Below are 54629 nucleotides of genomic sequence, written 5' to 3' on the forward strand. Positions count from 1 at the left end.
TCGTGCAGGCGCCGCACTGGCCGTGGTCGCAGCCCTTCTTCGAGCCGGTCAGGTGCAGATGCTCGCGCGCCGCATCGAGCAGGCTGGTGCGGGTGTCGAGCTCGAGCTCGCGCCGCTGGCCGTTGATCGTGAACCACACCCTTGCCAGGATAGGGCGGTCGCCGGGCCCGGGATCGGCTCTCGCGGCCGGCGGCATCGACGCCATGGCCGCGCAGGCGGTGGTTCCTGCCATCAGGTCTCTCCGGTTCAATCCAGGCTCGCGCATGGGCTGCATGATGTCTCCGCACCGTCGGTGGGGGTCGCCCGACTGTGACGGCGACGGCTCGGTCGGGCCGCCGTCCCGGGCCATGCAGGAGATCTAGGGGCTGCCGAGCGCCGCGATTAGGCACTAGGTTCCACTTGAGGCCATGCCCTGGGGTTATGAATGCTGCGGGAGAACCTGAACGACCTCGTCGCCTTCGCGGCGGTGGCGCGGGAGGGCAGCTTCACCCGGGCCGCCGCCCGGTCCGGCGTGACGCAGCCGGTGCTGAGCCGCGCCGTCCGGGCGCTGGAGGAGCGCCTCGGCGTCCGCCTCCTGGCGCGAACCACCCGCGCCGTCGTGCCGACCGAGGCCGGCGAACGCCTGCTGCGGATCGTGGGGCCGCAACTGGACGGCATCGCGGCCGACCTGTCCGCACTCACCGCGCTGCGCGACAAGCCGGCCGGGACCATCCGGATCACGTCCGGCGAGCACGCGGCCGCCTCCATCCTGTGGCCGGCTCTGGAACGGCTCCTGCCGGCCTACCCGGATATCACCGTCGACGTGATCACCGAGAACGCCCTGACCGACATCGTCTCCGAGCGCTTCGACGCGGGAATCCGCATGGGGGATCAGGTCGAGAAGGACATGGTCGCGGTCCGGATCGGGCCCGCCCTGCGCATGGCCGTGGTCGCGACGCCCGCCTATTTCGCGGCGCGCCCTCGACCGCGTACCCCCCAGGACCTGACCGCCCACGCCTGCATCAACCTGCATCTTGCCAGCTACGGCGGCCGCTACGCCTGGGAGTTCGAGAAGGGCGGGCGCGAGCTGAGGGTCCGGGTGGACGGCCCCCTCGCGTTCAGCAGCGTGTTCCTGGCCAGGACGGCGGCCCTGGCCGGGCTCGGCGTCGCCTGCATGCCCGACGACCTCGTCCGGGCGGACATCGCCGCGGGCCGGCTCGTGCGGGTGCTCGCCGACTGGTGCGCGCCCTTCGCCGGCTACCACCTGTACTATCCGAGCCGCCGCCAGGCCTCGCCGGCCTTCGCCGTGCTGGTGGACGCCCTGCGATATCCCGGCGTCGGAAAGCCGGCGCCGTCCGCGTGAGCCGGCCGGCAGCCTGCGCGCGGTTCGCGCGGCGGCGGCGTTCGGCCGGGTCGACGTCCTGGGGTCGAACGCGGGCATCCGGAAGGATGCGGCGGTCGCGGACCTGTCGCCGGATGACTAAAACGCGGTGATCGACGTGAATCTCATCGGGCAAGTCCCCTGCAGGCGCGGGGCCTTGCGCCGTTTCCGTGCGCAGCCGCGCGGCGGACGGACGGCCCGAAGCGGGGCGCCATCGTCGCGATCCGGATCGTGTGACGGGGACGACGCTGTTCGTCGGCGGCGGCCTGTCGCTCGACCCCGGGTTCCGCGTCGACGGCCGAGCCGCCGCACGTCGCTTCCGGCGGCGCGATGCCGCCCTCGGCCTTCGGGGGGTCCCGAGATCCGAGGTGCCGCCGCAAAGGATCACGCCCGGCACCGAAGCGTCTCGCGTCGCCCGGGTTCGGCGCGCACCGAGATCCCGGCGTCGGCCCGATCACGGCCGGTGCCCGGCCGCCTCCGAGGCCGCGTAGCGGGTCCGGGCCGCGGCGACGGCCGCGTGGTTGCGTTCCGCCCAGGCGACGAGCGCCGCCAGCGGCTCCAGCATCGAATGCCCGAGCGCGTCGAGGCGATACTCCACGCTGGGCGGCTTGGTCGGGAAGACGTGCCGGGTGACGAAGCCGTCGCGTTCCAGCTCGCGCAGCGTCTGGGTCAGCATGCGCTTCGAGATGTCGGGCACGGCCCGGCCGAGGGCGCTGAACCGCCGCGGGCCGCCGGCCAGCACGAGCAGCACCAGCGTCGTCCACTTGTCGCCGAGGCGATCCAGCACGTCGCGCACCGGGCAGAGCGAAGGATCGACGGCCGTGGTCTGCCACTCCGCGAACCGCCGCACCAGTTCCGCCTGCTGGCTCATCGCCCGGTTCCCGCGAGGTTACCCTGTCCCAAAATACTGCCTCCTTATGCGCCGCCGAGGTCTCGAATAGGAAGCATGTATCGCAACCGAACCATGTGGACTGCGCCCATGACCTCTGCTCATCCCCGCATCGGCATCACCGGCGCATCCGGGCGCCTCGGGCGCCTCGTCGTCGAGGCCCTGCTGCGCAGCGTGCCGGCCTCCCGGATCGTGGCCGGCCTGCGCAACCCCGACGACGACGGCGCCAAGGCGCTCCGGGCCCTCGACGTCGAGGTGCGGCAGGTCGACTACGAGAGGACCGACACCCTGGACCGAGCCTTCGCGGGCATCGAGCGCCTGCTGCTCATCTCCTCCAACGAGTTCGGCAAGCGCGTGGACCAGCATCGGAACGTCATCGAGGCGGCCAAGCGGGCGGGCGTCCGCCGCATCGCCTACACCAGCGTCCTGCACGCCGACACGTCCCCGCCCAAGCTCACCGACGAGCATCGGCGGACGGAGCTCGTCCTCGCGGCATCCGGCGTGCCCTTCGTCATCCTGCGCAACGGCTGGTACACGGAGAACTACGCCGCCTCGATCCCGATGGCGCTCGAGCACGGCGCCCTCTTCGGCAGCGCGGGCCAGGGGCGGATCTCGTCCGCGGCGCGGGCCGACTACGCCGACGCGGCCGCGGCCGTGCTGACGGCCGCCGAGGTGGAGAACGGCCGCATCTACGAGCTGGCGGGCGACGACGCCTACACACTGGAGGAGTTCGCAGCCGAGGTCGCGAAGGTGTCGGGCCGGCCGGTGGTCTACAGGAACCTGCCCGAGGCCGAGTACGAGGGCGTCCTGCTGAAGGCCGGCCTGCCGAAGGACCTGGCGGCCTTCGTCGCCGCCTCCGATTCCGTCGTGGCGGAGGGTGCGCTGTTCGAGGACGGCCGCGACCTGAGCAGGCTGATCGGCCGACCCACGAAACCGATGCGCGAGACCGTGGCCGCCGGCGAGCACTGAGCCCCGAGCGCGAGCCCGGCCCGCGCACGTCGCAGGGTCCGGCATCCGCCGCGCCTCGCGCTTGCCCCGACGCCGGGCCACGAACAGGAACCCTCCGGCATGCCGACCTTCGTCGAGATGGATCGGTCGGTGACCGTGGCCGAGCAGCTCGCAGAGGAGAGCGGCGCGACGATCGGGGCCGAGCCGGGCGGCGTCGCGCCGGCACGCGCGATCGCCACCGTCGGGCTCGTCGGCGGGACCTCCGCCCCACGCTGGCCGCGCGCCGGACGGGCGTTAGATGCCGGAATGCGCACGCGGCGATGCGCCGGACTCCATGAATGGCGCGGGAGAACCTGAACGACCTGCTCGCCTTCGTCGCGGTCGCGCGCGCGCGGAGCTTCACCCGGGCGGCGGCGCAGCTCGGCCTGTCGCAGCCCGCGCTCAGCCAGACCATCCGCGGGCTCGAGGCGCGTTTGGGCCTGAGGCTGCTGACGCGCACCACGCGCAGCGTCGCGCCGACCGAGGCGGGCGAGCGGCTGATCCGGTCCGTCGGGCCCCGGCTCGCGGAGATCGAGGCCGGCCTGGTCGCGGTGACGGACCTGCGCGAGACGCCGGCCGGCACCGTGCGGATCAACGCCGACGAGCACGCGGTCGCGGCGGTGCTGTGGCCGGCGCTGCGGAGGGTGCTGCCCGGGTACCCGGACATCCAGGTGGAGCTGGTCACCGACTTCGCCCTGACCGACATCGTCGCCGGGCGCTTCGACGCCGGGGTGCGGCTCGGCGAGGTGGTGGCCAAGGACATGGTCTCCGTCCCGATCGGGCCGGACATGCGCATGGCGGCGGTCGCCGCGCCGGCCTACCTCGCGCGCCGGCCTGCGCCGCGGACGCCGCAGGACCTGACCGGCCACGCCTGCATCAACCTGCGCCTGCCGACCCATGGCGGCCTGTACGCCTGGGAGTTCGCGGCCAACGGGCGCGAGGTCCGGGTTCGCGTGGACGGGCAGGTCGTGTTCAACACGGTGAGCATGATCCTGCGCGCCGCCCTGGACGGGTTCGGCATCGCCTACCTGCCGCAGGATCAGGTGCAGCCCCATCTCGACAGCGCGGCGCTGACCTGGGTGCTGAAGGATTGGAGCCCGCCCTTCCCGGGCTACCACCTGTACTATCCGAGCCGCAGGCAGCCCGCGGCGGCGCTCGCGGTGCTGATCGAGGCCCTGCGCTACCGAGGCTGACCGATGCGGGATCCGCGCCGGGGGGCCGGGGCCGCGCACGCCGTGACCACGCGTGGGCGAGCGCCCGATCCGCCCCGCCGGCCCGCGTCAGGCGCCGGCGGGATCGGGATAGCCGGTCAGGTCCGGCTCCTTGGCGCGGCCGGTGGACAGCTTCGAGGCCAGGCGGCGGAGGCCCGGCCGGCTGGCGATGCGCAGCACGCGGTGGAGCAGGCTGATGCCGAGCCGGCTGTTCGGGTTCATCAGCTTCGGCGCGATCTTGGGCACGCCCTGCCCGTCCTCGACCATCGGGCGCATGGCGCGCTCGTAGGCGGCGAAGGCCGCGGCGACGTCGTCGCCGCGGGCGAGCTCGGCGGCGAGGACGTAGGCGCCGGTGACGGCCAGCGTCGTGCCGATGCCGGCGAGCGGCGTGGCGCACCAGGCCGCGTCACCGGTCACCGCCACGCGGCCGCTGGACCAGCGCCGCATCCGCACCTGGCGCAGGACGTCGAAGTAGAAGTCCGCGGTGGCCTCCATCCCGGAAAGGACGCGCGCCGCCTGCCAGCCCGCATCGGAGAAGCGCTGCCGCAGGTAGGCCTTCTGCCGGTCCGCGCCCCAATCCTGCTCGCCGCCCGGCGGCTGCCGCAGCGTGAGCATCGCGCGGGTGGTGCCGTGCTGGTCGGGGCGCAGGGAGATGCCGCGGCCGCCGGGCGCGTTGAACCACCGCCACATCCGGTCGTCGTCCGCGGTCCGCGGGATGGTGAAGTAGGCGATGGCGAGATCCATCCAGCGCGGGTCGGCCTCGCCGGGGAACACGAGTTCGCGCGTCGTCGAGCCGACGCCCTCGGCGACGAGGACGGCGTCGTAGCGCTCGCTCGCCCCGGAGGCGAAGGTCACCGTCGCGGCCTCCGCTCCGTCGTCGATCCGGGTCACGCGATCCCCGAAGCGGTAGGTCGCGCGCTCCCGGGCCGGCTCGTAGAGGAGCCGCGCGAGGTCGCCGCGCAGGATCTCCATCTCGGCGGTGGGGCCGTCGCCGAGGCTGGCATCCATCGTGAAGGCCGCGACCGCCCGGCCCCGCCCGTCGACCCAGGCGGTGCCCTGCTCGCCGGTGCCCCGGTCGAGCGCCGCCTGCTCCAGGCCCATGCGGCGCAGGACCTCGCGCCCGACCCCGCGGACGTCGACGTTCTGGCCGCCGTCGCGGAAGCCCGGCGCCCGCTCGACGACGGTGACGTCGAAGCCGTGGCGGCCGAGCCACCAGGCCGCGGTGTTCCCGGCGACGCTCGCGCCGGTGATGAGGATGCGACGGGGCATGCGGGACGGGTCTCCGGGTGATCCGGCCCGCGCGGAGCCGGTCGCGGCCACGCCGCGCGGCAGGATCTGCGCGAGCGCCGTGATCGAGGGGGGCCCCGCGCGTCAGGCCCCCGGCGAGGCCGCCCGGGTGACCGCCCGGCGCAGGGTGCGGGACAGGTCCTCGACCGAGTACGGCTTCTTCAGGAGCGGGAAGCCGTGGGTGCCCTGCTCGGCGAGCACGTGGCTGTAGCCGGAGGCGAGGACGACCGGCAGGCCGGTGTGGCGGTGGCGGATCTCCCGCGCCATGTCGATGCCGTTCATCCCGGGCATCACCACGTCGGAGAACACCACGTCGAAGCGCGGCGACGCGGACAGGACGGCGAGGGCCTCCTCGGCGCTCATCGCCCACACGGTCTCGTAGCCGAGCTCGCGCAGGGCCTGGGTGGCGAAGGAGCCGACCTCCTGGTTGTCCTCGACCACGAGGACGCGGGTGCCGTGCCCGTCGGCGAGGGGCTCGGGCTCGCCGTCCTCCTCGATCGCCACGGACCGCCCGACCTCGCGGGGCAGGTAAAGCGTGAAGGTGGTGCCCCGGCCGAGCGTGCTCTCGACCAGCACCTCGCCGCCCGACTGCTTGGCGAAGCCGAACACCTGCGACAGGCCGAGCCCGGTGCCCTGGCCGACGCCCTTGGTGGTGTAGAACGGCTCGAAGATCCGATCGAGATCGGCCGCCGCGATGCCGGTCCCGGTGTCGCGGACCGAGACGGCGACGAAGTCGCCGGGGATGCGGGGATGGGCCCGCACCGCCGGGATCGCCGAGGCGCGGCGCACGCCGATGTCGAGGCGGCCCTCGCCGTCCATGGCGTCGCGCGCGTTGATGGCCATGTTCACCAGGGCCGTGTCGAACTGGCTCGGGTCGGCGTCGATCAGGTAGGGCACCTCGTTCCCGCGACCGTCCCGGTTCGCGGCCACGTCTGTGACGACCCGGATGCGGGCGCCGGTGAGCGTGCCGACCATGTCGGCGACCGAGGCGACGCTGCGGCCGACGTCGAACACCTCCGGGGTCAGGGATTGGCGCCGGGCGAAGGCGAGGAGCTGGCCGGTGAGCTTGGCGGCGCGGGTGACGGTGTCGGAGATCGCGCCGATGTAGCGCTGCCGGCGCTCCTCCGGCAGGTCGGGGCGCTTGAGCAGGTCGGTCGAGGACCGGATCACCGTCAGCAGGTTGTTGAAGTCGTGCGCGACGCCGCCGGTGAGCTGGCCGACCGCTTCCAGCTTCTGCGACTGCCGGAGCTGCTCCTCCAGGGCGCGGCGCTCGGTGACGTCGCGGCCGGCGGCGTAGAAGTGGTCCTCCTGCGGGATGGCGTTCCACGACACCCAGCGGAAGTCGCCGTCCGCCGTGAGCATGCGCACGTCGAGGCTGTCGAGGACCTGGCCTTCCCGCAGCAGCTCGAACGCCGCGGTCGCGGCCGCCCTGTCCTCGGGGTGGACGTAGTCGCTGAAGGACGTGCGCACGAGATCGAAGGCCGACCAGCCCAGCATCTCGTGCCAGGCCGGGTTGACCGAGCGGTAGAGGCCGTCGAAGCCGCAGACCACGAGGAGGTCGCGGCTCGCCCGCCACACCAGGTCGCGCTCCGTGGTCCGGTCGCGGGCGGTGTCGCGCAGCACGCTCTCGGCCTTCTGCCGGTCGGTGACGTCGTTGAACAGTAGGGCGACCCGGTGCTGCACCGGATCGCCGATGCGCAGGGCCTGGACCTCGAACCAGCGCCCGAGCGCGACGACGCCGCTCTCGAAGCGGACGGCCCGGCCCGTCATCGCGACCTGCCCGTAGGTATCGAGCCAGCTGCGCTCGAGGTCGGGCACCACCTCGCTCACCCACTTGCCGACCACGTCGTCGAGGCCGGTGTGGCGCGAGAAGGCCGGATTCGCCTCGACGAAGCGGTAGTCGACCGCGCGGCTGTCGGCGTCGAACCGGAGCTCGATGACGCAGAAGCCGGCGTCGAGGGCATTGAACAGGGTGCGGTAGCGCGCCTCGCTCTCGGCGAGCATGCCCTCCTCGGTCCGGAACCGGGTGACGTCGAGCTGGCTGGCGAAGAAGTAGCGCAGGTGGCCCTCGGCGGTGAAGACCGGGCTGATGTAGAGCTCGTTGCGGAAGGTGGACCCGTCGCGGCGGTAGTTCAGGATCTCGACGACCACGTCGCGGCGCGCGGCGATGGCGTCGCGCACCTTGGCGATGTCCGCCGGATCGGTGTCCGGCCCCTGCAGGAAGCGGCAGTTGCGGCCGATCAGCTCGTCGGCCGAGTAGCCGCACAGGGCCTGGAACGCCCGGTTGGCGAACACGATCGGGTTGTCCGGGAGGTTCGGGTCGGTGACGATCTGCGGCATGCGGGTCTTCTCCGCCGCCGTGAACAGCAGGTCGACATCCGCCCCGGACGTGCGCTGGCCGGAATCCGGGAGCCTGACATGCGACGCGTTCCGCTCGCGCAGGCGCGCGACCTCGGCCTCGAGCCTCTGATTCTCGCTGCGCAGCCGCTCGATCTCGTCGTCCATGCCGTCCGTTTCCATGGGGCATGGTCGCCACCATCATGCCCGTCCGAGAACGGCTTTCGGCGACGGAAGCTCCCATGCGGGTGCCCGCGGCGCCGACGGGCCTTCATGCTCCACGCGGTCGCCTCCGGTCAACGCGGATGGCGGAGCAAGATCCCGGCCGGGACCCCGGCGCCGGGCCGGAACTCGCGCGCTCGCGCTCCCGCGCGAGGCCGAAGCCTTCACCGGTACGCTGGTTCAACGACACTGTGACATGTCGAACCACCACCGATGTTGGAACGCGGTGCGGCCGAGGTCGTTTTAAGAGCCATACTCACCCAGACAGGAGATCTTGGATGCGCAAGCTCGCACTCGCTTCCACCGCACTGCTCGGGCTCGGCATGCTGGCATCGGCCCCCGCCGAGGCCCGCGGCTGGGGTTACGGCGGCGGCTACGGCCACGGCGGCTTCGGTCACGGCGGCTACGGCTATCGCGGCGTCGGCTTCCGCGGCGGATACGGACGCGGCTACGGCTATCGCCGCGGCATCGGCCCGGGCGCCGCGATCGGCCTCGGCATCGCCGGCCTCGCCGCCGGCGCGATCGTGGCGAATTCCTACGGCGGCTACGGTGGCTACGGCGGCTACGGCTACGGCCGCCCGGTGGGCTACTACGGCGGCTACGGCTACGCGCCGGCCTACGGATACGCCCCCGCCTACGGCTACGGCTACCCGGCCTACGGCTACGGCTACTGAGGCGCCGGTCGCGGGCGCCGTTGCGCCCGCGACGCGACGTGTCCTCGACGAAGGGCGCCCGACTTACCGTCGGGCGCCCTTTTTCCGTTGAACGGTTCGCGCACCTCCGGGACGCGCGGAGCGCCGCAGCGGACCGCGTTCGTTCAGGCCTGCCCCTCGATCAGGCCGCGGATGCGGGTCGCGAGCGCCTCCAGGGCGAAGGGCTTCACCAGCACCTCCATGCCGGGGGCGAGGTGGCCGTGGTTGAGCGCGGCGTTCTCCGCGTAGCCGGTGATGAACAGCACCTTGAGGCCGGGCCGCGCGGTCTTCGCCGCGTCGGCCATCTGCCGCCCGTTCATCCCGCCGGGCAGCCCGACATCGGTCACCAGCAGGTCGATGCGCACGTCCGACTGCAGCACCTTGAGGCCGGAGGCGCCGTCCGCCGCCTCGATCGCCGCGTAGCCCAGATCCTCCAGCACCTCGGTCACGAGCATCCGCACCGTCGGCTCGTCGTCGACCACCAGCACCGTCTCGCCGAGCTTGGCCCGCGCGGCGTCCGACAGGTCGGGCACCGCCTCGACCGCCTCGGCCTCGCCGAGGTGGCGGGGCAGGTAGATGCAGACCATCGTGCCCTTGCCGGGCTCGGAGTAGATCCGCACCTGCCCGCCCGACTGCTTGGCGAAGCCGTAGATCATGCTCAGGCCGAGCCCCGTGCCCTCGCCCATCGGCTTGGTCGTGAAGAACGGGTCGAACGCCTTCGCCGCCACGTCCGGCGCCATGCCGGTGCCGTTGTCGGAGACGCAGAGCGCGACGTACTGCCCCGGCTCGAGGTCGCGCTCGCGGGCGGCGCGCCGGTCGAGCCAGCGGTTGCTGGTCTCGACCACGATGCGGCCGCCCTCCGGCATCGCGTCGCGGGCGTTGATGGAGAGGTTGAGCAGGGCGTTCTCGAGCTGGCTCGGGTCGACCAGGGTCGGCCAGAGCCCGGCGGCCCCGACCACCTCGACCGACACGCCCGGCCCGACGGTGCGGCGCACCAGGTCCTCCATGCCCTCGACCAGACGGTTCACGTCCGTCGGCTTGGGGGCCAGGGTCTGCCGGCGGGAGAAGGCGAGCAGGCGGTGGGTCAGGGCGGCGGCGCGGCGTGCCGCCCCTTGCGCGGCGCCGATGTAGCGGTCGAGCTCGCCCATCCGGCCCTGGAGCATGCGGGTCTGCATCAGCTCCAGGGAGCCGACGATGCCCGCGAGCATGTTGTTGAAGTCGTGCGCGAGGCCGCCGGTGAGCTGCCCGACCGCTTCCATCTTCTGCGACTGGCGCAGCGCCTCCTCGGTCCGCGCCAGCGCCTCGGCCTGGGCCTTGGCGGCGCTGACGTCGCGCACGGTGGCGTAGATCAGGCCGCCGTTCGGGACCGCGTTCCAGGAGAGCCAGCGCCAGCCGCCGTCGCGATGGCGGTAGCGGTTCTCGAACGACAGCTGGGCGTCGCCCCGCGCCAGGCCGGCCGCGGCCGCCTCGGTGACGGCCCGGTCGTCGGGGTGGACCAGGTCCAGGAACGGGCCGGCCTTCATCTCGGCCTCGGTCCAGCCGAGCGTCGCGGCCCAGGCCGGGTTGAGGCTGACGAAGCGGCCTTCGAAGTTCGCGACGCAGAGCAGGTCGGACGACGCCTTCCAGATCATGTCGCGCTCCGCGGTGCGGGCGGCGACCTGCCGCTCGAGCTCCTCGGCCTGGCGCCGCCGCTCGTCGATGTCGGTGTGGGTGCCGACCCACTGGGTCAGAGCGCCGGCGGCGTCCCGCACCGGCTGCGCCCGCGCCAGGAACCAGCGGTAGCCGCCGCCGCCGCGGATGCGGAACTCGACCTCGTAGGGCTCGCCCGTGGCGACCGAGCGGTCCCAACCGGCGCGCGCCGCCGGCAGGTCGTCGGGATGGATCAGGTCGGACCAGGTCGCGGCCGCGTTCAGCGCCCCCGGCGCCGCGCCGGTATAGGCGTAGGCCTAGCCGTTGAACCAATGCAGCGTGCCGTCCGGGCGGGCGCCCCAGATCTGGTTCGGCACGGCCGCGGCGAAGGCCCGGAACTGCGCCTCGCTGGCCTGGAGGTCCGCCTCCGCGCGCCGGCGGCCGGTGACGTCCCGGAACAGCACCGAGACCTGGCGCCGGCTCGCCGGCTCGATCCGGGCGGCCGAGACCTCGATGTGGCGGCCCGCGCGCGGGAACGGGCGCTCGAACCGGATCGACTCCCCCGTGCGCAGGACGCCGCCGTAGAGCGCGAGCCAGCCCTCGGCCTCCTCCGGCGCGAGGTCGCGCAGGGTCCGCCCGACGATGCCGGCGATCCCGGTCTGGCGCTCGTAGCCCTGGTTGGCGACGATGTGGACGTAGTCGCTCGCCGGACCGTGCGGCCCGTCGATGAACTCGATGATGCAGAAGCCGTCGTCGACCGCCTCGAACAGCGCCGTGTAGCGCTCCTCGGTCTCGCGGCGGCCGGTGGCGTCGACCATCGTCCCGAGCGCCCGGAAGGCCCGGCCCCGGCCGTCGAACAGGCCGCGCCCCTTGGCCGACACCCATCGCACCGTGCCGTCGGCCTTGGAGACGACGCGGAACTCGGCCTCGAACGGCGCGCGCCGCTCCGGATCGAGGGCGGCGGCGAGCGCCGCCAGCACCGTCTCCCGGTCGTCCGGGTGGAGGCCGTCGCGAAGCGTCGCGCGATCGCACGCGGCGTCCGGGGCGAGGCCGAACAGCTCGCGGGTGCGCTCGGACAGGGTCAGCGCGTCGGCGGCCACGTCGAGGTCGAAGGTGCCGATCTCGGCCGCCTCGGTCGCCAGCCGCAGCGCCATCTCGCTGAACTGCAGGCGCTCGGCGTCGGTGGCGCGGGCCGCCGACAGGGCGGCGTTCTCGCCGCGCAGAGCCGCGAGCTGCAGCACGTCGGCGGTGACGTCGTACTGGCTGGCGAAGAAGTACGCGACCTCGCCGGCGGCGTCCTTCACCGGGGCCAGCAGAAGCTGGTTCCAGAAGGTCGTGCCGTCCTTGCGGTAGTTGAGGAGCGCGACCTCGATCGGCTGCCGGGCGGCGATCGCCGCGCGCACCCGGGCGACGTCGTCCCGGTCGGTGTCGGGCCCCTGGAGGAAGCGGCAGTTCCGCCCGATGATCTCCTCGGAGGCATAGCCGGTCAGGCGGCTGAAGGCCGCGTTGACGAAGAGGATCGGGTTGTCGGGCTGGCGCGGGTCCGTGACGATCATCGGCATGCGCGTGGCCCGCACCGCGGCCGCGAACGGGTCGGTGACGTCCGCCCCGCCGGCGATCTCGGAAAGGATGCGGCGGGTCTCGCGGCGGACGCGGCTCGCCTCGGACTCGGCCGGCATGGGCTGGTGCGGTGCTGTGGTCACGCCGGGCCGTCTAGCAGGAGCGCCATGGGGTCTGAACCGCGATTCGGGTCGGGCTGGTGCGCGCGTGTCTCGGATCGGCGACCGGGAACGGCATCGATCCGCCCCGAAGGCGGGCCCGGCCGGTCATCGGGTCGGCACGACCATCCGGAACCGCAGCCCGGCCGCGTCGATGGTACGGTCGAACCGCCCCGCCAGGCTGCGCTCGATGGTCTGCTTGAGCAGGCGGGACCCGAACCCGGTCCCGTCGGCCTTGGGCGTCCCGGACGGCGCGCCGCCCTCGGTCCAGTCCAGCGTCAGCGCGCGGTCGGCGACGCGACCGACCAGCCTGAGCGTGCCGCCGCCGGCCAGCGCCCCGTACTTGGCGGAGTTGGTGGCGAGCTCGTGGACGATCATCGCGTAGTCGTTGACCTTGTCGGGCGGCGCCACCGCCGCGTCCGGGATGTCCACGGCGATGTTGGCGCCGTTCAGGTACGGCGCCAGGATGCGCTCGGCGAGGTCCCGCAGCCGCACGTCGCCCCGGTCAGCCCGGTTCGACCGCGTCGCCAGGGCGGTCGCCTCGTGCAGCACCCCGAAGCGCTGCGACAGGTCCTCGGCGAAGTGCGGCGTCGACGTGGCCTCGCGGGCGACGATGGCGGTGAGCGCGCGGGCGACCGTGAACATGTTCGAGACGCGGTGCGCCAGCTCGGCGGTCAGCAGCCGCTCGGCATCCTCCGCCCGCTTGCGGTCGGTGATGTCGAGGAAGATGGCCTGGACCCACTCCCCGACCCGGCCGGCCTCGCCGCCGATGCCGCGCGCCGAGATCCAGCGGGCGTCGGCGCCGTCGCCGATGCGGAAGTCGAAGCTGTAGGCCTGCGGATCGGTGGCGCTCGCCGCCCAGTCCCGCATCATGCCCGGGCGGTCCTCGGCGTTCACCTTCGCGAACAGCGCGTCGATGCCCACCACCGGCTCGGTCGTGCCCCAGAACGCGCGGCAGAGGCCGTCGAGCTGGGCGAGCCGCCGCTCCGGCGACCAAGCCCACAGGCCGACGCCGCCCCGGTGGATCGCGGCGGTGAAGCTGGCGAGCGTCCACCCGTCACCGGTGGGATCCGTGTCCTGAGCCATCCGTCCTTCCGAAACCGAACCCCGACCCGCGCGGACGGCGCGGCGCCGCCCCCACGCGAGGGAACTCACCGGGGGCGCCTTTGCTCCGAGTCCGGGCGCGCCGGCCCGGGCGGGGACCGCCGGGCGGCATCAAGAAGACGCGAGCGCCGCCCGGAGGGCGGCGCTCAGCCTTCGGCCTGCTCCACGAAGCGGCGGATGAGCCAGCGCCCCGCCGGGCCGGGCGGGCGGTCGGTGCGGTGGATCGCGGTGAGCGGGAGCAGGCGGCGCGTCGCCTCCGGCAGCTTCAGCGCCACGAGGCGCCCCGCCTCGAGGTCGGCGCGCGCCAGGTGCGCGGGCATGCTGCCCCAGCCGATCCCGGCCAGCAGCAGGGTGTGCTTGGAGCTCATGTCGGAGAGCCGCCAGGTCCGCGGCGCGATCACCCCGAATTCCTGGCCTTCCGACAGGGGAGAGCGGTCGGAGATCACCAGCTGCACGTGCTCGCGCGCCAGGCCCGACACCGACCCGTCGGCGGCGGCCAGGGGATGGGAGGGCGCGGCGACCGCCACCATCTCGACCTCGCCGACGGACACCAGCTCGAGCGGGTCGGTCTCCCGCTGCCAGAGCTCGACCCCGATGCCGATCGCCGCCCGGCCGTCGATCACGTGCTGCTGCACCGCGCCGAGCGCCTCGACGTTCAGGCGCAGGGCCACCGAGGGAAACCGCGCCTGGAACGCCTTGAGCGCATCGACGAGCCGCGGCCCCGGCATCAGCAGGGTGACGACGAGGCTGACCTCCGCCTCGAGCCCGCTCAGCAATCCGCCGACCTTGGCGCGCAGGGCGTCGACGCCGTGGGCGACGATGCGCGCCTCCGCCAGCACCGCGCGCCCGGCCTCGGTCAATTGCGGCCGTCGCGTCGCGTCGCGGTCGAACAGCGGCAGGCCGAGCTGCTGCTCGAGATTGGCCACCGCGTAGCTGATCACCGAGGTGGCCCGGTTGAGGCGACGGCCCGCCGCGGCGAAGCTCCCGGCCTCGACCACCGCGAGGAAGACCCCGAGCTGGTCCAGCGTCGGTGTTCCGGGGCCGCGCATGCCGGGATCCTCGAACGATCGGGGCGCGTCCGGCCCCGGCGATCCGGCAAGCAAGGTCGGCGCCGCCGGGTCAGCGGCGGGCGGGCTTGTGCGCCTGGATGCGGCCGACCGAGCCGGTGACCATCGCATCGTAGGCGCTCGGCGCGGCCTGGCCGACGCCGCGCTCGACGGGGCGGCCGGAGACCGTGCCGGGCGCGGTCTCGGTGGGGATGCCGGCCGGCGCGGTGTAGCTCTGCGCGACCGCGGCGGCGGGCAGGGCGGCCGCCAGGGAGAGGGCGAGAACCGAAACCTTGAGGATGCTGGACATGGGGGGCTCCATCGATCTGAGGCGAGGCGACCCGGTGGCCGCCGTCCGATGAAGCGAAGATGGGCCCGTCTTGCTGATCCGAAAACCCGAATAGTTTCGAACAAGACGTTCGACTTTCTTGGCAAGCCTGCTTTCTTCTCCAGCCCGCCGGCTTCACCTGCGCTCGGGTGCGAGGGGGCGGCAGCCGGCGAGGAACAGGGCCACCGCGGCGCGGCGGCGCTTCTCCTGCGCTTCCGGGTCGACCGCGATGCCGTAGAGCGCCTGCTTCGCGCTGCGGCCGAGGACGAGGTTGAGGAACAGGTCGGCGGCGATCTCCGCGTCGTCGACCGCGATCTGCCCCCGCGCGGCCATCACCGTGAGGAGGCGGCCGACCGCGCGCACGCCGCGCATCCAGCCTTCCTCGTAGGCGAGCCGCGCCAGATCGGGGAACTGCATCGCCTGCGCGGCGATGCAGCGGGTGAGCGCGGCGGCGCCCGGCGCATGGGCTCGGGCGAGGAGGTTGCGGCTGAGCTCGTCCAGCACGGTCGCGGCGTCCCGCGGGTTGGCCTCGAGGGCCTGCGTCTCGGCCGCGGCCGAGAGCGGGGCCAGCCATTCGCGGATGCGCTCGTCGAGCACCGCCTCGAACAGCGCGCGCTTGTCGCGATAGCGCGAATACAGCGTCGGCTTGCTGACGCCGGCCGCCTCCGCGACCGCGTCGATCGAGGTCGCGTCGAAGCCGCGCTCCATGAACAGGCGGGTGGCGACCTCGACGATGCGCGCCTCGCGCCGCGCGGCTTCCGCGCGGGTCGGCCGTCCGCCGCCGCGCCGGGGCTGCGCCTCCGCATCGTCGGCCGCGACCTGCGTCATGAACTTCCTCCTTGTCAGCCCGAACCGCCGACCGTATTACAACGATACCGTATCGTTTTATTGTTGGCCAGCCGCGATGCAACCACGATCCACCGACGATCTTGCGCCCGTCCCCGTCGTTCCTGCGCCCGCGCGCAAGCGCCGTCCCGCACGGCTGATCCTTCCGCTGCTCGTCCTGGCCGCGCTCGGCGGGGGCGGCAGCTACGGCTGGCACTGGTGGACCGTCGGCCGGTTCCTGGAGACGACCGAGGACGCCTACCTGCAGGCCGACAAGGTGACGGTCGCCCCCCGCATCGCCGGCCACGTCGCCGCGGTGCTGGTCGGCGACAACCAGGCGGTGCAGGTCGGCGACGCGATCGCGCGGCTCGACGACCGCGAGTATCGGATCGCGTTGAAGCAGGCCCAGGCCGAGGTCGAGAAGAACCGCGCCCAGCTGCTCGGGACCGCCGCCGCCATCCTCCAGCAGCAGGCGCAGGTGCAGTCCGCGAAGGCCGAGGTCGAGAACACCGATGCGGCCCTCGATTTCGCCACCAAGGAATACGCCCGCTACCAGAACCTGCTGCAGACCGGCTCGGGCACCGCCCAGCGCCAGCAGCAGGCCGATGCCGACCTGAGGCAGAAGCGGGCGGCGCACGACAAGTCCGTCGCCTCGCTGGACGCCGCCCGCAAGCAGGTGGAGAGCCTGACGGCGCTGGAGGCGAGCGCCCGCGCGAGCCTGGACGGGGCGCGGGCCAAGGTCGAGCAGGCGCAGCTCAACCTCAGCTACACGACCATCGCCGCGCCCGCCGCCGGCACGGTCGGCGACCGGGCCCTGCGCGTCGGGCAGTTCGTCTCGGCCGGCACCGGGCTGCTCACGATCGTGCCGACCGGCCGCGACATCTACCTCGTGGCGAACTTCAAGGAGACGCAGACCGGGGAGATGGTCGAGGGACAGCACGTCACCTTCACCGTCGATGCGCTGGGCGACCGCGCGTTCGAGGGCCGGATCGAGAGCTTCTCGCCCGGCACCGGTGCGCAGTTCGCCCTGCTGCCGCCCGAGAACGCCACCGGCAACTTCACCAAGGTCGTCCAGCGCGTGCCGGTGCGGGTCGCGATCGACGCGTCCGACCCGCGGCTCGCGCGCCTGCGCGCCGGCCTGTCGGTCGAGGCCACGGTGCACCTGGCGGACCCGGTCGCACCGGCCGCACGCCGCGCCCGGCCCGGCGCCGCCCTCGTCAGCGAGGCCCTGCCCCGATGAGCGCCGCCGCGGCGATGCGCGGGCCCGAGGCCAAGGCCAGCGCGCGCGACTGGCTCGCGGTGTTCGGCGCGATCCTCGGCGCGTTCACCGCCATCCTCGACATCCAGATCACCAACGCCTCGCTCTCCGACATCCAGGGCGCGCTCGGCGCCTCTACCGAGGAGGGCAGCTGGATCTCGACCGCCTACCTGATGGCCGAGATCATCGTGATCCCCCTCACCGGCTGGCTCTCCTCGGTGATCGGCCTGCGCCGGTACCTGTCGGTGAACACGATGCTGTTCACCGCCTTCTCGCTCGCCTGCGCGCTCTCGACCTCGCTCTCGCAGATGATCCTGTTCCGGGCCGGCCAGGGCTTCACCGGCGGCGTGCTGATCCCGACCGCGATCGTCATCGTGCGCACGCGCCTGTCGAGGAGCCAGCAGCCGATCGGCATCGCGATGTTCGGGCTGACCGCCACCTTCGCGCCGGCGATCGGCCCGACGGTGGGCGGCTGGCTCACCGACAACCTGTCCTGGCACTACATCTTCTACCTGAACCTGATCTTCGGCCCGCTCGCCGCCGCGATCCAGCTCGGCGCCTTCGACGGCGTGCCGGCGCGCTGGGCCGAGCTCCTGAAGGGCGACTGGATCGGCATCGGCCTGATGGCGACCGGCCTGCCGGCGCTGACCTACGTGCTGGAGGAGGGCCAGCGGAAGGACTGGTTCGGCTCGCCCGTCATCGTCCAGGCGAGCTGGCTCGCGGTGGCCGGCATCGCCGGCTTCATCGTCCGCGAGCTCATGGCCGAGCGCCCCTTCATCAACCTGCGGGTGCTCGCCAACCGCTCGGTCGGCGGATCGTGCGTGCTGATGACGGTGCTCGGCGCGGTCTCGTTCGGCTCGATCTACATCATCCCGCTCTACTGCGCGCAGATCCAGGGCTACGACGCCCAGCAGATCGGCTACGTCGTGATGTGGTCCGGGCTGCCGCAGCTGCTGCTGTTCCCGATGATGCTGCTGATCATGCGCACCTTCGACGCTCGGCTGCTGGTGGTGACCGGCACGCTGTTCTTCATCGCGAGCTGCTGGATCAACGTCGGGCTGACCCACGACGTCGGCGCGGACCAGCTGATCCTGCCGCAGCTCCTGCGCGCCGTCGGCCAGCCGCTGTTCACCATCCCGCTGTCGCAGCTCTCGACGGGGGGCCTCGCCCCGCGCGACACGGCGGACGCCTCGGCGCTGTCGAACATGATGCGCAACCTCGGCGGCTCGATTGGCATCGCGATGCTCTCGACGATGATCGACCGGCGCGAGCACATGCACTTCTCGGTGCTGGCCGAGGCGATCACCGTGAACGCCACGCGCACCCAGGAGCGCCTCGCGGCCACGGCCGCCGGCCTGCACGGGCACGTCGCCGACGCCGCGGCCGCGAAGGGCGCCGCCCTCGGCATGCTGGCGGCCCAGGTCCGGCGCGAGGCCGAGGTGATGGCCTATGCCGACGGGTTCTGGCTCGTCGGCGTCAGCCTCGTGCTGAGCCTCGGCGTCGTCGCGATCCTGAGGAAGCCGCAGCGCGCCTCGGGGCCGGTCGAGGCCCACTGAGCCCGCGCTTGCGACGATCGTCCGTCTCAGTGGTGCCCGGCCATGTGACGGCCGATCGTCGCCACCTCGGCGGTGGCGGCCTGCGTCTCGTAGACGAGGCGGCCCTCCGACATCACCACGATGCGGTCGGACAGCTCCAGGATCTCGTCGAGGTCCTCGCTGATCAGCAGCACCGCGGCGCCGGCGTTGCGCGCGGCCACGATCCGGTTGCGGATCTCTGAGACCGCCGAGAAGTCGAGGCCGAAGCACGGGTTGACGACGATCAGGAGGTCGACCGGGTCGGTCAGCTCGCGGGCGAGCACCGCCCGCTGCACGTTGCCGCCGGACAGGGTGGCGATCGGCGCCTCGGACGAGGCGGTCTTCACCTTGAACCGCTCGATCAGGTCGCGCCCGCGCCGGGCCATCGCCCCCCGGTCGAGCCAGAAGGTCGGCTTGCCCGTCGGGTCGTCGCCGCGCCGGTCGAAGGCGCGAAAGCCCAGGTTCTCGACCACCGACATCCGCGGCGCGCAGGCGTTGCGCAGCGGCTCCTCCGGGATGAACCGCACCTTTCGCGCGCGGCTCTCGGCCCGCGTGCCGGCATAGGGCGCGCCGGCCACCACCACCCGGCCGCCGGTGGCGCGGACCTGGCCGCCGAGGACGTCGGCGAGCTCCTTCTGCCCGTTGCCCGAGACGCCGGCGATGCCGACGATCTCGCGGGCGCGAACGCTGAGCGCGTCGACGGCGATGTGGCGCAGGCCCGAGGCGTCGGTGGCGGTCACGCCCGCGATGCGCAGGATCTCGCGGGCTTCGTCGGGCTCGCCGAGGCGGGCGGCCGGCACGCGCACCTTGCGCTCGCCCATCATCATCGCCGCCATGTCGTCGCGGGACAGCGCGCCGACCGCGCCGCCGCCCACGAGCCGACCGCGCCGGAGCACGCTCAGGCTTCGGGCGAAGGTCTCGACCTCGCGGAACTTGTGGCTGATCATCAGCACGGTGAGGTCGCCGCGGTCGGCCATCGCGCGGAGCAGCCCTAGCACCTCCTCGGCCTCGCCCGGCGTCAGCACCGAGGTCGGCTCGTCGAGGATCAGGAACCGCGCCTCGAGGTAGAGCTGCTTGACGATCTCGAGCTTCTGCTTCTCGCCCGCCGCCAGCTCCGCCACCGGCCGGTCGAGGTTCAGCCGGAACGGCATGCCGGCCATGAAGGCGGACAGCCGCGCGCGCTCCCGGCCCCAGGCGATCACCGAGGGCGCGTCGGCGCGGCTGATGACGAGGTTCTCCGCCCCCGTGAGCGAGGGCACCAGCGTGAAGTGCTGGTAGACCATGCCGAGGCCGCGCGCCTGCGCGCCCTTCGGGTTGGTGATCTCGGCCTCGCGGCCGTCGACCAGCACCGTGCCGGCGCTCGGGGCGTAGAACCCCATCACGCACTTCACCAGGGTGGACTTGCCGGCGCCGTTCTCGCCGAGCAGCGCGTGGAAGCCGCCGGCCGCGATCTTCATCGACACGTCGTCGAGGGCGGCGAAGGCGCCGAAGCGCTTCGTCATGCCGACGGTCTCGACGCCGATGGCGCGGGGGGGGCCCGGGGTCGGGGCCGAGGGAGGAGACGCGAGCGGTGACGACGTCATGGGCGGCCTCTCACGGCGCTTCGGCGATGATCGCGACGGGGCCGCCGCCATCCGGCCCCTGATGCTCGGCGCCGCCCGAGACGTAGAGCTCGGCGTGGCCGACGAGGCCGGCGAGCACCCCGCCGACGAAGCCGCGGGCGTGCCGCGTCGCGGCGTGGTCGGAATCGGTGAGCATGGTGGTGCGAAGCCCGCGCAGGCGCCCGTCGGACGGGGCCTCGGCCTTGGCGAGCAGCGCGACCAGCCGCGCGCGCTGCGCCGGCGCCAGCTGTCCGGCGGTGCCGAGACCGAGGCGGGCGAGGGCGGCCCGCACGGGCTCGACGTCGAGGGCGTCGGCCATGGTGGCGTGGTCGATCCGCAGCGGGCCGGACCAGCCGGCACCGCGCCCGAGCACCACGATCTCGTGGCCCATCAGCTCGATCCCGGACGAGGCCGAGGCGCGCGACGAGGCGAGCGAAAAGTCCCGGCCGATCGCGGCCTCCTCCAGCGCGCCGACCTCGCCGAGCGCCGCGGCGATGCCGAGGGAGGCGGCCGCGCGCGAGAGGCCCATGGATTTCAGCGTGTCGGCGGTGGCGCAGTCCGCGTCGCGGCCGCGCGCCTCGGCGATCCGCTCCGAGGTGAGGAGCGGGCACTTCACCTGGACGAAGTGCACCTCGTCCGGATCGACGATCCCGGCCGCGCGCATCGCCGCGCGCACGCCGTCGGCCACCGACGCGACCTGGGCCAGGCGCCCGACCTGCTCGGGCCGGAGGTCGGCGGTGTGGGCGTGGCCGATGGCGAGCGCGCCGGGCACGGCGGCCTCGTCGGCCTCGCGCACCTCGAACACGGTGACGTGCGGGGACAGGCCGCCCTCGGTCCCGCCCGACATGACGAGGCAGACCCGCTCGGCGGCCTCCGGGCCGGCGTGCCGACCCAGCAGGTCGCGCAGGGCGCGGGCGGCGAGCCCCCGGGTCCAGTCGTTGACCAGGCCGTTGCCCTCGGTCTTGCCGAAGATCGCGACGATCGCGCCCGGCACGATTCGGCCCTCCGCGATCGCGCGTTCCAGGCCGGAGACGTCGTCCGGGGCGGCGGTGGCGATGCGGTGGACGACGGCGCGGCGGGTGCTCATGCGGCGGCGAGCGCCGCGATGACGGCGTCGGTGTCGGAGACCGCGCCGAACACCCCGCCCTGCATCGTCACCATGCGAAGCGCCGCCGCGTGGTTCTCCGGATCGGTGGCGCCGCAGGCGTCGCCCAGCACCACGCATTCGAAGCCGCGGTCGTTGGCCTCCCGCATGGTGGTGGAGACGCAGACGTCGGTGGTGATGCCGGTGAGCACGAGGTTGCGGATGCCGCGGGTGCGCAGGATCAGCTCGAGGTCGGTGGCGCAGAACGAGCCCTTGCCGGGCTTGTCGATCACCACCTCGCCGGGGAGCGGCGCGAGCTCCGGGATGATCTCCCAGCCGGGCTCGCCGCGGACCAGGATCTTGCCGCAGGGCCCGGGGTCGCCGATGCCGGCGCCGATCCGGCGCGAGCGCCAGCGCTTGTTCTCCGGCAGGTCGGAGAGGTCGGGCCGGTGGCCCTCGCGGGTGTGGATGATCGTGTAGCCGACCCCGCGCATCGCGGCGAGCAGGCGGGCGATCGGCGCGATCGGCGCGCGGGTCAGCGACAGGTCGTAGCCCATCGCGTCGACGTAGCCGCCGTCGCCGCAGAAATCGATCTGCATGTCGATGATGACGAGCGCCGTGTTCCCCGGCCGCAGGTCGCCGTCGTAGGGCCACGGGTAGGGCTCGGCGGCGACGGTGCCCGCGGGCGAGGACGTCGTGCTCATGCGGCCTCGCCCTGTCGGCTTGACGAACGAATGTCCGCTGACGGAGATCGTCGTGACGTGCGCTCGATTCGGAATGCCGCGAACGAGCGCGGGACGAGTATTGCCCTTCGCCGCACGCGCTCTTCCCTCCCCCCTCTGCGGGGGAGGGTGGGCTTCGCGTCAGCGAGGGTCGGGAGAGGGGAGCGACCTCTCCGGATACGGCGCTCCCCTCTCCCCCCCTGCTCCGCAGGGTACCCTCCCTCGCAGAGGGGGGAGGGAGAACGCCTGGCGGCCAAATCGCCGACGGATTTCCTAGCTGATACGATTCGCGAGACGACCGAGGCCGGCGGGGAGATCGAGGTCATCCGCATCATCTCCGCCCGCAAGGCCGATCGTTCGGAAAGGCGACGCTATGAACACGAAGCTGGTTAGCTACGAGATCGACCTCGCCAATCCGCCGACGCTGAGCGAGGCGCAGAAGGCGGAGCCGGAGGCCCTTGCGGCGAAGCCGGACGCGGAGATCGACCACAGCGACATCCCGACCCTGACGGAGGCGTTCTGGCAGAACGCCGTGCGCAACCCGTTCTACCGCCCGGTCAAGACCTCGACGACGGTGCGGATCGATGCCGACGTGCTGGGCTGGCTGCGGGCGCCCGGGCGCGGCTACCAGACCCGCATCAATGCGATCCTGCGCCGCGAGTTGCTGGCGGCGTTGAGGAAGGGCTGAGGCCCTCACTCCGCCGCCTCGCGCGCGGCCGGCGTCTGGCCGGCGCCGTAGGAGCGGGTCGGCGCGACGAAGCCGCAGGACGTGCCGTCCACGACCTTCACCTGATCCTCCCACGGCAGCCTGTACCGGCCGGCGGCGAGGTCGTGCATGTAGGTGTAGGGGCAGTCCTGCGCGCCGCCCTTCACCGCCGTGTAGCCGCGGTGGCCGAGCTGGTAGATGTTGTTCTCGACGCCCCAGTGGATCCGCGCCTCGCGCACGAGGTCGGGCCGGACCTCGGCGGTGATGATCTCGTCGACGCGGCCGGTGGTGCCGTGGGCGAGGATCGCCCCGTCGAAGTTGCAGACCATGCCCTCGCCCATCGAGTCGAAGGTGCCGTCCGAGCCGCACAGGCAGACGTTGGCGGTGACCATCAGGTTGCAGAAGGCGTTCGACTGGTTGGTGAAGCGCCAGGATTCGCGGATCGGCGCGGTGTAGCCGGCCGTGCGGATCATGATCTCGGCGCCCTTGTAGGCGCATTCGCGCGCCATCTCCGGGAACATCCCGTCGTGGCAGATGATCAGGGCGAGCTTGGCGCCCTTCGGCCCGTCGATCACCGGGATGCCGAGGTCGCCGGGCTCCCACGGCTCCACCGGCACCCAGGGGTGCATCTTGCGATAGTACAGCTTCACGTCGCCGGCATCGTCGATGATCAGGCCGGTGTTGTAGGGCGCGCCGTGCGGGTTGAGCTCCATGATGGAGAAGCAGCCCCAGATCCGGTTGTCGACGCAGGCCTTGCGGAAGGCGGCGACCTCCGGCCCGTCCATCCGGCACATCAGCTCCGGCCGGGTGTCCATCGACAGGCCGTGGAGCGCGTATTCGGGAAACACCACGAGATCCATGCTCGCCATGTTGGCCCGCGCCTTGGCGACCATCGCCACGATCCGGTCGGCCTGCGCGCCCAGGTCGGCCGGCGTCTCGACCTTCGGCAGCTTCAGCTGGACGAGGCCGACGACGACGCCGTTCGGGGATTTGTTCAGCCCACCGAGACCGTTCATGCGAAACCTTATTTCGAGAGGGAGAGCTCGCCCGGCGCGCCGGCCAGCGCCCGGTCGGGCGACGAGGTGGCGATCAGCAGGGCCAGGGTGAGGACGTAGGGTGCGGCGTAGTACAGGTAGTAGCCCTGCGTGACGCCGACCGATTGCAGCGCCGGCCCGAGCGCCCCGGCGCCGCCGAACAGCAGGGCCGCGGCGAAGCACGCGAGCGGGTTCCAGCGGGCGAAGATCACCAGCGCCACCGCCATCAGCCCCTGGCCCGAGGAGATCCCCTCGTTCCACGAGCCCGGATAGTACAGCGACAGGTAGGCGCCGCCGATCCCGGCGAGCACGCCGCCGGCGGCGGTCGCGAAGAGCCTCACGCGGTCGACGTCGTAGCCCATGGCACGCGCCGCGTCGGCGCTGTCGCCGACGACGCGCACGATCAGCCCGGCCTTGGTGTTGCGGAACGCCCACCACAGGAACACCGCGAGCGCGGCGCCGACGAGGAACAGCACGTTGACGCGCAGCGCCGCCTGGATCTGCGGCACGTCCGACCAGAACCCGAACGGGATCGCCGGAAGCGGCGGCGCCGAGGGCTGGATGAAGGCCTTGCCGAAGAAGAAGGCCAGCCCGGTGCCGAACAGCATCAGGGCGATGCCGACCGCCACGTCGTTGACCCGCGGCAGGCGGCAGACGAACCCGTGCAGCAGCCCGAAGGCGCCGCCGGCGAGCCCTGCCACCGCGACGCCGGCCCAGGGCGAGCCGGTGAGCACCGCGGTGGCGTAGGCCGACATCGCGCCGAACACGAGGGTGCCCTCGAGGCCGAGGTTGATCCGCCCCGAGCGCTCGGTGATGGTCTCGCCGAGGCTGACGAACAGGAACGGCGTCGAGACGCGGATCGCGCCGCCGACCACCGCGATCAGGACGCTCCAGAGCCCGAGATCGCCGCTCATCGCCCGCCCTCCGCCGCGCTCATGCGGGAGCTCATGCGGGCGCTCCCGCCGGCAGCGCGGCGGCGGCGCGCTTGGTGGCCCACAGGTGCGGGCTGAACAGGTGCAGGCGCCCGTAGAGCGTCTCGCTGGCGAGCACCACGAGGAACAGCAGCCCCTCCAGCACCAGCACGGTGGCGTCGGGCAGCTGCATCCGGCGCTGGATCAGCCCGCTCGACGCCTCGATCCCGCCGAGCAGGAACGCGACCGGCATGATCGCGATCGGGTTCTGGCGGGCGAGGAAGGCGACGAGGATGCCGGTGTAGCCGTAGCCGGCGGCCAGCGTGCCGTTGGCGGTGCCCTGCACTGCGACCACCTCGAAGAACCCGGCGAGCGCCGCGAAGGCGCCGCCGAGGGCGGTGAAGCCGACGATCAGCCGCCCGACCGGCAAGCCCTGGATCTGGGCGGCGCGCACGTTGCCGCCGGCGATCCGCGCGGCGAAGCCCAGCGTCGTGCGGTCCATCAGCACGTAGGCGACGAGGCAGGACAGGACGCCGACGCCGAGGCCCCAATGCACCCCGATCCCCGGCATCGGCGCGAGCATGAAGGCGTCGCCGACGGGCAGCGTCGAGGGCTTGTTGAGGCTCGCCGGATCGCGCAGCCAGCCCTCGATCAGGTGGTTGGAGAGCGCGATGGCGATGTAGGACAGCAGCAGGCTCGAGATCGTGGCGTTGACGCCGCGATAGGCCTGCAGGAAGCCGACGGCGCCGATCCAGACCGCGCCGACCAGCGCCGCGGCGAGCGCCATCAAGGGGATCGCGAGCGCGGGCGGAAGGGCTGCCAGCGGCTGGGCCGCGGCGGCGGCGCTGAGGCCGCCCAGCACGATCGCCCCCTCCCCGCCGATCACCACGAGGCCGAGGCGGGCGGGCAACGCGACGCAGAGCGCGGCGAACAGCAGGGGCGCGGCGCGCTGCAGGCTGTTGCCGAGCGCGAAGGACGAGCCGAAGCCGCCGCGGTAGACGATGTCGACGAACTGGAGCGGCGACTTGCCCAAAGCCGCCAGGAACAGCCCGAACAGGACGAAGCCCGCGAGCGCCGCGCCGACCGGGATCAGGAACGCCTCCGAGCGCCGCGCCAGCCAGGCCCGGGCCTGAAGGCCGCGCGCCGGCGGATCCGCCGTCTCGACCGGTGCCACAGCGGCGTCCGCGACCATCCCGCACCTCCGAACCGGTTCCACCATCCTGCGACGCGTGCGGCAGGAAGCGTGCCAGCCCCGCAACCGGGCCGGTGCAAGCCTTCGCCGTCCCTTCCCTCCCCCTCTGCGGGGGAGGGAGAGCGTCGAACCGTGCCTCAGACCGAGCCCTTCACGCCCGCGACCAGGTAGTTCGTGCTTTCCAGCTCGGCCGCCTTCTCGGGGTAGCCCTTTCCGGCGGCGAGGATCTCCTTGCCCGCATTGTCCTTGAGCGGTCCCTTGATGATCTGGTAGCCGCCCTTCATCATCTCGGCCTTGACCGCGTCCGCGTTCTTGCGCGCCGCGTCGCTGACGCCCGGGCCGTAGGGGCTCATCTTGACGTAGCCGTCGGCGAGGCCGCCGCGGACGAAGTTCTCCGGCACCTTGCCGGCCTGCATCGCCTCGACGAAGCCCTTGTAGATCGGCAGCCAGTTCCACTCCGCCCCGGTGAGGTACTTCTGCGGCGCCAGCGGCGACTGGTCGACGTGGTAGCCGCAGACGAAGGCGCCCCGGCGGGCGGCGGTCTCCACAGTCACCTTCGGGCTGTCGACGTGGCAGGTGACGACGTCGGCGCCACCGTCGATCAGCGCGTTCGTGGCCTCGGCCTCCTTGACCGCGAGCGACCATTCGCCGGTGAAGATCACCTGGCAGGTGATCGACGGGTCGACGCTCTGCGCGCCGAGCAGGAAGGCGTTGATGTTGTTGAGGACCTGCGGGATCGGCTTGGCGGCGACGAAGCCGAGCTTCTTCGACTTGGTGGCGTGCCCGGCGGCGATGCCGTTGAGGTACTGCCCCTGCGCGATGTAGCCGAAATAGGAGCCGGCGTTCTTCGGGTCCTTGTCGGTCCACAGGCCGCCGCAGTGCCGGAACTGGATCTTGGGGTTCTTCTTGGCCTCGGCGACCATGTAGGGGCTGTAGTAGCCGAACGAGGTCGGGAGCAGCAGCGTCGCCCCGTCGAGGTTGATCATGCTCTCCATGGTCTTCTCGACCGCGTTGGTCTCGGGGACGCGCTCCTCCTCCGTGACCTCCAGGCCGGGCATGCCCTTCAAAGCCTTGGCGGCGAGGGCGTGGGCCTGGTTGTAGCCGTAATCGTCCTTCGGCCCGACATAGATGAAGCCGGCGGTGAGCGTGCCGGCGGCGCGCGCCCGCGAGAGGGGCGTCAGCGCGAGCGCGGCGGCGCCCCCGAGGAGGTGCCTGCGCGAAAGCGAATGATCTGCCAAGGCCGTCTGCTCCGTCCCGAATGCGGGGCGAAGTCTAGGCTTGGCCGCAACACCGGCGAAGCCGAGATTTTCGGCATCGTCGGCGTCGTCGCGGCTCAGCGCGACGCCTGATCGACTTGGATCAGGCGCCTAAAATCGGTCCTGCCACTGCGAATCTTTTCGGCAAAGCTCGTGGCGGCGTTCGGACCGACCTCAGCGGCTGCGATAGGCCCGCGCGTCGCGGCCGTCGCGCAGGGAACCGGTGACGAGGCCGTCGTCGACCCCGTAGACGCTCCGCGCGTCGCCACGCGGGGTGCGGCCCGCGGCGTCGAGGGCGTTCGGGATGGCGGCGCGGCCTTCGAGGCCGCCGGGCGCGAGCGCGGGCGGGATGCCGGCGGGCGCGTTGTAGCTCTGGGCGAAGGCGGTGGTGGACAGGGCGAGCCCGAGGGAGGCGGCGAGGATCAGGCGTGCGGTCATGGGAGGCATCCGAGGTTCGATCGGTCGGCGACCCCGTGGTCGCCGACGCTCTCGGATCTAGATTTTCACCAGACCTGCCTTTGGAAAGGGCCGTGAATGCTGAAGTTTTAGCCTGATTTCCAGGGAATACCCGCCGCGGGCGGATCGAACGGGCCGGCTCGGCCGAACTCTAAGATTAAAAGACGCATTGAATCAAATACTTAACAGAGCAATCGGTCGCCGCTGCCCTGTTATTCGGCATCTGGCACGCTTCTTTCGCGGAGCGTGCGGTTCGGCACCCGGCTCGTCGCTGCGGGTGCCGGGCTAGCCCCGGCCGATGGTCGCCACGATCTGCCCGTGCGGCTCGTCGGTCGGCAGGAACACGGTGTTGGCGTTCGCAAGCCCGAACGGCGCCAGGTTGATCGGGATGTAGTGCTTGTTCGGCATGGCGAACCCGATCTCGCCGACCTCGGGAATCGCGGCCAGCACCGTCTCGCCCATCCGGTACATGCTGTCCTGCACGCCAAGGCTGTAGGTGGTGCCGAACACGGTGAGCAGGTGGGTGAGGATGTCGGCGTTGGCGGCGGCGTAATCGGCCGGCGGCCGCGTCCAAGTCCAGGTCGCGTCCATGGCGGTGGCGGCGATGCGGTCGGTGGTGTCGGGCAGGGTGCAGTAGCCGTCGTCGACGAAGTCGGACCAGCCCGATTGCGTGGTCTTCATGAAGGTGAAGTTGCGCAGGCCCGATTGCAGCACGCGCGCGCCCCGGCTCGCGACGAGCCGGACGAAGCCGGTGCCGTTGGCGTCCAGCGTGAAGGTGTGGCCGTGCGGCTCGCCCGCGACGGCGTAGCGGAGCCAGCGCGTCTCCAGCCCCTCGATCGTGACCTCCTCGATCTGGGGATAGGTGTCGAGGAACACCGCCGCGACCGCCTCGACGAAGGCTTCCTTGTCGAGGGACAGGTTCTTGGCCGCGGTGACGTTGACGATGTTCTTGACGCTGTCGGTGGCGACGCAGGCGCGGTTGTCGCCCGCGGTCCAGGCGGCGTCGAAGGCGCCCTTCATCAGCACGGTGAGGGTGAGCTCGCGCGGGGTGTGGTGGTCGCCCTCGCGGGTCAACCGCATGACCCGGACGCGGCCCTTGCCGTAGGTCGAGGCGATGAGCGGCATGGAGGTCTCCGGTTCGGCTGGAGGTTCGTCGGAGCGTCTTCGCCGGATCGCGCGGACGGGCGCGATCCGGCGACGGGCGTCAGTGCTCGGAGGCCGCGGCTTGGCGCAGGGCCGCGTCGCGGGCGTCGGCCGTGCTGCCGAGGCCGTTGAAGAACAGGTTGAGGACCACCGCGGCGATCGCGCAGAGCAGGATGCCGGATTCGAGCAGCGGATGCAGCGCGTGCGGCATCTGCTTGAAGAAGTTCGGCGCGACGAGCGGGATCATCCCGAAGCCGACCGAGACCGCGACGATGAACAGGTTGTTGCGGTTGCGGGCGAAGTCGACCGCGCCGAGGATGCGCGCTCCGGTGGCTCCGACCATGCCGAACATCACGAGGCCGGCGCCGCCGAGCACGCATTGCGGCACCGCCTCGACCAGGGCGGCGAGCTTCGGGATCAACCCGAGCCCGAGCATGATCACGCCGCCGACCACGGCGACGTAGCGGGTGCGCACGCCGGTGACGCCGACGAGGCCGATGTTCTGCGAGAACGAGGTGTAGGGAAACGTGTTGAACACGCCGCCGATGATCGTGCCGAGCCCGTCGCCGCGCAGGCCCTTGGTCAGGCGCCTCTCGTCGACCGGGTCGGCGCAGATCTCGGCGAGCGCCAGGAACATGCCGGTCGACTCGATCATCACCACGATCATCACGATGCACAGCGTCACCACCGAGACCGGATCGAAGGTCGGCAGCCCGAAGGCGAAGGGGCGCACCACGTCGAACCACCCGGCGGTAGCAACGTGCGAAAGGTCGACCAGCCCGAAGAAGCCGGCCACCAGCGTGCCGACGACGATCCCGATCAGCACCGAGGCGGAGGCGACGAAGCCGGTGCCGTAGCGGGTGATCGCCAGGATCACGCAGAGCACGAAGGCGGCGATCCCGAGGAAGACCGGCGCGCCGTAGCTCGGGTTGCCGACCCCGCCGGCCGCCCAGTTCACGCCGACGCGCATCAGCGAGATGCCGATGACGAGAATGATCGTGCCGGTGACCACCGGCGGGAATAGCGGCAGCAGCCGCCCGACGAGCGGCGCCACCAGGAACGCGAACAGCCCGGCAGCGATCACCGCGCCGTAGATGCCGGTGAGCCCGATCTCCGGGCTCGCGCCCATGGCGATCATCGGCGTGACGGCGGCGAAGGTCACGCCCATCATCACCGGCATGCGGATGCCGATGCCGGGCAGGCCCCAGCTCTGCACCAGGGTGGCGAGGCCGCCGGCGAACAGGTCGGCGCTCACCAGCATCGCCACCTGCTCCGGCGCCAGCTTCAGGGCGCGCCCGACGATCAGCGGCACCGCGACGGCGCCGGCATACATCACCAGCACGTGCTGGAGGCCGAGGAGCCCGAGCGCGAGGGCGCCGACCCGGGCGACCGGCGCGGTGGCGGGCCCGAGCGGCACCGGACCGCTCTCGGGCAGGACATCCGGGTGGGCCGTGTTCGACATCGGCGAACGCTCCAGCAGGCCGCCGGATCGGTCCGGCTGCCGAGGACAGATCCTCGCGCAAGGCATGTGCCAGCGCAGGCCCCGCAGGGGCGGGCGATCGCGCGGCCGACGCGCCCGACGGACGCGCCGCTTGGCCCGTTGCCTGCTACCCTCGGCCGCGAGACCCGACGCGCGAGGCCCGATGACGATTCCCCTGGCCGACCTGAACGCGATGGCGGAGGCCGACTTCGTCGCCGCCCTCGGCGCGGTGTTCGAGCACGCGCCCTGGGTGGCGCAGCGGGCGGCCGCCGCGCGCCCTTTCGCCACCGTCGACGCGCTGTACGGCGCGATGCGCGCCGCGGTGGAGACGGCGCCCGACACGGCGCGCCTCGCGCTGCTGGCGGGCCATCCCGAGCTGGCGGGCCGCGCGGCGCGCGACGGCGCCATCGCCCCCGATTCGATCGCCGAGCAGGCGGCGGCCGGGCTCGACCGGATGTCGGACGCGGAATACGCGCGCTTCGAAGCGCTCAACGCGGCCTACCGCGCGAAATTCGGCCTGCCCTTCATCCTGTGCGTCAAGCGGCACGGGCGCGCCGCGCTGCTCTCCGCCTTCGCGACGCGTCTCGACTCCGACGCCGCGACCGAGCGGCGGACCGCCGAGGCCGAGGTCCTCCGCATCGCCGCGATCCGCCTGAACGCGCTGGTCTCCGGCGAGGGGCCGCTCAGGACGATGGGGCGGATCTCGACGCACGTGCTCGATACGGTGAGCGGGCGCCCGGCGGCCGGCGTCGCGGTGAGCCTCCACGAGATCGTCTCGGAGACCGAGACGGCCCTGGTGGCGCGGGCCGTGACCAATGCCGACGGGCGCACCGACGCGCCGCTCGTCGGCGGCCGGCCGGTGCCGATCGCGGTCTACGAGCTGCGCTTCGCCCTCGGCGACCATTACCGCCGGTTCGGGCTTTCGCTCGCCGAGCCGCCCTTCCTCGACGTCGTGCCGCTGCGCTTCGGCGTCGCGGAGCCGGAGGGGCACTACCACGTGCCGCTGGTGGCGACGCCGTGGAGCTTCCAGACCTATCGCGGAAGTTGAGCCGCACCGCGGAAAATCGTCTTCCTGGGGCGCACCGCGGCGGGGTTCGCGCGTTGTCGGCGCAGATCCCACGAGGAGCCGCCATGCTGCGTTCCGCCCAAGTCCTGATCTTCTCGCTCTGCCTCGGCTGCGGCTTGGCCGGCGCGGCCTCGGCCCAGTCCGTCGGCGCCCCCGCCGGGCGCGTCGCCGCGACCGCCCCGGGCGGCACGGTCGGCAAGGCCGGGGCGCGCAACCGGATGGAGGCGATCCGCAGCGGCGACGCCTACGGCCGGCGCCGGATGCGCCACCACCGCCGCCACCGGCGCTGAGCCGCCCGCGCCCCTCACGCGATCACGGAGAACCCATCGATGCGCCTCGCCACCCTCACGGCCCTGACCCTCGCCGCCGGCCTCGGCCTCGGCGGCTCCGCCTTCGCCCAGTCGACGGGCGCCCCTGCGGGGCTCGACCCCGCGACGGCGCCCGGCGGCACCGAAGGCCGCGCGGGCCCGCAGAACGAGATGAACGCCGTCCGCGACGGCGACGCGGTGGCGGTTCCGCCGCCGGCGGGCGGCGTCACGACGGAGGCGCCGCCGCGCCGGGACGACGTGCCGCCGCGGCCCCGCTACTGAACCGGACGCGCGGGCGGCCCCCCGCTCGCGCGCCGGAGACGGCGGCCCGCTACTGCGGCAGCTTGTCGTCGATGCCCTTCACGTACCAGTTCATGCCGAGGATCATCGGGTCGGGCGCGTCCTCGCCCGCCTTCACCGCGACCGTGCCGTCCTGCTTCGTCACCGGGCCGGCGAAGGGGTGGACCTTGCCCGACGCGATGCCGGCCTTGGTCTCCTCGGCCATCGCCTTCACGTTGTCCGGCATGTTGGTGAAGGGCGCGAGCACGACCATGCCGTCCTTGATGCCGCCCCAGGTGTCGTGGCTCTTCCACGTGCCGTCGAGCACCGCCTTGGCCTCGCCGATCACGTAGCCGTCCCAGTCGTCGGTGATCGAGGTCAGCTGCGCCTTCGGGGCGAAGCGGAACTGGTCCGAGGACTGGCCGAAGGCGAGCTTGCCGGCCTTCTCGGCCTCCTGCAGCGGGGCCGCGGAATCGGTGTGCTGGGTCAGGATGTCGGCGCCCTGCGCGAGCAGGGCCTTGGCGGCCTCCGCCTCCTTGCCCGGGTCGAACCAGGTGTTCACCCAGACGATCTTGAGCTTGACGTTGGGGTTCACCGACTGGGCGCCCAGCATGAAGGCGTTGATGCCGCTCACCACCTCGGGGATCGGGAACGAGGCGATGTAGCCGACCGTGCCGGACTTCGAGAGCGTGCCGGCGATCTTTCCGCAGACGTAGCGGCCCTCGTAGAAGCGGGCCGAGTAGGTCGAGACGTTGGCGCTGCGCTTGTATCCCGTGGCGTGCTCGAACTTCACGGTGGGGAATTTCTTGGCGACCTTCAGGGTCGGCTCCATGAAGCCGAACGAGGTGGTGAAGATCAGCTTGGCGCCCGAGCGCGCCAGCTTCTCGATCGAGCGCTCGCTGTCGGCCTCGGGCACGCTCTCGAGAAACGTGGTCTCGACCTTGCCGGGCATCGCCGCCTCGAGCGCCTTGCGGCTGAGGTCGTGCTGGTAGGAATAGCCGTAATCGGCCACCGGGCCGACATAGACGAAGCCGACCTTGAGCTTGTCGTCGGCCCGCGCGGCGGGTGCGAGCAGGAGAGCAGCCAGGATGGCGCCGGTGATCGTCCGCATGGTCGTCGATGTCCCCAAGGTCGATACCCCCAACATGGCCCCCGCCTTCTAGCGGTGGGGCGTGAATTCGCGGCCCAGGGCGGCGGGCGCCAGCGAGCCGCCCTGGCGCCGCCCGAGGGACAGCAAGACCAGGGCCAGGATCGTCGCAACGTAGGGCAGCGCCGACAGCGCCTGCCCCGGCAGGCCGAGGCCCGCGGCCTGGGCGTGGAGCTGGAGCACCGTCGCGCCGCCGAACAGCAGCGCCCCGGCGGCCACCCGCAGCGGGCGCCACGAGGCGAACACCACCAGCGCCAGGGCGATCCAGCCGCGCCCGGCGGTCATCCCCGGCGACCAGAACGGGGTGTAGGCGAGCGACAGGTAGGCGCCGGCGAGCCCGGCGCAGGCGCCGCCGAACAGGACCGCGAGGACGCGGACCTTGCGCACCGGCAGGCCGAGCGCGTGCGTCGCGGTGTGGTCGTCGCCGATGGCGCGCAGCACCAGCCCGGCGCGGCTCCGGCCGAGGAACCACCACACCCCGAGCACCAGGGCGACCGCGACGTAGACGAAGGCGTCCTGCCCGAAGAGCAGGTCGCCGACGAGCGGCAGGTCGCTCAGCCCCGCCAGGTGGAGGTGGGGCGCCGGATCGCGCTTCATCCCGACGTAGCCGGTGCCGACGAGGCCCGAGAGCCCGAGGCCGAGGATCGTCAGGGCGAGGCCCGAGGCGACCTGGTTGGCGGCGAGCCCGACCGTGAGGATCGCGAACAGCCCCGACAGCGCGAGCCCGGCGCCGGCGCCGCCGAGCGCGCCGGCGAGCGTCGAGCCCGTCTCGGTGGCGACCGCGAAGCCGGCGGCGGCGCCGAGCACCATCATCCCCTCGGTGCCGAGGTTGAGCACCCCGGAGCGCTCCGCCACCAGCTCGCCGATCGCGGCCAGTATCAGGGGCGTGGCCGCGGTCAGCACGGTGACGAGCACCATCTGGACGATGTCGAGGGTCATGGCCGCCTTCTCACCATGCCCGGCGCCTCACGCGGTCCGCCGGGGGCCGCCCGGCACGAGCCGGACGCGGTAGCGGGCGAGCACGTCCGCCCCGAGCACGAAGGCGAGCAGCAGCCCCTGGAACGCGCGGGTGAGGTCGAGCGGCAGCTTCAGGTCGATCTGGGCCGACTCGCCGCCGATCGTGGTCAGCGCGATCACCCCGGCGGCGACCAGGATTCCGGGGGGGGACAGCCGCCCGAGGAAGGCGACGATGATCGCGGTGAAGCCGTAGCCCGGCGAGATCGTCGGCTGCAGCTGGCCGATCTTGCCGGCCACCTCGCAGATGCCGGCGAGCCCGGCCGCCGCCCCCGAGATCGCGAAGACGGCGAGCGTCAGGCGGGCGTCGCTGAAGCCCGCGAACCGCGCCGCGCGCGGCGCGGCGCCGACGACGCGAACCTCGAAGCCGAACAGCGTCCGGGCGAGGACGAGCGTCGCGACGATCACGGCGGCGAGCGCGATCAGCACGCCGGCATGCAGCGTGTCGCCCTCCATCAGGTAGGGCAGCCGCGCCGCCGGATCGAACGGCACGCTCTGCGGGAAGTTGAAGCCCGCCGGATCGCGCAACGGCCCGCGGGCCATGTAGTCGAGCAGCAGCTCCGCGACGTAGACCAGCATTAGGCTGGTCAGGATCTCCGAAACGCCGAGGCGGACCTTCAGGAGCGCCGGGATCATCGCGTAGGCGAGGCCCGCCAGCGTGCCGGCGGCCAGCATCGTCGGCAGGATCCAGGCCGTGAAGCCCTCCGCCCCTTGCGTCGCGACGCCGATCCAGCCGCCGGCCAGGCCGCCGACCACGAACTGGCCCTCGGCGCCGATGTTCCACAGGCTCGCCCGGAAGCAGAAGGCCAGCCCCGTGGCGACCAGCGCCAGCGGCGCCGCCTTCAGCGCCACCTCCTGCAGCGACCACACCTCGCTCAGCGGGATGACGAAGTAGGTCGTGAACGCGGCCCCCGGCGCGACGCCGAGCAAAGCCACCGCGATCCCGCCGACGAGCACGGCGCCGGCGAAGGCGATGACCGGCGACAGCGCCGAGAGCACGGCCGAGCGCCGGGCGCGCGGGCTCAGATCGAGGCGCATGGGAGGCTCTGAACAGTCGGAAAGAATCGCGGGCGGCTCCTCCCTCCCCCCTTTGCGGGGGAGGGCGGGCCTCGCGTCAGCGAGGGTCGGGAGAGGGGAGCGACGGTGCCGGACGCGGCGCTCCCCTCTCCCCCCCTGCTGCGCAGGGTACCCTCCCCCGCTTCAGGGGGAGGGAACAACGCCGCAGCTTCACGCATGCGATCCGCCCATCAGCAAGCCCACCGCCTCGCGGGTCGTCTCGCCCGCCGGGACCGGCTCGGAGAGGGTGCCGGCATGCAGCACCGCGATCCGGCTCGCGATCTCGAACAGCTCGTCGAGGTCCTGGCTGATCACCAGCAGCGCGGCGCCGCGGGCGGCGAGATCGATCAGCGCCTGGCGGATGCGGGCGGCGGCCGAGGCGTCGACGCCCCAGGTCGGCTGGTTGACCACCAGCACGCCGGGCTCCGCCTGGATCTCGCGCCCGACGACGAACTTCTGCAGGTTCCCGCCCGACAGGGTGCCGGCGGCGGGGTCCGGGCCGGCCTTGCGCACGTCGAAGGCCGCGATCACGGCGGCCGCGAGCGCGCGCGCCGCCCCGCGCCGGAGCAGGCCGAAGCGCGCGAGCGGCGCGGTGGCGTGGCGCGAGAGCACCGCGTTCTCGGACAGGCTCATGCCCGGGGCGGCCGCGTGGCCGTTGCGCTCCTCGGGCACGAAGGCCGCTCCGCGCCGGCGCCGCGCGTTGATGTCGAGCCGCCCGACGGCCGCACCGTCGACGACGACCGCCTCGGCCCGCGCCGCGGCGGTCTCGCCCGAGAGCGCGGAGAAGAACTCCGCCTGCCCGTTGCCGGCGACGCCGGCCACGCCGAGGATCTCGCCGCCCCGGACGGTGAGGCGGATGTCGGCGAGCGCGGTGCCGTGCAGGCCGGGCGCCGGCAGGGACAGGCGATCGAGGACAAGGCGCGGCGGGCCGAGCGCGGCGCCGGCGCGGCCGGTCACCGCGCCGACCTGCGCCCCGACCATCAGGGCCGCGAGCGAGCGGGCGCTCTCCCCCTGCGGATCGCAGGCGCCGACGACGCGCCCGTGGCGCAGGATGGTGGCGCGGGTGCACAGGCGCCGCACCTCGTCGAGCCGGTGCGAGATGTAGAGCAGCGCCCGGCCCTCGTCGCGCAGCCGCTCCAGCACGGAGAACAGCTGCTCCGCCTCGCCCGGCGTCAGCACCGAGGTCGGCTCGTCGAGGATGACGAGGCGCGGGTCCTGCAGCAGGCAGCGCACGATCTCGATGCGCTGGCGCTCCCCGGCCGAGAGCGACCAGACCGGCCGGGCGGGATCGAGGTGCAGGCCGTAGGCCGCCCCGAGCGCGGCGATCCGCTCGGCAAGCGCCCTGCCCGAGAGGGTCTTCGGCATGACGAGGGCGATGTTCTCGGCCACCGTCAGGTTCTCGCAGAGCGAGAAGTGCTGAAACACCATCCCGATGCCGATGGCGCGCGCCGCCTCGGGGTCGGGCAGCTGCACGATGTCGCCCTTGTGGGTGACGACGCCCTCCGTCGGCTCCAGCAGCCCGTAGAGGATCTTCATCAGGGTCGACTTGCCGGCGCCGTTCTCGCCGAGCAGCGCGTGGATCTCGCCGGCGCGGATCTCGAGGTCGACGCCGTCGTTGGCCTTGAAGTCGCCGAAGCGCTTGACGATGCCGTAGGCCCCGTAGAGCGGCGCGGTGCCGGCGGCGGGCGACGGCACGGCCGCCATCAGGCGCCGCCGAGGAGGCTGAGGGCGAGCCGGCCGTGGTCCTCGCGCAGCTTCCGCGTGTCCATGCCGACGGGGTTTCCGTCGACCACCCGCCACCGGCCCGCGACCATCACCCGGTCGGCGCGGTGCGCGCCGCACAGCACGAGCGCGGCCAGCGGATCGTGCGCGCCGGAGAAGCGCAGCGCGTCGAGGGTGAACAGCGCAAGGTCGGCCTCGCGGCCCGGCTCGATCCGGCCGATGTCGTCGCGCCCGAGGCAGCGGGCCGAGCCCTCGGTCGCCCAGCGCAGGGCGTCGAGATGCGTCACCGCTTCGGCGCCGTAGGTCAGGCGGTTGATCATCAGGGCGTGGCGCACGCCCTCCATCAGGTTGGAGCTGTCGTTCGAGGCCGAGCCGTCGACGCCGAGGCCAACCGGCGCGCCCGCCGCCTCCAGCTCGCAGGTGCGGCACTGCCCCGAGGCCAGCGTCATGTTCGAGGTCGGGCAGTGGCAGACGCCGACGCCGGCCTTGCCGAGCCGGCGCACCTCGTCGTCGTTGAAGTGGATGCCGTGCGCGAGCCAGGCCCGCGGGCTCATCCAGCCGACCTCCTCGAGGTAGTCGACCGGCCGCTGGCCGAACATCTCCAGGCAGTAGGCGTCCTCGTCCAGCGTCTCGCCGAGATGGGTGTGGAGCTGGCAGTCGTGGCGGTCGGCGAGCGCCGCGCTCTCGCGCATCAGCCGCTTGGTGACGTTGAAGGGCGAGCACGGCGCCAGCCCGATCCGCACCATCGCGCCGGGCTTCGCGTCGTGGAACAGGTTCAGCACCCGCTCGCTGTCGGCGAGGATGGTGTCGTCGTCCTGCGTCAGGCAGTCGGGCGGCAGGCCGCCGTCCTTCTCCGACAGGCTCATCGAGCCGCGGGTGACGAAGGCGCGGATGCCGAGGCTGCGCGCCTCGTCGACCTGCACGTCGACGGAATCCTCGAGCCCCTTCGGGTAGAGGTAGTGGTGGTCCCCCGCCGTGGTGCAGCCGGAGAGCAGCAGCTCGGTGTAGGCGAGCCGCGTCGCGAGCCGGAACGCGTCGGGGGTGATCTTGTCCCAGACCGTGTAGAGCGCCTTCAGCCACGGGAACAGCGGCTTGTTGATCGCCAGCGGGTGGGCCCGCGTCAGCGTCTGGAAGAAGTGGTGGTGGGTGTTGATCAGCCCGGGGATGACGACGTGGCGCGAAGCGTCGAAGGTCTCGTCCACCGGCGCGGCGGGCTGCGCGCCGGCCGCCACGCGCTCGACGATGCGGCTGCCCTCGACCACGATGCCGCCGCCGGCGTCCTCGGCGAGGATCGCCAGCGGATCGCGAATCCACAGGCGCCGGAGCGTTTCGTCCCCTCGGGGCCTGGCGTCGGATCCCGTCATGCCGTCTCCCATCCCGTCACGGTCGTGCGATCGGCGATCCAACCGGCGATCAGAAGATGTGGAACGCGACGCCGGCGAGGAAGCTCTTCTCTTCCGTGCCCTTGAACGTCGCCGTCTCGACGTTGCCGAACTTGTTCAGCCAGTACTGGAAGCCGATGAAGGCGTCGACCTTGTTGGGCTGGTCGTAGATCAGCTTGCCCACGTCGAGCACCAGGTTCGTGCGCGACAGGAATTCGAGGCCGCGCTTCGGGTTGAAGGCGAAGTCAGCCACGTTCTGCACGCCGCGGCCCTTGGGCAGCACGATGTTGTTGAAGCCGGTCAGGCTCAGCGGCAGGTTGGTGAAGGCGAGGGGGAAATTGTAGACCACCTCGAATTCCGGCACCACGTCGAAGCTCTGGTCGCGATCGGGCTGTAGGTTGAAGCCGTTGCGGTTCCATTCCTTGTAGGCGTGGACCGACAGGTTCAGGAATCCGGCCGGCACGTCGAAGGAGAAGTTGAGGCCGCCGACCACGTCGCGCTTCTTCGAGCCGAACGCGTCGTTCTGCGAGTTCGCGTCGAAGCCGAAGGCGAGGGAGATGTCCTTGACGATGCCCGGCAGCGTGAACGCCTTGGAGTTGGTCAGCGCGTTGAGGCTCAGGGTGCCGCGATAGAGGCCGTAGGCTTCGGTGTTGCCGTAATCGGCGAAGAACGGCGCGCCGACGCTGCCGGGCGGGTTCGTGGTGCCGGCCGGGAATTGCGAGCCCGACTTGAGGATGTCGAGCGAGAAGAAGTTCGTGCCGTAGGCCCAGGCGTCGGCATGCGAGATGTTGTAGATCTGCTTGGGCGCCTCGCGGCTGACGAACGAGCCGTCGGCCTTCTGGATCTGGACGCCCGGCGACACGGTCGGGAACTGGTAGCGATAGCTGAACTGCGTGTCGGCGAAGAGGAAGAACGGCGCCTCCTTGGCCGGAGCCTCGACGGGCGCCTTGTCCTTCTTCGCATCGAGATCGGCCGCCGCGCCGTATCCCACCAGACCGAGCGACATGGCCGCTGCAACGAGTCCCCGAGCGATCATGTCTGCCCTCTCCGTGCCGAAAATCCGGTGAGCAGGCAGCAACCGATATGCCAGCGCGTGCCACCTGGGCGAGAGGCGGCGGCCGAGTCATAATTCGGCAACAGGTTTGCCGGCCGAGCGCAGGCGCCCGCTCCGGCGGGTGCGGCGGCGGCGACCCTGAAACGCGCGACGCGGCGGCCGGGCTCGCACCTCCGGCGGCGCGTCGTCCGCCGACGAACGCGCCACCGCCCATGACGTCGGCAGCATGCGCACAACATTCGAGCAATGTCGGGCAGTATTTGCGGATGCATTCCGCGCCATCGCCCGACATCGTCGCGTCGTGCGCCGCCGAGCCGGCCGCAGGACGGGAGATTCGCGCCGATGGTGACCGTGGATGCCGAGCCGGGCCCGCTGGCGATCGACCTGGCGACGACGGCGCTGGTGATCATCGACATGCAGCGCGACTTCCTGGAGCCCGGCGGCTTCGGCGAGAGCCTCGGCAACGACGTCTCGCTGCTCGCCGCCGCCGTGCCGCCGGCGCGGGCGCTGCTGGCGGCGGCGCGGCGGGCCGGCCTTCTCGTGGTCCACACCCGCGAAGGGCATCGCCCCGACCTGTCGGACGCGCCCGCCGCCAAGATCGCCCGCGGCACGCCGTCCGCCCGCATCGGCGCGCCCGGGCCGATGGGGCGCATCCTGATCCGCGGCGAGCCCGGCCACGACATCGTCGCCGACCTCGCGCCCGCCCCCGGCGAGCCGGTGGTCGACAAGCCGGGCAAGGGCGCGTTCTACGCCACCGACCTGGCCGAGATCCTGGCCGCGCGCAGCGTCGCCACGCTGCTCGTCTGCGGCGTTACCACCGAGGTCTGCGTCCACACCACCGTGCGCGAGGCCAATGACCGCGGCTACCGCTGCCTCGTGGTGTCGGATGCCTGCGGCTCGTACATCCCGGCCTTCCACGCGGCCGGCCTCGCGATGATCGTGGCGCAGGGCAGCATCTTCGGATGGGTGTCGGATTCGCATCGCGTCGTCGCCGCGATCGCCGCCGGCCGCACCGCATGATCGACCACGCCCCGAGCCGCCAAGCTTGGCCCGGTTATTGCCCGGCGAGCGCGACAGATGAAGCAGGAGTTCGTTGGATGCGTACGGTCTTGGCAAGCACCCTGTGTCTCGCGTTGCTGACGACGTCGGGCCTCGCGCAATCCTACACCGCGCCCGCGCCGACCGACGTCCCGTCAAGCGGCACGAAGAGCCTCAACAAGGCCGACCGCAAGATCGCCTGCACCCAGGAAGCCGACCGCCGCAACATGCGCGGCCTGAGCCGGCAGCAATATCGCGCCGCCTGCCGCAACCGCCCGATCCCGCGGGGCTGAGCGGCCGCGCCTTGCCGAGCGGGCGATCGGGTTCTATCCGCGCCGGGCCGTGACCGATCCACGCCCGAAGCGAGTGCCCCGGTGGACGCCCCGACACGCTACGCGCTCTACGTCACGCCGGAGCCCGGATCGGCGCTCGCCGCCTTCGGCGAGGCGGTCCTCGGCGATGCGCCCCTGCCCGGATGGGACGCGGCCGCGCGCGCGGCGCTCGCCGCCGTCACCGCGGCGCCGCGGGTCTACGGCTTCCACGCGACGCTGAAGGCGCCGATGCGCCTCGCCGCGGGCCGGACCGAGGGCGACCTCCTCGCCGCCTGCGCGGCGCTGGCGCAGCCCCGCGCGCCCCTGGCGGTCGGGCCCCTCGCGGTGACCCTGCTCGGGGACTTCGTCGCCCTGGTGCCCACCGCGCCGCCGCCCGGGCTCGGCCTGCTCGCGGCCGAGTGCGTCGCCGCCCTCGACCCGTTCCGGGCCGGTCTCACCCAGGCCGAGCGGGCGCGCCGCCAGCCGGAGCGCCTCGACGCGCGCCGCCGCGCGCTCCTCGACCGCTGGGGCTATCCCCACGTCTTCGAGGCCTTCCGCTTCCACATGACCCTGACCGGCCGCCTCGCCGGCGACGCCCGCGAAACCTGGCGCGCCCGCCTCGCGGCGGCCTGCCCCCCGACGTCGCTGACGATCGACGCGATCACGCTGCTGCGCCAGGACGGCGCGGCGCCGTTCCGCCTCCTGCGCCGGATCCCGTTCGCTGCGTAGCCGCACGGCGCGCCCGTTCACGACGAAACCGCGGGTCGCGGCGCGGCTGTCATCCTATCGTCGCGCGCGACGGGTCTACCGGCGCATCCCTCGCGGCGGACGGCACGCATGCTCATCGTCGATAGCCTCACGCGGCGCTACGGACCGCGCCTCGCGGTCGACCGGATCTCGCTGCGGATCGAGCCGGGCAGCTTCGTCGGGGTGATCGGGCGCTCGGGCGCCGGCAAGTCGACCTTCCTGCGCATGCTCAACCGCCTCGCCGAGCCCTCGGCCGGGCGGATCCTGTTCGACGGGCTCGACGTCACCGCGCTCCGGGGGCGCGACCTGCGCCGCTGGCGCGCCCGCTGCGCCATGGTGTTCCAGCAGTTCAACCTGGTCGGCCGCCTCGACGTGCTGACCAACGTGCTGATGGGGCGCCTCGCCCACGCCCCGAGCCACCGCGCGCTCCTGAAGCTGTGGTCGGCCGAGGACCGGGCGCGGGCGCTCGCGGCGCTCGAGGCGTTCGACATGGCGGGCTTTTCCGCCCACCGCGCCGACCAGCTCTCGGGCGGGCAGCAGCAGCGGGTCGCGATCGCCCGCGCGCTGGTGCAGGAGCCCGACATCATCCTCGCCGACGAGCCGGTGGCCTCGCTGGACCCGCGCAACACCAAGCTGGTGATGGATGCGCTCGCCGACGCCAACCGGCGCCTCGGCATCACCGTGCTGTGCAACCTGCACTCGCTCGACCTCGCCCGCGCCTATTGCGACCGGCTCGTCGGCCTCGCCGACGGCCGCGTGGTGTTCGACGGCGGCGCCTTCGACCTCACCGAGGACGTCGCCAAGCAGCTCTACGGCCTGGAGGCCGGCGAGGTGATGGACCGGGCGCCGCACGCGGTCGAGCCCGCCGCCCTCGTCGCCTGACCCCAGACGAACCCCGTGCCACGCCCCTTCCCGGAGATGATGATGCTCGACCGTCGCACCCTCGTCGGCGCCCTCGCGGGCGGCCTGGCCGCGCTCGCCCTGCAGCCCGCCCTGGCTCAGGATTGGAAGGCGACGGTGCCCGAGATCACCCTCGGCGCGATTCCCGTCGAGAACGCCACCGGCACCACCGACCGCTACGCGCCGCTCGCCGCCTACCTCACCAAGGCGCTCGGGGTGCCGGTGAAGCTGCGGGTCGCCAACGACTACGCCGCGGTGATCGAGGGCCAGCGCGCCGGCAACATCCAGATCGCCTTCTACGGCCCGGCCTCGTTCGCCCGCGCGGTGATGACGGGGGTGAAGGTCGACCCGATCGTCAACCAGAAGCACGATAACGGCGCCTCGGGCTACTACTCGGTGCTCTACGTGCGCGCCGACAGCCCGTACCGGACGATCGCGGACCTGAAGGGCAGGAACCTCGCCCTGGTCGACCCGAACTCGACCTCCGGCAACCAGGCCCCGCGCTTCTTCCTCAACAAGAGCGGCCACGACGTCGACGCGCTGTTCGGCAAGACCGTCTACGCCGGCAGCCACGAGAACGCGGTGCTGGCGCTGACCCAGGGCACGGCCGACGCCGCCGCCAACCTGTGGAACTCCGAGACCGATTCCGTCGTCACCCGCATGGCCGCCAAGGGCATGCTGAAGAAGCCCGACGGCACGCCGCTGAGCCCGTCCGACTTCCGCATCGTCTTCAAGTCCGCGTTCCTGCCCGAGGGCCCGTTCGCGATGCTGTCCAGCCTGCCCGCCGACCTGAAGCGCAAGATCGTCGAGGCCTTCGTCGCGCTGCCGACCGCCGACAAGGCCGCCTTCGACCGCCTCTCCGACGGCAAGGACCTCGGCCTCACCCCGGTGACGCTGGAGGATTACCAGTCGATCATCGAGATGCTGAAGTTCAACGACGCGCAGCGCCGCAAGTCCTGATCCCGGGACCGGACGGGTCGCCGCCGTGAGCGGGCGGATCGCGCCGCTGCCGCCCGAGCGGGCGGCGGCCCTGGCCGAGGCCTACGGGCGCGCGGTCGCGTCGACCCGGCGGCGGAGCCTGGCATTCCTCGCGGTCGTCGCAGGGCTGCTGGTCCTGTCGGGCCTGATGGCCGAGGTGCGCCCGCTGGTGCTCGCCGACAACATCGGCAACCTCACCGCCTATCTCGGCCGCATCCTGCCGCACCTGACGCTCGCCGACCTGCGCGGCGACCTCGCCGAATGGTACTGGGGCCTGCCGAAATGGGCGGCGCTCCTCGGCGAGACCCTGCTGATGGCCTATCTCGGCACGCTGCTCGGCGGCGTCGGCGCCTTCCTGCTGTGCTTCGGCGCGGCCGCGAACCTCGCCCGCACCCGCGCCGGCCGCTTCCTGACGCGCCGCGCCCTCGAGGTCCTGCGCACGGTGCCCGAGATCGTGTTCGCCCTGCTCTTCGTCATCGCCTTCGGCCTCGGCCCGATGGTGGGCGTGCTGGCGCTCGCCCTCCACACCACGGGGGCGCTCGGCAAGCTGTTCTCCGAGGTGGTCGAGAACATCGACATGAGGCCGGTCGAGGGGCTGACCGCATCGGGCGCCTCGCGGATCCAGGCGATCCGCTTCGCGGTGCTGCCGCAGGTGCTGTCGAGCTTCGCCTCCTACGGGCTGCTCCGCTTCGAGATCAACGTGCGCGGCGCCGGGGTGATGGGCTTCGTCGGCGCCGGCGGCATCGGCCAGGAGCTGCTGGTGGCGATCCGCAACTTCTACGACGCGGACGTGAGCGCGATCCTCCTGATGATCGTCGCGACGGTGATGGCGATCGACCTCGGCACCGAGCGGCTGCGCCACCACCTCATCGGGGCGGAGGGCGCGCGATGAGCCGGCCGCCGCGTCCCGTGGACGTCGCCGCCCTGCGCCGGCGCCACCCCGACGCGTTCCGAACCGCGTGGGGCGCGCGGCTCGCGACGCTCGCGACCCTGGCCGCCCTCCTCGGGCTCGCGGCGTTCGCGATGGTGCGCCTCGACTTCTCGGCCACCCGCATCGTGAGCGGCCTCGGGCGGCTCGCCGAGTTCTCGCTGATGATGCTGCCGCCCTCGGCCGGCGGCCGCTTCCCCGATTTCCTGCACGCGCTCGGCGAGACCCTGGCCATCGCCTTCCTCGGGACGCTGGCCGCGGCGCTGGTCGCCTTCCCGCTGGCGCTGCTCGCGGCCCGGAACGTGGTGCCGAACCCGTTCGCGCATTTCGCGGTGCGCCGCGGCCTCGACGTGGTCCGCTCGGTCGACGTGCTGATCTGGGCGCTGGTCTGGATCAACGTCGTCGGGCTCGGGCCGTTCGCCGGTGCGCTGGCCATCGCCTGCTCCGACGTCGGGGCGCTCGGCAAGCTGTTCTCGGAGGCGGTCGAGACCGTCGATCGCCGCGACGGCGAGGGCGTCGCGGCCTCCGGCGGCGGCGCGCTCCACCGCATCCGCTTCGGCCTCGTGCCCGCCGTCCTGCCGGTGCTCGGCAGCCAGGTGCTGTACTTCTTCGAATCGAACACCCGATCGGCGACGATCATCGGCATCGTCGGCGCGGGCGGCATCGGCCAGTACCTGAGCGAGCTGATCCGGGTGCTCGAGCTGCAGCAGGTCGCCTGCCTCGTGCTGATGATCCTCGTCGCCGTGGCGGCGATCGACGCCGTGTCCGGCCGGCTGCGCCGGGCGCTGATCGGCGGGCCGGCGCGGTAGGCCGGGTGCCGCTTCCCTACAGAAAGCGGCCGGGGTCGAACGGCGCCAGCGGGATCTCGGGCGCCTCGCCGCCGACGAGCTGGGCGACGAGGCGCCCGGTGCGCGCCGACCCGACGAGGCCGACATGGCCGTGGCCGAAGGCGTAGACCACGTCCCCGGTGCGGCGGGCGCGGCCGATGCAGGGCCGCCCGTCCGGCATGCTCGGGCGATGGCCGAGCCACATCCGGATCCGCTCGGCCGGCACGGTCGCGGGCAGGTCCGGGAACATGCCGGTCAGGTGGTCGCGCAGGATCTCGGCGCGCTTCCAGTTCGGCGCCGCGTCGAGCCCGGCGAACTCGACCTGGCCCGCCGCGCGCAGGCCGCCGTCCATGGCGTTGACCACCATCTTGGCGTCCGAGGCCATCACCGGGGTGCGCGGCCCCGCCTCGGCACCGGCGATCATCACGTGGTAGCCGCGCTCGCTCTCCAGCGGCAGCCGGTCGCCGAGGCTCGCGGTCAGCGCGCCCGAGCGGGCGCCGGCGGCGACCACCGCCCGGTCGCACGGGATCGCGCCGGCCTCGGTCTCCACCGCGACGAGCCGACCCGCGTCGAGGCGGAACCCGGTGGCGCGGGTGCGGGCGTAGGTCGCGCCGCGGGCGCGGGCGAGGTCGGCGAGCCCGGCGACGTAGCCGCCCGGGTCGCGGCAATGGCCCGCCTCCTCGACCATCACCCCGAAGGTGTAGCGGCGATGCAGGGTCGGCTCGCGCTGGCGCAGCTCGTCGGCCGAGAGCTCGAGCCATCGCACGCCGACCGCGCGGCGGATCGCCCAGGCCGCGGCGTCGGCCGCGAAGGCCGCCCGGTCGGGATAGACGTGCAGCAGGCCGCGCCGCTCGATCAGGTGGCCGAGGCCGGCCTCCTCGGCGAGGCCGGCATGGAGGCGGGGCGCATCCGCCAGCAGGGTGCGCATCGCCCGCGCCGTCTCGGCGATCTGCCGCCCGGTGCGCGCCGCCCAGATGTAGCGCACCAGCCAGGGCAGCACCCGGGGCAGGTAGCGCCAGCGGATGGCCAGCGGCCCGAGCGGGTCGGCGAGGTAGGACGGCACGCGCTTCCAGATGCCGGGCTCCGCCGGCGGGATCACCGAGTGCGACGAGAGCCAGCCGGCATTGCCGTAGCTCGACGCCTGCTCCCCGCCGGGCACGCCCGGATCGACCACCGTGACGCGATGGCCGGCGCGCAGGCATTCGAGCGCGCTCACGGTCCCGACCGCCCCCGAACCGATGATCACGACGTGGCGGGCCGATGGCTCGGTCATGGGTTGCGTATCCTGCCGGGGGGCGCGTGCGCCTCGCATCCGGGGTCAGTAGTCAACCCGGGCACCTGCGAGCAACGCCGCCCTCGGCGGCCCTGCCCATGCCGGGGAGCATAGGGCGTCGCCTTGCGCCGCGACGCGCTTGCTTCGAAGGCTGCCGACGAGGGAAGGGAAATTCCTTACCTCAAGCCGCCGAGGCCGCGATGGGTCCCCTCGTACGAGAGCGCAGCAAGATCACCGCGAAGGGCCAGACGACCGTCCCGAAGGTCGTGTGCCAGGCCCTGGGCGTCAGCTACGGCGGCGAGATCGCCTACGTCGTCGACGAGGGCGGCGTGCGCCTCACCCGCGTCGAGGTCGAGGAGGCGGACCCCGTGATCGAGGGATTCCTGGCCTTCCTCGCCCAGGACATGGCGCGCCGGCCGCAGGCCATCACGCCCTTCCCCGCCGATCTGATGGAGCGCATGTCGGCCCTCGCCGAGGGGATCGACGCCGATCCCGGCGCGGACATCGACGGTCCCGTGGCACTCTGATCGATGACGGTCGTCGGCGCGTGGACGATCTTCGCCCATCCGCTGCTGCTCGACCAGCTCGAGACGCTGACCGCCACCGTGGAGAAGGCCAAGGCCGACGACCCGGACGGGTACCGCAGGACCGCCAACGCGAAGCTGCTCGCGGTCTTGCGGAGATTGATGTTCGAGACCGTCCCGCAGGACCCGTCCCGGGCCGAGTACCGCCAGGGCGACCCCCTCGGCGCGTCCCGAAAGCATTGGTTCCGGGCCAAGTTCGGCAACGGCCGCTTCCGCCCGTTCTTCCGCTACGACAGCCGGACCAGGATCCTGATCTATGCGTGGGTGAACGACGCGGAGACGCTGCGCACCTACGGCGCGAAGACCGACGCCTATGCCGTGTTCGAGCGGATGCTCGACAAGGGCCATCCCCCCGACGATTGGGCGACGTTGCTCGCGGCGGCGTCCGCAGGGCCGCCGAAAGCGCGCCTGAAGACCGCAGCAGCGAAATAGCCGACCGACGGTCCGCAAGGGCGCCCCTGCCGGGCGCTTCGCGCGCAGGAGCGGCACTCAGGCCTGGTTCAGTCCCTCGTCGCGGCCGGCGGCATCGCCGCTAATCCACCACCAGCTCGACCCGGTCGGCGACGAACACGGAGGCCGCGGCCAGGATGCGTTTGCCGGCGGCGTCGACGTTGACGCTGGCGACCGTGAGCAGGGTCCGCCCCGGCGCCACGTCGAGGCGGCTGGCCTCCTCCGCGGTGGCGGTGCGTGCCCCGATCCGCGTCGAGAGGCGGGTGTAGTCGGCGATGCCGAACCCGGCGAAGGCGCGGGTGATCGAGCCGGAGGCGGCGTAGGCCTCGGCGAAGCCGGCGAAGCGCGGCAGCGGCAGGGCGATCCGCGCCGCCGAGATCGGGGCGTCGTCGGCCCGGTGCAGGGTCAGCATCTCGATCACCGGATCGCCGGCCGCGAGCCCCAGGGCCTCCGCCGTCTCGAGGCTCGCTGGCACCGTCGCCGCCGCGACGAGGTCGCCCCAGGCCTGGCGGCCGGCCCGGGTGACGATCTCGGAGAACCGGGTGCGCGGCCCGATCGGATAGGGGATCGGCCCCGGCTCGACGAAGGTGCCGCGCCCCTGCGTCGCCCGTACCAGGCCGCGCTCGGCCAGCGTCCCAAGGGCGCGGCGCACGGTGTGGCGGTTCACCCCGAACCGGGCCGCCAGCGCCGCCTCGGTGGGAAGCTGGCTGCCGGCCGGAAATTCGCCGCCCGCGATCGCGCCGCCGATCGCGTCGGCGATCTGGCGCCACGCGGCCAGGCCCGCGCCGCGCTCGACGGGGCCGGCGCGGGCGGATGTCACCGGGGTGTCGCTCGCCTCGTCCATGACGGATCGCATCGTCCCTTGCGTCCACGATTGGATTTGTCTATATCTATAGACAAATCGGAGGCCTTCGAACGCGAATGCCGCGCGCCAGCCAAACAGCACCCGACCCGGCAACGCCAGAGGTCGAAGCCCGTCGCGCCGCGATGGCGCGTGCCGGGGCGGCCTCGCTCGCCGAGCTCGAGGCCGTTCTCGCCGAGACCGGGCTGTCCTGCGAGGCCGAGGATCTACGCGCGCCCGAGACCGGCCTCGTCATGGCGCGCGGCCGCATCGGCGGCGACGGGCGCGCCTTCAACGTCGGCGAGGCGACGGTGACCCGGGCGGCGGTGCACCTGTCCGGCGGCGAGACCGGCTTCGCCTACCATCTCGGCCGCGACCGTCCGCGCGCCCGGCTCGCCGCGATCCTCGACGCGCATTGGCAGCACCCGGCGCGGCGCGGGGCAGTCGAGGCCGCCCTGGCGGGGATCGCCGAACGCCGCGCCTCGGAAGCGGCCGCCGCGGCGCGAAAGATCGCGGCGACGCGGGTGAACTTCTTCACCCTGGCGCGGGGCGAGGATTGATGGCGCTCGCCCGCGGCTTCGCCGACCCGGTCCACGACGCGCAAGGGACGTTCCGCACGCTGATGGATGCGCTCGCCCGGCCGGGCCGCATCGGGCGGCTCGCAAGCGACCTTTCTCCGCCCGCCCCCCTCACGCCCGAACTCGCCGCCGTCGCGCTGGCGCTGACCGATGCCGACACGCCGGTCTGGCTCGACGCGCCGCTCGCCGCGAACCCGGCGGTGGCCGCGTTCCTGCGCTTCCACACCGGCGCACCGATCGTCGCCGAGCCCGCCGACGCGGCCTTCGCGCTGATCGCGGATCCTGCCGCCTGCCCGCCCTTCGCGGCGTTCGCGCAGGGCTCGCCCGACTATCCCGACACCTCCGCCACCCTGGTGCTGGCCCTCGACCGCCTGTCCGAGGATGGCGCCGCCTTCAAAGGTCCCGGCATCCGCGGCCGCATCCGGCTCGCCGCCGCGCCGCTGCCGGCGGACTGGCCGGCGCGCCTTGCGGCGAACCACGCCGCCTTCCCGCGCGGGCTCGACCTCGTGCTCACCGCGCCGGGCGTCGTCGCCGGGCTGCCGCGCTCGTCGCGGCCCGTCCCTTCGGCCGCCCCTTCGCCCGTCCCTTCGGAGGCGTAGACCGATGTACGTGGCGGTGAAGGGCGGCGAGGCCGCGATCGACAACGCCCACCGGCTGCTCGCCGAGACGCGCCGGGGCGACCCGTCGGTGCCCGACCTCACCGTGGCGCAGATCCGCGAGCAGATGCGGCTGCTGGTCGACCGGGTGATGACCGAGGGCTCGCTCCACGATCCGGATCTGGCCGCGCTCGCCCTCAAGCAGGCCCGCGGCGACGTCGTCGAGGCGGTGTTCCTGGTCCGCGCCTACCGCACCACCCTGCCGCGCTTCGGTGCCACCCTGCCGGTGGAGACCGCGGCGATGGCGGTGGCGCGCCGGGTCTCGGCGACCTTCAAGGACCTGCCCGGCGGGCAGGTGCTCGGCCCGACCTTCGACTACACCCATCGCCTGATCAATTTCTCGCTCGCCGAGGGCATGGTGCCCGAGCCCGGCGCGGAGGCCGAGCCCGGCCCGGACGCGGCCGCCTGCCCGCGCGTGACCGACTTCCTCGGCGAGGCCGGCCTGATCGAGCCGTCGCCCCGGGACGAGGGCGCCCCCGTCGGCGACCTGACCCGCGAGCCGGTCGACTACCCGGCCGACCGTGCGGTCCGGCTGCAGACGCTGGCGCGGGGCGACGAGGGCTTCGTGCTGGCGCTGGCCTACTCGACGCAGCGCGGCTACGGCCGCACCCATCCCTTCGTCGGCGAGGTCCGCTTCGGCACCGTGGCGCTGGAGCTCGTCCCCGAGGAGCTCGGCTTCCCGGTGCAGCTCGGCGCCGTGGCGATGACCGAGTGCCAGATGCTCGCCCAGTTCCACGGCGGCGGCGACGTCCCGCCCCGGTTCACCCGCGGCTACGGGCTCGTCTTCGGCCAGGGCGAGCGCAAGGCGATGGCGATGGCCCTGGTCGACCGGTCGCTGCGCGCGGCCGAGCTCGGCGAGGCGCTGGTCGCCCCGGCGCAGGACCAGGAATTCGTGCTCGCCCATTGCGACAGCCTGCAGGCGACGGGCTTCGTCGAGCACCTCAAGCTGCCGCACTACGTCGACTTCCAGGCCGAGCTGGAGCTGCTGCGCCGCCTGCGCGCCGAGCACGCCGCGCGGACGGGAGAGTCCGGGCCGGACGAAGCGCTTCGGGAGGCCGCCGAATGAGCACGCCCGCCGCGCGGCCGGAGACCGGCTACAACTTCGCCTACCTCGACGAGGGCACCAAGCGGATGATCCGCCGGGCGATCCTCAAGGCGATCGCGATCCCCGGCTACCAGGTGCCCTTCGCCGCCCGCGAGATGCCGATGCCCTACGGCTGGGGCACCGGCGGGGTCCAGGTCACCGCCGCGATCCTGGGGGCGTCCGACGTGCTCAAGGTGATCGACCAGGGCGCCGACGACACCACGAACGCGGTCTCGATCCGGCGCTTCTTCTCGGCCACCGCCGGCATCGCCACCACCACGCGGACGGTGGAGGCCACGGTGATCCAGACCCGCCACCGTATCCCGGAGGCGCCGCTGAGGGAGGGCCAGGTCTTGGTCTACCAGGTGCCGATCCCGGAGCCCCTGCGCTTCCTCGAGCCGCGCGAGACCGAGACGCGCCAGCTCCACGCGCTCGCCGAGTACGGGCCGATGCACGTCAAGCTCTACGAGGACATCGCCCGCCACGGCCACATCGCCACCACCTACGCCTACCCCGTCGAGGTCGCGGGCCGCTACGTCATGGACCCGTCGCCGACGCCGAAGTTCGACAACCCGAAGATGGACGACTGCCCCGCCCTGCAGCTCTTCGGCGCCGGCCGCGAGAAGCGCATCTACGCGGTGCCGCCCTACACGCGGGTGCGCAGCCTCGACTTCGAGGACCATCCCTTCCAAATCCAACGCTTCGACCGCCCCTGCGCCCTGTGCGGGGCGGACGACGCCTACCTCGACGAGGTCGTCCTCGACGATGCCGGCGGGCGGATGTTCGTCTGCTCCGACACCGATCATTGCGAGGACCGGCGACGGTGCGGGTTCGGGCCGGCGGCTCCCCCTCCCCCCTCTGCGGGGGAGGGGGAGCCGCGGAGCGGGTCGGGAGAGGGGAGCGCGGTATCCGGCACTGTCGCTCCCCTCTCCCGACCCTCGCTCACGCGAGGCCCACCCTCCCCCGCACCCAAGTCGGGCCTGCCCGACTTGGGCACACGGTGTGCGGATCTCGGGCAAGTCCGAGATCCGCCGGGGGGAGGGAAGAACGGAGCGGAGGAACGATCATGACCGCCCCCCTGCTCACGGTCTCCGGCCTGACCAAGCGCTACGGCGCGCGCACCGCCTGCGACGGCGTCGGCTTCACTTTGGAGGCGGGCGAGGTGCTGGCGGTGGTCGGCGAATCCGGCTCCGGCAAGTCGACCCTGCTCGGCCTGGTCGCCGGCGAGGTCGCGGCGGATGCGGGCTCGGTCGCCTACCGGATGCGCGACGGCGCCAGCCGCGACCTCGCGACCTTGAGCGCGGCCGAGCGCCGGGCGCTGATGCGCACCGACTGGGGCTTCGTGCGCCAGGACGCGTCGCAGGGCCTGCGCATGGCGGTCTCGGCCGGCGGCAACGTCGGCGAGCGGCTGATGGGCGTCGGCGAGCGCCATTACGGCCGCATCCGCGCCACCGCCCTCGACTGGCTCGGCCGCGTCGAGATCGCCGCAGACCGGATCGACGACCCGCCGACGCGGTTCTCCGGCGGCATGCGCCAGCGCCTGCAGATCGCCCGCAACCTCGTGACGAGCCCCCGCCTCGTGCTGATGGACGAGCCGACCTCGGGCCTCGACGTCTCGGTGCAGGCGCGCCTGCTCGACATGGTCCGCGGGCTCGTGGCCGAGCTCGGGCTCGCGGTGATCATCGTCACCCACGACCTCGCCGTCGCCCGCCTGCTCTCGCACCGGGTGCTGGTGATGCGCCACGGCCGGGTGATCGAGACCGGGCTGACCGATCAGGTCCTCGACGACCCGCAGGCCGCCTACACCCAGCTCCTCGTCTCCTCGGTGCTCGCCGCATGACCCCGCCGCTGATCGCCTTCGAGGACGTGGGCAAGCGCTTCACCCTGCACCTGCGCGGCGGCACGGTGCTGCCGGTGATCGCGGGCGCGAGCCTCGCCGTCGCGGCGGGCGAGTGCGTGGTGCTCGGCGGCGCGTCCGGCACCGGGAAATCCTCGCTCCTGAAGATGGCCTACGGCAATTACCGCTGCGAGCACGGCGCGATCCGGATCTGGGACGGAGCCCGCACGGTGGACGTCGCCACGGCCGAGCCGCGCGCGATCCTGGCCCTGCGCCGGCACGTCGTCGCCTACGTCTCGCAGTTCCTGCGCGTGATCCCCCGCGTCGGCGCCCGCGCGATCGTCGAGGCGGCGGGCATCGAGGGTGGCCTCGACGCCGATGTGGCGCGCGCGCGCGCCGCGGCGCTGCTCGCGCGCCTCGACCTGCCCGAGCGCCTGTGGGACCTGCCGCCGGCCACCTTCTCGGGCGGCGAGCAGCAGCGGGTGAACATCGCCCGCGGGTTGATCGCCGACCGGCCCCTCGTGCTGATGGACGAGCCGACCGCCTCGCTCGATGCCCGCAACCGCGACGTCGTGATCGCGCTGATCCGCGAGAAGCGGGCGGCGGGCGCGGGCATCCTCGGCATCTTCCACGACGCCGACGTACGCGAGGCGGTGGCGACGCGGATCGTGGACGTGGCGGATTTCCGCGCGCCGATCGCGGCATGAGAGGGCGCGGCATGAACGGGCGCGGCATGAGCGGAGACGGCGGAGCGATGGCGGACCGGGTCGAGATCCTCGAGAACGCGCGCCTCGTCCTGGCCGACCGCGTCGTCGACGGCTGGCTCGCGATCGTGGACGGCCGCATCGCCGAGCACGGCGCGGGCCGGGCGCCGGAGCGCGGCCGGGACCTCCGCGGCGACCACCTCGTCCCCGGCCTGGTCGAGCTGCACACCGACCACCTGGAAAGCCACTACGCGCCGCGCCCCGGCGTGCGCTGGCATCCGCTGGGCGCCGTGCTCGCCTACGATGCGCAGATCGCCGCCTCGGGGATCACCACCGTGTTCGATTCGCTGCGCGCCGGCACCGACCCGGACGGCAGCGGCCTCGGCTCCGAGCTCGACGCGCTGGCGCAGGCCATCGCCGACGCGCGCGCCGCCGACCTGTTCCGGGCCGAGCACCGGACGCACCTGCGCTGCGAGATCCCGTCGGCCGACGTGATCGACACCGTCCGCGCCTTCGTCCGGCGTCATCCCGTCGGCCTGATCTCGCTGATGGACCACACGCCGGGGCAGCGGCAGTTCCGCGACATGGCGAAGTATTATCAATATGCCGGCCGCGGCGGCCGGCCGATCGAGGCGATCCGGGCCGGCACCGAGCGCAAGATCCGCGACGGCGCCGCGCTCAACGCCCGCAACCGCCCGATCCTCGTGGCGCTGGCCCGGGAGCAGGGCATCCCGCTGGCGAGCCACGACGACACGACGCTGGCCGACGTCGCCCAGTCGCGGGCCGAAGCGGTCGCGCTCGCCGAGTTCCCAACCACCCGCGAGGCGGCCGAGGCTTCGCACGCGGCCGGCATCACCGTGATGATGGGCGCGCCCAACCTGATCCGCGGCGGCTCGCATTCCGGCAACGTGGCGGCGCACGCTCTCGCCGAGGCTGGCCTGCTCAGCATCCTGTCCTCCGACTACGTGCCGGCGAGCCTGCTGATGGCGGCGTTCCAGCTGCCCGAGCGCGTGCCCGGCATCGACCTGGCCGCCGCCATCGCCACCGTCACCGCCAACCCGGCCCGCGCCACCGGCCTCGACGACCGCGGCCGGATCGCGCCCGGCCTGCGCGCCGACCTCGTCCGCGTGCGGACGGCGCAAGGGGTGCCCGTCGTCCGCGAGGTCTGGCGCGCCGGCGCGCGGGTGGTGTGATGGCGGGCGGCTTCGTCCTCGTGGTCGGCCCGAGCGGGGCCGGCAAGGACACGGTGATCGCCGCCGCGCGGGCGCAGCTGGCCGGCGACCCGCGCTTCGTCTTCCCGCGCCGCCTGGTGACCCGGCCGCCCTCGGCGCACGAGGACAACGCCGAGATCGCCGAGGCGGAGTTTTCCCGCGCCGCCGCGGCCGGCGCGTTTCCCCTGCATTGGCGCGCGCACGGCCTCGGCTACGCGATCCCGGCCGAGGCGCTGACCGAGGCCGAGCAGGGGCGGGTCGTGGTGTGCAACGTCTCGCGCCGGGTGATCGAGGCGGCGCGCCGGACGCTCCCCGGCGTCCATGTCGTAGCGATCACGGCCGCCCCCGAGATCCTGGCCGCACGGCTTGCCGCCCGCGGCCGCCCCGAGGACGGCGACCTCGCCGCGCGCCTGGCCCGCGCGGTCCCGGCGGAGGCCGACGACACCGTCGCCAACGACGGCGACCGCCGCGTCGCGGCGGCCGGCTTCGTCGCGATCCTGCGCGACCGCGCCGGACGCCGCTGACCGTCTCGACGCGGCGGCCGGCGACGCGCCGTGGCCGCCGGCGAGAGCCTGGACAGGTCTTTCGATGGGCAGGCAACC

General features: G+C 72.9%; 53 protein-coding genes and 2 pseudogenes. 28 read left to right on the forward strand and 27 right to left on the reverse strand.

All coding sequences use genetic code 11. The features are described 5' to 3' along the window. On the reverse strand, window positions 1–232 hold a 232-nt coding region (locus MKK68_RS17040), incomplete at its 3' end, for a 2Fe-2S iron-sulfur cluster-binding protein (RefSeq protein WP_244031722.1). Between the two features lie 192 nt (window positions 233–424). Here MKK68_RS17040 and MKK68_RS17045 point away from each other — a divergent pair. Then, on the forward strand, window positions 425–1342 hold the full coding sequence (locus MKK68_RS17045; protein WP_147859856.1) for a LysR family transcriptional regulator: 918 nt from the start codon (window positions 425–427) through the stop codon (window positions 1340–1342). Window positions 1343–1814: 472 nt separating this feature from the next. On the opposite strand, the gene MKK68_RS17050 is transcribed toward MKK68_RS17045, so the two are convergent. Next, entirely contained in the window at window positions 1815–2231 is a 417-nt protein-coding gene (locus tag MKK68_RS17050) for a winged helix-turn-helix transcriptional regulator (protein ID WP_244031724.1), read from the reverse strand. Between the two features lie 108 nt (window positions 2232–2339). Between MKK68_RS17050 and MKK68_RS17055 the strand changes: the two genes are divergently transcribed. From MKK68_RS17055 to MKK68_RS17065, 3 genes are all read left to right on the forward strand, one after another. Next, complete coding sequence (locus MKK68_RS17055) at window positions 2340–3218, forward strand: SDR family oxidoreductase (RefSeq protein ID WP_147729821.1); 879 nt, start codon at window positions 2340–2342, stop codon at window positions 3216–3218. Window positions 3219–3317: 99 nt separating this feature from the next. Beyond that, a complete protein-coding gene (locus MKK68_RS17060) occupies window positions 3318–3554 on the forward strand; it encodes a hypothetical protein (protein ID WP_147859854.1) in 237 nt (78 codons plus the stop codon). Beyond that, window positions 3536–4429 carry a LysR family transcriptional regulator gene (locus MKK68_RS17065; RefSeq protein ID WP_147726788.1) on the forward strand — a complete coding sequence of 298 codons (894 nt, stop codon included), beginning with the start codon at window positions 3536–3538 and terminating at the stop codon, window positions 4427–4429. The genes MKK68_RS17060 and MKK68_RS17065 overlap by 19 nt, the downstream gene beginning before the upstream one ends. Before the next feature lie 87 nt (window positions 4430–4516). Here the strand turns inward: MKK68_RS17065 and MKK68_RS17070 are convergent, their stop codons facing one another. Further along, window positions 4517–5716: an FAD-dependent monooxygenase gene (locus tag MKK68_RS17070; RefSeq protein WP_147726790.1), complete on the reverse strand. Its 1200-nt coding sequence runs from the start codon at window positions 5714–5716 to the stop codon at window positions 4517–4519. 102 nt (window positions 5717–5818) lie between these two features. Then, window positions 5819–8239 (reverse strand): PAS domain S-box protein, encoded by a 2421-nt coding sequence (locus MKK68_RS17075; protein ID WP_244031726.1) that lies wholly within the window; start codon window positions 8237–8239, stop codon window positions 5819–5821. Window positions 8240–8571: 332 nt separating this feature from the next. Between MKK68_RS17075 and MKK68_RS17080 the strand changes: the two genes are divergently transcribed. Further along, complete coding sequence (locus MKK68_RS17080; RefSeq protein ID WP_147726794.1) at window positions 8572–8967, forward strand: hypothetical protein; 396 nt, start codon at window positions 8572–8574, stop codon at window positions 8965–8967. A gap of 143 nt (window positions 8968–9110) precedes the next feature. On the opposite strand, the pseudogene MKK68_RS29535 reads toward MKK68_RS17080, so the two are convergent. The 5 genes and pseudogenes from MKK68_RS29535 to MKK68_RS17115 all read right to left on the reverse strand — a co-directional run bounded on the left by MKK68_RS29535 (window position 9111) and on the right by MKK68_RS17115 (window position 15638). Then, window positions 9111–12293 (reverse strand): annotated as a pseudogene (locus tag MKK68_RS29535) (PAS domain S-box protein). Window positions 12294–12440: 147 nt separating this feature from the next. Further along, window positions 12441–13418 carry a sensor histidine kinase gene (locus tag MKK68_RS17100; RefSeq protein WP_147726796.1) on the reverse strand — a complete coding sequence of 326 codons (978 nt, stop codon included), beginning with the start codon at window positions 13416–13418 and terminating at the stop codon, window positions 12441–12443. 164 nt (window positions 13419–13582) lie between these two features. After that, the gene (locus MKK68_RS17105; RefSeq protein WP_243938552.1) at window positions 13583–14485 is read right to left on the reverse strand and encodes a LysR family transcriptional regulator; all 903 of its coding nucleotides are present in this window, start codon (window positions 14483–14485) and stop codon (window positions 13583–13585) included. A 70-nt stretch (window positions 14486–14555) separates the two neighbouring features. After that, on the reverse strand, window positions 14556–14792 hold the full coding sequence (locus MKK68_RS17110) for a hypothetical protein (RefSeq protein ID WP_147726800.1): 237 nt from the start codon (window positions 14790–14792) through the stop codon (window positions 14556–14558). Between the two features lie 153 nt (window positions 14793–14945). Further along, the gene (locus MKK68_RS17115) at window positions 14946–15638 is read right to left on the reverse strand and encodes a TetR/AcrR family transcriptional regulator (RefSeq protein ID WP_147859852.1); all 693 of its coding nucleotides are present in this window, start codon (window positions 15636–15638) and stop codon (window positions 14946–14948) included. Between the two features lie 76 nt (window positions 15639–15714). Here MKK68_RS17115 and MKK68_RS17120 point away from each other — a divergent pair, with 76 nt between their 5' ends. Both MKK68_RS17120 and MKK68_RS17125 read left to right on the forward strand, forming a co-directional pair. Continuing rightward, complete coding sequence (locus MKK68_RS17120; protein ID WP_244031728.1) at window positions 15715–16875, forward strand: HlyD family secretion protein; 1161 nt, start codon at window positions 15715–15717, stop codon at window positions 16873–16875. Beyond that, the gene (locus tag MKK68_RS17125) at window positions 16872–18449 is read left to right on the forward strand and encodes a DHA2 family efflux MFS transporter permease subunit (RefSeq protein ID WP_244031731.1); all 1578 of its coding nucleotides are present in this window, start codon (window positions 16872–16874) and stop codon (window positions 18447–18449) included. Before MKK68_RS17120 ends, MKK68_RS17125 begins: the two co-directional genes overlap by 4 nt. Before the next feature lie 26 nt (window positions 18450–18475). Here the strand turns inward: MKK68_RS17125 and MKK68_RS17130 are convergent, their stop codons facing one another. The 3 genes from MKK68_RS17130 to MKK68_RS17140 are packed head-to-tail and all read right to left on the reverse strand — an operon-like array spanning window position 18476 to window position 21856. Further along, the gene (locus MKK68_RS17130; RefSeq protein ID WP_244031733.1) at window positions 18476–20050 is read right to left on the reverse strand and encodes an ABC transporter ATP-binding protein; all 1575 of its coding nucleotides are present in this window, start codon (window positions 20048–20050) and stop codon (window positions 18476–18478) included. Between the two features lie 10 nt (window positions 20051–20060). After that, the gene (locus MKK68_RS17135; RefSeq protein WP_244031741.1) at window positions 20061–21155 is read right to left on the reverse strand and encodes a ring-opening amidohydrolase; all 1095 of its coding nucleotides are present in this window, start codon (window positions 21153–21155) and stop codon (window positions 20061–20063) included. After that, the gene (locus tag MKK68_RS17140) at window positions 21152–21856 is read right to left on the reverse strand and encodes a cysteine hydrolase family protein (RefSeq protein ID WP_244031749.1); all 705 of its coding nucleotides are present in this window, start codon (window positions 21854–21856) and stop codon (window positions 21152–21154) included. The genes MKK68_RS17135 and MKK68_RS17140 overlap by 4 nt, the downstream gene beginning before the upstream one ends. Window positions 21857–22247: 391 nt before the next feature. On the opposite strand from MKK68_RS17140, the gene MKK68_RS17145 reads away from it, so the two are divergent. Next, entirely contained in the window at window positions 22248–22562 is a 315-nt protein-coding gene (locus tag MKK68_RS17145) for a BrnA antitoxin family protein (RefSeq protein WP_244031751.1), read from the forward strand. Window positions 22563–22567: 5 nt separating this feature from the next. Here the strand turns inward: MKK68_RS17145 and MKK68_RS17150 are convergent, their stop codons facing one another. The 7 genes from MKK68_RS17150 to MKK68_RS17180 all read right to left on the reverse strand — a co-directional run bounded on the left by MKK68_RS17150 (window position 22568) and on the right by MKK68_RS17180 (window position 30034). Further along, the gene (locus MKK68_RS17150) at window positions 22568–23596 is read right to left on the reverse strand and encodes a formamidase (protein ID WP_244031759.1); all 1029 of its coding nucleotides are present in this window, start codon (window positions 23594–23596) and stop codon (window positions 22568–22570) included. 8 nt (window positions 23597–23604) lie between these two features. After that, window positions 23605–24528, reverse strand: coding sequence for an ABC transporter permease (locus MKK68_RS17155; RefSeq protein ID WP_147728579.1), 924 nt, complete (start codon window positions 24526–24528; stop codon window positions 23605–23607). A gap of 31 nt (window positions 24529–24559) precedes the next feature. Further along, complete coding sequence (locus MKK68_RS17160) at window positions 24560–25717, reverse strand: ABC transporter permease (RefSeq protein WP_147859445.1); 1158 nt, start codon at window positions 25715–25717, stop codon at window positions 24560–24562. A gap of 137 nt (window positions 25718–25854) precedes the next feature. Further along, window positions 25855–26955 carry a BMP family ABC transporter substrate-binding protein gene (locus MKK68_RS17165; protein WP_147843347.1) on the reverse strand — a complete coding sequence of 367 codons (1101 nt, stop codon included), beginning with the start codon at window positions 26953–26955 and terminating at the stop codon, window positions 25855–25857. A gap of 192 nt (window positions 26956–27147) precedes the next feature. Beyond that, the gene (locus MKK68_RS17170; protein ID WP_147728710.1) at window positions 27148–27411 is read right to left on the reverse strand and encodes a hypothetical protein; all 264 of its coding nucleotides are present in this window, start codon (window positions 27409–27411) and stop codon (window positions 27148–27150) included. Between the two features lie 303 nt (window positions 27412–27714). Continuing rightward, window positions 27715–28554, reverse strand: coding sequence for a factor-independent urate hydroxylase (gene pucL, locus MKK68_RS17175; RefSeq protein WP_244031761.1), 840 nt, complete (start codon window positions 28552–28554; stop codon window positions 27715–27717). Window positions 28555–28633: 79 nt separating this feature from the next. Next, complete coding sequence (locus MKK68_RS17180; RefSeq protein WP_244031763.1) at window positions 28634–30034, reverse strand: nucleobase:cation symporter-2 family protein; 1401 nt, start codon at window positions 30032–30034, stop codon at window positions 28634–28636. Window positions 30035–30215: 181 nt separating this feature from the next. Here MKK68_RS17180 and uraD point away from each other — a divergent pair, with 181 nt between their 5' ends. From uraD to MKK68_RS17195, 3 genes are all read left to right on the forward strand, one after another. Next, entirely contained in the window at window positions 30216–31100 is an 885-nt protein-coding gene (gene uraD, locus MKK68_RS17185) for a 2-oxo-4-hydroxy-4-carboxy-5-ureidoimidazoline decarboxylase (protein WP_244031771.1), read from the forward strand. 83 nt (window positions 31101–31183) lie between these two features. Next, the gene (locus tag MKK68_RS17190; RefSeq protein WP_147859447.1) at window positions 31184–31408 is read left to right on the forward strand and encodes a hypothetical protein; all 225 of its coding nucleotides are present in this window, start codon (window positions 31184–31186) and stop codon (window positions 31406–31408) included. 39 nt (window positions 31409–31447) lie between these two features. Next, window positions 31448–31708, forward strand: a complete 261-nt coding sequence (locus tag MKK68_RS17195) for a hypothetical protein (RefSeq protein ID WP_147859448.1) — start codon at window positions 31448–31450, stop codon at window positions 31706–31708. Window positions 31709–31757: 49 nt separating this feature from the next. Here the strand turns inward: MKK68_RS17195 and MKK68_RS17200 are convergent, their stop codons facing one another. From MKK68_RS17200 to MKK68_RS17225, 6 genes are all read right to left on the reverse strand, one after another. Continuing rightward, on the reverse strand, window positions 31758–32816 hold the full coding sequence (locus MKK68_RS17200) for a BMP family ABC transporter substrate-binding protein (protein WP_244031773.1): 1059 nt from the start codon (window positions 32814–32816) through the stop codon (window positions 31758–31760). A 48-nt stretch (window positions 32817–32864) separates the two neighbouring features. Continuing rightward, entirely contained in the window at window positions 32865–33791 is a 927-nt protein-coding gene (locus MKK68_RS17205; protein WP_147843783.1) for an ABC transporter permease, read from the reverse strand. A gap of 27 nt (window positions 33792–33818) precedes the next feature. Continuing rightward, window positions 33819–34904, reverse strand: coding sequence for an ABC transporter permease (locus MKK68_RS17210; RefSeq protein WP_147859449.1), 1086 nt, complete (start codon window positions 34902–34904; stop codon window positions 33819–33821). Window positions 34905–35093: 189 nt separating this feature from the next. Further along, a complete protein-coding gene (locus MKK68_RS17215; RefSeq protein ID WP_243938116.1) occupies window positions 35094–36626 on the reverse strand; it encodes an ABC transporter ATP-binding protein in 1533 nt (510 codons plus the stop codon). Then, complete coding sequence (locus MKK68_RS17220) at window positions 36626–38008, reverse strand: 8-oxoguanine deaminase (protein WP_147729243.1); 1383 nt, start codon at window positions 38006–38008, stop codon at window positions 36626–36628. Before MKK68_RS17220 ends, MKK68_RS17215 begins: the two co-directional genes overlap by 1 nt. A 49-nt stretch (window positions 38009–38057) precedes the next feature. Then, window positions 38058–39062, reverse strand: a complete 1005-nt coding sequence (locus tag MKK68_RS17225; RefSeq protein WP_147729244.1) for a hypothetical protein — start codon at window positions 39060–39062, stop codon at window positions 38058–38060. Window positions 39063–39422: 360 nt separating this feature from the next. On the opposite strand from MKK68_RS17225, the gene MKK68_RS17230 reads away from it, so the two are divergent. From MKK68_RS17230 to phnE (MKK68_RS17260), 7 genes are all read left to right on the forward strand, one after another. After that, complete coding sequence (locus MKK68_RS17230) at window positions 39423–40100, forward strand: cysteine hydrolase family protein (RefSeq protein ID WP_147859451.1); 678 nt, start codon at window positions 39423–39425, stop codon at window positions 40098–40100. A 77-nt stretch (window positions 40101–40177) separates the two neighbouring features. Beyond that, the gene (locus MKK68_RS17235; protein ID WP_147844746.1) at window positions 40178–40411 is read left to right on the forward strand and encodes a hypothetical protein; all 234 of its coding nucleotides are present in this window, start codon (window positions 40178–40180) and stop codon (window positions 40409–40411) included. An 81-nt stretch (window positions 40412–40492) separates the two neighbouring features. Beyond that, window positions 40493–41158 carry a DUF1045 domain-containing protein gene (locus MKK68_RS17240; RefSeq protein WP_147859452.1) on the forward strand — a complete coding sequence of 222 codons (666 nt, stop codon included), beginning with the start codon at window positions 40493–40495 and terminating at the stop codon, window positions 41156–41158. A gap of 108 nt (window positions 41159–41266) precedes the next feature. Continuing rightward, complete coding sequence (gene phnC / locus MKK68_RS17245; protein ID WP_147729659.1) at window positions 41267–42058, forward strand: phosphonate ABC transporter ATP-binding protein; 792 nt, start codon at window positions 41267–41269, stop codon at window positions 42056–42058. Window positions 42059–42100: 42 nt separating this feature from the next. Beyond that, window positions 42101–43036, forward strand: a complete 936-nt coding sequence (gene phnD, locus MKK68_RS17250; RefSeq protein ID WP_244031802.1) for a phosphonate ABC transporter substrate-binding protein — start codon at window positions 42101–42103, stop codon at window positions 43034–43036. 25 nt (window positions 43037–43061) lie between these two features. Further along, window positions 43062–43946, forward strand: a complete 885-nt coding sequence (phnE, locus tag MKK68_RS17255) for a phosphonate ABC transporter, permease protein PhnE (RefSeq protein ID WP_147859454.1) — start codon at window positions 43062–43064, stop codon at window positions 43944–43946. Next, the gene (phnE, locus tag MKK68_RS17260; protein ID WP_147843794.1) at window positions 43943–44791 is read left to right on the forward strand and encodes a phosphonate ABC transporter, permease protein PhnE; all 849 of its coding nucleotides are present in this window, start codon (window positions 43943–43945) and stop codon (window positions 44789–44791) included. The genes phnE (MKK68_RS17255) and phnE (MKK68_RS17260) overlap by 4 nt, the downstream gene beginning before the upstream one ends. 16 nt (window positions 44792–44807) lie before the next feature. Here the strand turns inward: phnE (MKK68_RS17260) and MKK68_RS17265 are convergent, their stop codons facing one another. After that, window positions 44808–46082, reverse strand: coding sequence for an NAD(P)/FAD-dependent oxidoreductase (locus MKK68_RS17265; protein WP_147859456.1), 1275 nt, complete (start codon window positions 46080–46082; stop codon window positions 44808–44810). A gap of 200 nt (window positions 46083–46282) precedes the next feature. Between MKK68_RS17265 and MKK68_RS17270 the strand changes: the two genes are divergently transcribed. Further along, the gene (locus tag MKK68_RS17270) at window positions 46283–46609 is read left to right on the forward strand and encodes a type II toxin-antitoxin system PrlF family antitoxin (RefSeq protein ID WP_147729540.1); all 327 of its coding nucleotides are present in this window, start codon (window positions 46283–46285) and stop codon (window positions 46607–46609) included. Between the two features lie 3 nt (window positions 46610–46612). After that, the gene (locus MKK68_RS17275) at window positions 46613–47098 is read left to right on the forward strand and encodes a type II toxin-antitoxin system YhaV family toxin (RefSeq protein ID WP_147729539.1); all 486 of its coding nucleotides are present in this window, start codon (window positions 46613–46615) and stop codon (window positions 47096–47098) included. 100 nt (window positions 47099–47198) lie between these two features. Here MKK68_RS17275 and phnF read toward each other — a convergent pair whose 3' ends face one another. Continuing rightward, window positions 47199–47960, reverse strand: coding sequence for a phosphonate metabolism transcriptional regulator PhnF (phnF, locus tag MKK68_RS17280; protein ID WP_147859457.1), 762 nt, complete (start codon window positions 47958–47960; stop codon window positions 47199–47201). 77 nt (window positions 47961–48037) lie between these two features. On the opposite strand from phnF, the gene phnG reads away from it, so the two are divergent. The 8 genes and pseudogenes from phnG (at window position 48038) to phnN (ending at window position 54551) form a co-directional block, all read left to right on the forward strand. Further along, window positions 48038–48517, forward strand: coding sequence for a phosphonate C-P lyase system protein PhnG (gene phnG, locus MKK68_RS17285; RefSeq protein WP_279605400.1), 480 nt, complete (start codon window positions 48038–48040; stop codon window positions 48515–48517). Then, window positions 48517–49134 (forward strand): phosphonate C-P lyase system protein PhnH, encoded by a 618-nt coding sequence (phnH, locus tag MKK68_RS17290; RefSeq protein WP_147859459.1) that lies wholly within the window; start codon window positions 48517–48519, stop codon window positions 49132–49134. The genes phnG and phnH overlap by 1 nt, the downstream gene beginning before the upstream one ends. A 4-nt stretch (window positions 49135–49138) precedes the next feature. Further along, on the forward strand, window positions 49139–50257 hold the full coding sequence (locus MKK68_RS17295) for a carbon-phosphorus lyase complex subunit PhnI (RefSeq protein WP_147729597.1): 1119 nt from the start codon (window positions 49139–49141) through the stop codon (window positions 50255–50257). Next, window positions 50254–51144 (forward strand): annotated as a pseudogene (locus tag MKK68_RS17300) (alpha-D-ribose 1-methylphosphonate 5-phosphate C-P-lyase PhnJ); the annotation flags it as partial. The gene MKK68_RS17295 and the pseudogene MKK68_RS17300, both read left to right, overlap by 4 nt. Window positions 51145–51341: 197 nt before the next feature. Next, complete coding sequence (gene phnK / locus MKK68_RS17305) at window positions 51342–52115, forward strand: phosphonate C-P lyase system protein PhnK (RefSeq protein WP_147729897.1); 774 nt, start codon at window positions 51342–51344, stop codon at window positions 52113–52115. After that, entirely contained in the window at window positions 52112–52819 is a 708-nt protein-coding gene (gene phnL, locus MKK68_RS17310; protein WP_244031777.1) for a phosphonate C-P lyase system protein PhnL, read from the forward strand. Before phnK ends, phnL begins: the two co-directional genes overlap by 4 nt. 47 nt (window positions 52820–52866) lie before the next feature. Further along, a complete protein-coding gene (locus tag MKK68_RS17315; RefSeq protein WP_147729705.1) occupies window positions 52867–54009 on the forward strand; it encodes an alpha-D-ribose 1-methylphosphonate 5-triphosphate diphosphatase in 1143 nt (380 codons plus the stop codon). Next, window positions 54009–54551 (forward strand): phosphonate metabolism protein/1,5-bisphosphokinase (PRPP-forming) PhnN, encoded by a 543-nt coding sequence (phnN, locus tag MKK68_RS17320; RefSeq protein WP_187274845.1) that lies wholly within the window; start codon window positions 54009–54011, stop codon window positions 54549–54551. The genes MKK68_RS17315 and phnN overlap by 1 nt, the downstream gene beginning before the upstream one ends. Window positions 54552–54629 lie beyond the last annotated feature (78 nt).

The sequence above is a fragment of the Methylobacterium sp. E-016 genome (assembly GCF_022829745.1).
GTDB lineage: Bacteria > Pseudomonadota > Alphaproteobacteria > Rhizobiales > Beijerinckiaceae > Methylobacterium.

Coding starts and splice junctions, on each gene's coding strand:
- phnN (WP_187274845.1), top strand. CDS start 54,009: ATGGCGGGCGGCTTCGTCCTCGTGGTCGGCCCGAGCGGGGCCGGCAAG.
- MKK68_RS17275 (WP_147729539.1), top strand. CDS start 46,613: ATGACGGTCGTCGGCGCGTGGACGATCTTCGCCCATCCGCTGCTGCTC.
- MKK68_RS17145 (WP_244031751.1), top strand. CDS start 22,248: ATGAACACGAAGCTGGTTAGCTACGAGATCGACCTCGCCAATCCGCCG.
- phnH (WP_147859459.1), top strand. CDS start 48,517: ATGGCGCTCGCCCGCGGCTTCGCCGACCCGGTCCACGACGCGCAAGGG.
- MKK68_RS17070 (WP_147726790.1), bottom strand. CDS start 5,716: ATGCCCCGTCGCATCCTCATCACCGGCGCGAGCGTCGCCGGGAACACC.
- MKK68_RS17075 (WP_244031726.1), bottom strand. CDS start 8,239: ATGGACGACGAGATCGAGCGGCTGCGCAGCGAGAATCAGAGGCTCGAG.
- phnE (WP_147843794.1), top strand. CDS start 43,943: ATGAGCCGGCCGCCGCGTCCCGTGGACGTCGCCGCCCTGCGCCGGCGC.
- MKK68_RS17155 (WP_147728579.1), bottom strand. CDS start 24,528: ATGAGCGGCGATCTCGGGCTCTGGAGCGTCCTGATCGCGGTGGTCGGC.
- MKK68_RS17180 (WP_244031763.1), bottom strand. CDS start 30,034: ATGTCGAACACGGCCCACCCGGATGTCCTGCCCGAGAGCGGTCCGGTG.
- MKK68_RS17130 (WP_244031733.1), bottom strand. CDS start 20,050: ATGACGTCGTCACCGCTCGCGTCTCCTCCCTCGGCCCCGACCCCGGGC.
- MKK68_RS17235 (WP_147844746.1), top strand. CDS start 40,178: ATGCGTACGGTCTTGGCAAGCACCCTGTGTCTCGCGTTGCTGACGACG.
- MKK68_RS17200 (WP_244031773.1), bottom strand. CDS start 32,816: ATGCGGACGATCACCGGCGCCATCCTGGCTGCTCTCCTGCTCGCACCC.
- MKK68_RS17295 (WP_147729597.1), top strand. CDS start 49,139: ATGTACGTGGCGGTGAAGGGCGGCGAGGCCGCGATCGACAACGCCCAC.
- phnL (WP_244031777.1), top strand. CDS start 52,112: ATGACCCCGCCGCTGATCGCCTTCGAGGACGTGGGCAAGCGCTTCACC.
- MKK68_RS17140 (WP_244031749.1), bottom strand. CDS start 21,856: ATGAGCACGACGTCCTCGCCCGCGGGCACCGTCGCCGCCGAGCCCTAC.
- MKK68_RS17160 (WP_147859445.1), bottom strand. CDS start 25,717: ATGGTCGCGGACGCCGCTGTGGCACCGGTCGAGACGGCGGATCCGCCG.
- phnD (WP_244031802.1), top strand. CDS start 42,101: ATGCTCGACCGTCGCACCCTCGTCGGCGCCCTCGCGGGCGGCCTGGCC.
- phnG (WP_279605400.1), top strand. CDS start 48,038: ATGCCGCGCGCCAGCCAAACAGCACCCGACCCGGCAACGCCAGAGGTC.
- MKK68_RS17060 (WP_147859854.1), top strand. CDS start 3,318: ATGCCGACCTTCGTCGAGATGGATCGGTCGGTGACCGTGGCCGAGCAG.
- MKK68_RS17215 (WP_243938116.1), bottom strand. CDS start 36,626: ATGGCGGCCGTGCCGTCGCCCGCCGCCGGCACCGCGCCGCTCTACGGG.
- MKK68_RS17110 (WP_147726800.1), bottom strand. CDS start 14,792: ATGTCCAGCATCCTCAAGGTTTCGGTTCTCGCCCTCTCCCTGGCGGCC.
- MKK68_RS17220 (WP_147729243.1), bottom strand. CDS start 38,008: ATGACGGGATCCGACGCCAGGCCCCGAGGGGACGAAACGCTCCGGCGC.
- uraD (WP_244031771.1), top strand. CDS start 30,216: ATGACGATTCCCCTGGCCGACCTGAACGCGATGGCGGAGGCCGACTTC.
- MKK68_RS17050 (WP_244031724.1), bottom strand. CDS start 2,231: ATGAGCCAGCAGGCGGAACTGGTGCGGCGGTTCGCGGAGTGGCAGACC.
- MKK68_RS17265 (WP_147859456.1), bottom strand. CDS start 46,082: ATGACCGAGCCATCGGCCCGCCACGTCGTGATCATCGGTTCGGGGGCG.
- MKK68_RS17080 (WP_147726794.1), top strand. CDS start 8,572: ATGCGCAAGCTCGCACTCGCTTCCACCGCACTGCTCGGGCTCGGCATG.
- MKK68_RS17055 (WP_147729821.1), top strand. CDS start 2,340: ATGACCTCTGCTCATCCCCGCATCGGCATCACCGGCGCATCCGGGCGC.
- MKK68_RS17195 (WP_147859448.1), top strand. CDS start 31,448: ATGCGCCTCGCCACCCTCACGGCCCTGACCCTCGCCGCCGGCCTCGGC.
- MKK68_RS17135 (WP_244031741.1), bottom strand. CDS start 21,155: ATGAGCACCCGCCGCGCCGTCGTCCACCGCATCGCCACCGCCGCCCCG.
- MKK68_RS17150 (WP_244031759.1), bottom strand. CDS start 23,596: ATGAACGGTCTCGGTGGGCTGAACAAATCCCCGAACGGCGTCGTCGTC.
- MKK68_RS17230 (WP_147859451.1), top strand. CDS start 39,423: ATGGTGACCGTGGATGCCGAGCCGGGCCCGCTGGCGATCGACCTGGCG.
- MKK68_RS17100 (WP_147726796.1), bottom strand. CDS start 13,418: ATGGCTCAGGACACGGATCCCACCGGTGACGGGTGGACGCTCGCCAGC.
- MKK68_RS17105 (WP_243938552.1), bottom strand. CDS start 14,485: ATGCGCGGCCCCGGAACACCGACGCTGGACCAGCTCGGGGTCTTCCTC.
- phnF (WP_147859457.1), bottom strand. CDS start 47,960: ATGGACGAGGCGAGCGACACCCCGGTGACATCCGCCCGCGCCGGCCCC.
- MKK68_RS17210 (WP_147859449.1), bottom strand. CDS start 34,904: ATGCGCCTCGATCTGAGCCCGCGCGCCCGGCGCTCGGCCGTGCTCTCG.
- MKK68_RS17270 (WP_147729540.1), top strand. CDS start 46,283: ATGGGTCCCCTCGTACGAGAGCGCAGCAAGATCACCGCGAAGGGCCAG.
- MKK68_RS17115 (WP_147859852.1), bottom strand. CDS start 15,638: ATGACGCAGGTCGCGGCCGACGATGCGGAGGCGCAGCCCCGGCGCGGC.
- MKK68_RS17205 (WP_147843783.1), bottom strand. CDS start 33,791: ATGACCCTCGACATCGTCCAGATGGTGCTCGTCACCGTGCTGACCGCG.
- MKK68_RS17120 (WP_244031728.1), top strand. CDS start 15,715: ATGCAACCACGATCCACCGACGATCTTGCGCCCGTCCCCGTCGTTCCT.
- phnC (WP_147729659.1), top strand. CDS start 41,267: ATGCTCATCGTCGATAGCCTCACGCGGCGCTACGGACCGCGCCTCGCG.
- MKK68_RS17125 (WP_244031731.1), top strand. CDS start 16,872: ATGAGCGCCGCCGCGGCGATGCGCGGGCCCGAGGCCAAGGCCAGCGCG.
- MKK68_RS17315 (WP_147729705.1), top strand. CDS start 52,867: ATGGCGGACCGGGTCGAGATCCTCGAGAACGCGCGCCTCGTCCTGGCC.
- MKK68_RS17190 (WP_147859447.1), top strand. CDS start 31,184: ATGCTGCGTTCCGCCCAAGTCCTGATCTTCTCGCTCTGCCTCGGCTGC.
- phnK (WP_147729897.1), top strand. CDS start 51,342: ATGACCGCCCCCCTGCTCACGGTCTCCGGCCTGACCAAGCGCTACGGC.
- MKK68_RS17065 (WP_147726788.1), top strand. CDS start 3,536: ATGGCGCGGGAGAACCTGAACGACCTGCTCGCCTTCGTCGCGGTCGCG.
- MKK68_RS17225 (WP_147729244.1), bottom strand. CDS start 39,062: ATGATCGCTCGGGGACTCGTTGCAGCGGCCATGTCGCTCGGTCTGGTG.
- MKK68_RS17170 (WP_147728710.1), bottom strand. CDS start 27,411: ATGACCGCACGCCTGATCCTCGCCGCCTCCCTCGGGCTCGCCCTGTCC.
- pucL (WP_244031761.1), bottom strand. CDS start 28,554: ATGCCGCTCATCGCCTCGACCTACGGCAAGGGCCGCGTCCGGGTCATG.
- MKK68_RS17045 (WP_147859856.1), top strand. CDS start 425: ATGCTGCGGGAGAACCTGAACGACCTCGTCGCCTTCGCGGCGGTGGCG.